Source organism: Methanobacterium sp. (genome assembly GCF_038562635.1).
Lineage (GTDB): Archaea > Methanobacteriota > Methanobacteria > Methanobacteriales > Methanobacteriaceae > Methanobacterium_D.
Window position 1 is genome coordinate 986226 of the sequence record NZ_JBCFBO010000001.1, and the last position, 57671, is coordinate 1043896.

Below are 57671 nucleotides of genomic sequence, written 5' to 3' on the forward strand. Positions count from 1 at the left end.
GTTCATCATGATATCTGTAATGGATTTAAATTTTTTATATCCTTTCATATCTGATTTAACTTTAACCAGGTTACCAATGGGTTCCTTTACATTGCCTTTTACATAGATACTACCTTTAACCATGCTTATTCCCATTCGAGTATCAACATCACCATCTACTATTATGTCTCCGACATCGATTTCTTTACCGGTTCCTCCAAAGAATTTTAAATCTGTGCCCATACTGGAACCTAATCTATGACCTGCATTTCCATTTATTTTAATATCGCCGCCATTTTTAAGATGGCCAACCATATCTCCGAATGTAATGTCAGTATCTACAATTTTCCACTCCGGAGCCAGTTTTTCCCCTTTATGCTGCCAGTAAAAGTTGTATGTAAAATCACCAAGACAGTCCACTGGTTCTGAAATATCTATTTCCAGAATGTCCCTTTTTTTCTCCTTTTTCCTACCAAAAAGATTCATGATATTCCCCTGAATAATTTTCTTTTTGAGTATTTAAAAAATTTTTTGTTTTATGCCCAAATTTAAGTCCTGAAAAAAAATATAATTACAATATTTAATATAACTCAAAATTAATAATACCCTTTAAAAAGGAGAAAACAATGACAAGGGAACTGGTTAAATTCTTACAAAAAATCGGTGTTGATACCCGATTTGTCAGCATCATTGAAGATAAAGTATACATAAACAATTTAAAGTTTTCAAGATTTTCAAGGAAGAGAGAAGAACTGTTTAAAAAGAGTTTTCCTGAAGTGGATGTAATCAGGTCCAAAATATTTCAGAAGATCTGTATGAGGGCTTCTAGGAATCTTGCACATTGTATTCACCCTAAAGAGAAAATTTTTTTAATTAAAGATGATGATCCGCGTAACTTTGCCCTTTATGTAATTTTAGAGCCTTATCAAAGGAAATATGGTATTGAACTTATTTTTGGCAGAAGTATGGATGAAGCAGAAAATTTAGATATTGACTCCATAGCATTACCCATTACACTAGACGATGAAGCCCAGAATATCCTTCAGTTAATGCTAGATAGTGAAAAAATAGAATTATTAAGTTCAAATGAAAGTTATAATGATAAAAAGTTGATCTACCCTTTAATAAATGTTCCAAAGTCATGGATATATTCATGGACTCAAAATACAGCAAGTAGTGACTTAAATCAAAATTATGAATTTTCTGAAGAGTTATTGATATTTCTAGAAAGTTTAGTTCCCGATGTCAGGGAAAACATTTTAAAATCAGCGTTATTTACATCCAGTAAAAGCTGAATCATAGGTGTTACTGCCCTAAAACCGTTCCAATTTCACTTAACATTACTAAAAGTTTGTATCCTTTTTCAGTAAGCATATAATCTCCCCTCTCATGGCGTTGGAGGATCATATCATTATCAAGCAGTTTTTGAAGATGGAAAAGTAAATTGCCTCCCCGGAGTCCAGTAAGTTCGGAGAGTGATGAGAATGTTTTTGTTTCATTTGCCATTGATTTTAAAATTTGAAGCCTCTGCTTATTGGACAATGGTTCAAGAACATCTTTAACTATTGATTCTTCACAAATTGAGGATATGCACTGTTTTTTCTCATTATCGGAACTGTAAATCCGAAGTGAACGCATCAAATTTACCTGTTTTTCAAAAAGATCATCCACTTCTAAAAAACAGGTGTCACATTTTGCATAAGATGCACCCTCTCTTATTTTACTTAATTTAACCCTATTTTGATTTATAGAGTCCTCATGAACATCATCATCTGCCATAAGGCTTGTATTATCATACAGCAAATCGGTAAATATTTGTTTACATTTATCCCGCATGTCGCACTTATTTACCATGCCTTTTTCAAGACCTTTTTCAATATCATGGGTCACATATCCCATAATCGCGTTTAAAACGTCTTTTTTAGAATTTGCAAGGACTAAATCAAGATACTGCTGATTAGTGTTTTCCATGAGATTTTTAATATCTTTATGCATGGTTGCCAGCTTTGCCTTTATCTCGTTCATTTCCCTGTTATAAATTTCAGCCTCATTTAACATTGAAATAAATTATATGGCTCACCATAATAAAGGTTTCTATCAAGACTTCCAAAGTTAGTTTAATGCATCAAAATGTAGTTAGTACATTCCCCTGACGGTTAAGTATATACTGATAATACAGCAATATAAAAACTAATAAAGAAAAATAAAAGGTTGAAGGAAATGTTAGCAAAATCTAGATTTTGCTACAGCGAAAAACAAAGTTTTTCGCATGCTATCGAAATCTTAGATTTCGATGCTCTCAAACACTCCGTGTTTGGAGCCACGAAACTACGTTTCGTATGGCACCGAAAATCGTAGATTTTCGAGTGCTGTCAAAACTGTAAGTTTTGACGCGACAAACACATTGTATTTGTCAGCTATGCATTTCCTGAACACTTGAAATCTGTCAAAATTTTAATTTTGACGCATCGAAAATTCATAGAATTTTCGAATGCTCTGATTTCAGTGCCCCGAACACTCCGTGTTCGAGGGCCAAAAAAATTAAAACTTGCAAAACTTAAGTTAGAAAAACAAAGTTTTTCTACGTCAAAAATCTTTGATTTTTGAAGTTTTGCGTCCCAAAAAAATCAAAGATTTTTTTGAGGAATTTTTTGAAGGTGATTAAATGGTAATGACAGAAGAAATGATGGACGCTATTGAAAAAGACAATGTAGTTTTCTTTGCAACTTCAACTGCAGACGGAACCCCTAATGTTGTCCCAATTGGATTTGCAAGGCCAATCGACAATAAAACAATAATGATTGTTGATAACTACATGAATAAAACTCACAAAAACCTTGAAAATAACCCAAAAGCAAGTTTAGTACTAAGAGATGCTTCAGCATGCCCTTACCAGTTTAAGGGAACTGCCGAAATAATTGAAGAAGGTAAATACTTCGATGAAGCGGTTGACTGGGCAAAAAGTGTTATGAGCAAACTTGCACCAAAAGCAGCGATCCTGTTAAAGGTAGAAGAGATTTATTCCGTTCAACCAGGTCCAGAAGCTGGTAAAAAAGTAGATTAAGAACGTTTATGTTCTTAATTTTTATTTTACAGTCCATTAAATTAAACTACTTGAAACTGAACAATGAAACCTGTTTTTCTTTACTTCCACTGTTATTCTCTTCATTTTTAGGCTCTTCATCAGACTTTTTAGATCTTTTAGACGATTTTGTACCCTTTTTTGAAACACTGCTTGAACTGGCCTTTTTGACCTTTTTCTGTGTCTTTAAAGTTTCATTATCCATTTTAGTTTCTTCAGATTTAGCTTCTTTGGAAACACTTTTTGAAGTTTTGGTGCTCTTCTTTTTAGTTTTAGGTTTTTTAGGGACCTTTACCTTTCTTGACCTGAAAACTTTTACTTCATCGTCTTCAAGCCCAAAATATGTCATCATGTTGTAAGCTATATCATCATCCTGAAACATGATTTCAAAATAGGGGAACTGTGAAATTGCAACTTTTTTGGAGGTGTGAAGTTTTTCCCCAATTTTTTCGGCCACCCTATTTTGTAAATCCCTTTTACTCCTGTTTTTAGAAAGTATTGTATAAACAGATGAATTAGTATACCTTGCAAATTTTTTATAGGTCTCATCTTTAGAAAGTGCAACCCCTACACTCATTAACTCGTATGCATACTTCCAGTAGGTATAAACACGTGTTGAAAAAGCCCTTCCAAGATAAATATCCGCTTGAGAAATCATTTCATAAGCCTTTTCTATCTCATCTTTCTTTTCATACTCACGGGGAATATTTTCTGTGACCATTTCAAGTAAAAGTGAAGGATCTGCTTCAACCTGCCGCATGGCCCCTTTAATATTCGCTGGAGTTTTACTTTTTAAGATGGTCCTTACAGCATCAAAGACATTAGATCTTCCATCTTTTGGAGCTACAAGATCAAGGTCTTCGGATGTGATTTTTTCCTCGCCTTTTGCCATTATTTCAAGATCATTTATAGCAGACCTTAAATCACCATTAGATCTCTTTGCAAGGGTTCTTAGAACATGTTCTTCAAATTCTACCCCTTCTTTTACACATACCTTCTTTAAAAGTGAAACTATTGAATTTGTATGAACCTTCCTGAGGTTTATTACCTGACATTTATTTTTAAAGCTCTTAATTCTATTACTGTAAGGGTCATTAGCCATCATCACTATTGGCTGAATTGCATCCTTTAGTATTTTGTTAATTGCCCTTGATCCACCCCTATCATCATTACCATGAAGTCCATCAACTTCATCCAGAATTATCAGCTTCAATCGGTTGCCAAATAAAGTCATTGAAGAGGATGCTTCACCTACAACTCCCATAATGGCATCATATGACCTTTTATCACTGGCATTTAATTCAACTGAATCAGAAAATTCACCAGCAATTAGCCCTGCAAATGTGGTTTTACCAGTGCCCGGTGGGCCTATAAGAAAAAGGCATTTTTGAGAATTACCATTTTTCCATTCTGCTGTCCATTCAAGGATTTCTTTTTTTGCTTTTATATTCCCAAGAACATCATCAAAGTTCTTTGGCCTATATTTTTCTGTCCACAACATCTTCTGCATTTCCTCTAAATTACCGTTTTAATCGCTATCAGATAGCTTTATCTTTTAAATTCTCAAACTTAATCTAATTTCCTTTTAATAGAAACTTTGTAAGGAGTGCTTCAAGCTGAATCCTCGGATTAGATCCTTCCCTTATTCTGTAATCATATTCACCAATACTTTGAATCAAATCCATGTACACATCTTCTTCAATCATGTTTTCCATTGACATGCGTGAGATTTCCTGATAAATCTGAGTTACCATGTCTTCCCCACTTGTACCCTGAACAACCATTACCTCTCTTAAAAGGTCTCTTGCACTTATAAAGTCCCCATTTAAAGCTTTATTAACTATTTTCCTCACATCTTGAGGTTTTGCTTTAGAGACAATTTCATGGATACTGTCATCTGTAATTTCATCAGTTGTGGATGCCGATGCCTGAAGTATGTTTACTGCTTTCCTTAAATCTCCCTCTGCAAAATAAACGATGCTTTCAATCGCGCCCCTTGTAATATTGAGATTTTCAGCTTCAGCTATTTTTTCAAGTCTTCCAATGATTTGAGTTCCTTTTACAGGTGCAAATCTAAATATTGCACACCTCGACTGTATTGGATCTATTATCTTTGAGGAGTAGTTACATGAAAGTACGAATGATGCGGTCTTTGTGTACATCTCCATTTCACGCCTTAGAGCATGTTGAGCGTCTTTGGTCATGTTATCCACTTCATCAAGGAATACTATCCTGAATGGAGCGCCAACTGCTTTTAACCTGCAGAAATTCTTAATATTAGTTCTTACAGTATCTATTCCTCTTGCATCAGATGCATTGAGTTCCAGGAAATTCTGTCTCCAGTATTCTCCTAAAATAGATTTTGCAAGTGCAATGGCAGTTGTTGTTTTTCCAACCCCTGCAGGCCCTGTAAACATTAAATTAGGCATGCTGTGTTCATCAACATATCTTTTAAGTCTTTGAATTATATAATCTTGACCTACAACTTCATCTAGAGTACTTGGCCTGTATTTTTCAACCCATGGTCCGTTCATTTAATCACCGTTTGCTTTTGCGAGATTCATTCGCATTATTTTTCACTTATTAATTTATGTAAAAATGAATTCGAGATACTTTGTATTCATATAAAATAGAAACAATATCTATAGTTGACTTTGTAAAGAGTAGGTATAAAATTTACTGTTTATTAAAAATGAGAAAAAATTCATTAAATATGCATTTAATACAGTACTATCCATTTAATAACTTATTTTACACCTTTATTTAAGGATATTACTCACCATTTACAATATAATTTTTAACAAGAATTTTATATTACAATGAATATATCATAATTCATGACATATAAATATTACATCAAGATCGGGATTGCCGTAATTATATTGGGAGTAGTTATTACCTCAGGTTGTACGCAAAATCCTCAGCAAAATACAACAAGTACCAAAAATACTTCTTACAGCACAGTAACGATTCAAAACTACACGTATACCCCCAACACTCTTACTGTTAAAGCAGGAACAAATGTCATGTGGATAAATGAAGATTCTGCAGTTCATGACGTAACGAGCGATTCAGGAGCCTTTTCAAGTCCAGATTTAAATAAAAGCGATAAATATACCTACAATTTTACAAAAACTGGCGAATATGCCTATCATTGTGACGAACATCCATCAATGACTGGCAAAATAATTGTGCAATAAAGATTTAAAGCATTAGCCCCCAATAACGCATAAAGATTCATTTATTTTCCAAATAAAATCTTTTCATTTAAAAGAACTAAAATCCAAGAAGTATCTTTAGCCCTATTCCAATTAATATTAACCCGCCGAAAACCTCAATTTTATGTTCAAATAAGTGTCCAATACCTTTTCCAATATAAAAGCCAATAAAAGACAGGACAAACGTGACAGCCCCTATTATTACAATGGGTTCTACTATTGGAGTCTTAAGGAATGCAAATGTAACTCCAACTAAAAATGCATCGATACTTGTTGCAATTGCAAGGAAGAATATTTCTTTTAATGAAAAACTGTCATCTTTATCCTTCCCATCATCAAAAATACCCTCATAAATCATTTTAATTCCTATGATAGATAATAAAATGAATGCTATCCATGGAGCTGCTGCTGAAACAAAAACTTCAAGTTGCATGCCTGAAATCCATCCTGCAACAGGCATTAATGCCTGAAATACACCGAAAAATAGGGCGATGATCAAAGCATGTTTCATATTAGACTTCATTACGAGGCCCTTTGTTATAGAAACACTGAATGCGTCCATTGCAAGCCCTATAGCTATAAGAAAAATTGAAATAATATCCATAAATCTAAACTATCAATCCATATTTATATAGATATTTATGAAGGATCAAAAATTTTGTTACACTTTTAACAGACGTTAATTTTTTAGTTTTACATATTAACTAAATATCAACTGTAAAATTAAGACATACTAATTAAAATTAAGATTAATGAACTAATAAACATTTATACATTTAATTATCTAATTTGAATAATTTAAACTAAGTTGATCAATATGTTAAGCAGTATAGCATATTTCCCCGTTTTTGGAAAACCTTTAATTCTATATCTAGGAATTACTACCCTCTCATTATTCATTATCACCGCTTTATTAGGCTTGATGATTTTTAGAGGAGTAAAAATACCTTTTAAAATTCATCCAACCATAGCTGCCATTGCATTAGCCTTTGGGACAATTCACGGGACTCTAGCATTATCTATTTACTTAACATATTAAAATAGTAAAAATGAAGGCTATCCCTTTATACTACAAAAAACTGTTATCAAAAATAGGATGAATTGTGATACAAATTGTAATGTTAAGAGGAATTAATCCATTAAAATTAGTTTCTGTTAAAAGAAATAATATTTTTCTACATATTAATTTAATTATATTAATTAAATCCAGTTATTTAAATAAACTAATTAATTCAGGGTGTATTTTATCTTTAATTCCAAGATCGTTCATGGCTCTTCCATATGAATTATTAATTGTTTTAAATTCATTACGTACTATTCCTCTAAAAGCCCCATATCCCATTACTTTACCATATTTTTCAGTTATAATGCTGATTATCTTACTAAAATCAGTTATAAGCATGTTTGATCTTTCAGTTAAAGGAATATTTTCAACATTTTCCCTTATTTTATCAAAATCAACTACAGAATTACTTTTTACATCAACACCATCCAAAAGAGTTTTACATCCATCTAAAGGTAAAAACCTTTTTATAAGCCCTCTTGCAGGTGAAACACCCATAATTTTGCTTGCTCCGATTGACATTGCCAGAAATACGGCTTCATATATATCTAAAATCAGATCAGATTTTTCCTTATCTCCAGCAGGTATTTCAATGTTTTCAGGTAGTTTTGGGAATGAAATTGGCGGTTTTATAACCGGAATACTGCTTTTTGGTTCTTCAGTATCTTCTTGAGTTTCTTCCGGAACTTCTCCCAGGTCTTCTTCTGAAATTTTTATTTGAACTTCAGTTTCTTCGACTTCTGATTCAATTTCAGGGATATCTATTTCATTAGATATGGTTTCAGATTCTGTAGCTACAGGTGATACTTCTTCTGTTTCAACCTCCAACATTTCTGAAAGCTTTTCTTTTGCTTCTTTAATATCTAACTCCTTAAACTCTTCAGAATCCACTATTTCATTTAATTTTTCAGTTCCTATGACCTCAGCAAATACTTCTTTTAAGTCTTCAGTTTCAATGAGTTTATCCACTACTTCTCCATTTAGTTCTTCAGTTTTTAATCCTTCAGACGCTTCATTTTCAATTTTAACAGTTTCTGTTTCTGCATTATCAGGGACATCTAATACTTCTGAAGTAGAGGTAGCCTGAATTTCTTCTTGAGAGTCTATAAGTACTTCTTCTTCAACTGGAACTTCCCAAACTATACCCCTTGTAATTTTCATTATATCTCTTGCCGTTCTTTTAGCAGAAACCATTACCAGCCCTACATTTGCAGATATTTCCATAAGAACGATGAAATATGTATTTTCCAGGTGTAAAAAAAGAGTCTTTCCCCCATAAGATTCAACCAGTACCCTTTGGATTTCTCCACTGTCAGCTGAATTCAACAGCCTTTTCGATGAACTCATAATCACATGGGCCATTGGGCCAAAAAGAGAAGTATCCGTTCCCCCAGACATAGTGTGGCAGAGTACATTACCACTGTCATCAGCGATTAAACTGCCGTCTATGCCTTCAACTTTATCCAAATTGTTTAAAGTCCTTATTAATTGGTTTTCTATATCCGAATCCATATAACCACGTTGATTCATTTAAGATATCCCAGATATAATCATTAATAACTTATTTAAGACTGTTTGATTCTATTTGGCATTTTTAAATATTCAAATATATTTTAGTTTATGTTTATAGTTTTTAAGTTTTATCTTAAACACAGCTATGGTTTAATGAACAGATTTAAAAAAAAGAAAGTATTAAATTCCCAAATCATTTTATGATTGAGGGGTCAGACACTTCGCGTTTAGGTGAAATAAAAAAAAATAAATAATCATGTAACTATTCAGTTACAATAAATGCCTTTTCAAGAGAGCACCTTCACTGTCATGTATATCTACTAAAAGTGGTGAGTCTCCACCGATTGCATGGGTTGCACATGAAAGACATGGGTCATATGCCCTTATAATCATTTCAAGCTGGTTTTTAATGCCTTCTGAGACTTCTTCACCTTTAATTAGAGCTTTAGCTGTTTCTCTCACTCCAATATCCATAGAGAGGTTGTTTTGACCAGTTGCAACTACTAGGTTTGCACGTGTTATTATTCCGGCAGCATCTGTTTCGTAATCGTGAATAAGAGATCCCCTTGGGGCTTCTATTATTCCTACACCTCTTTTAGTTTCACTGGACTGTCTTGCTTCATCCCTTGTCATTAACGGTTCACTGAGGAACTGTCTTATCTCTGTACTTACTATATCATCATCCTCTAAAAGCTGCATGGATCTTTCTGCAGCGTACATTAACTCAATAAGACGAGCATAATGGTACAGAAGAGTGTTTTGAGCAATTCCAAACTTATCTTTGAACTCACCGTACAGTGCACCAGCTTTTTCTGTTGGAACATTGTCAGCTATATTTAACCTTGCAAGAGGCCCAACTCTGTAGTTACCATCAGGGAATCCTGTTTGTTTAAGGTATGGGAATTTAAGATAAGACCACGGCTGTACCTTCTCTTCTATGTAGTCCAGATAATCAGAAGACTGGAACTCATGAACAGAATTTCCTGCTTTATCAATTATTTTCATAGGACCATCATAAACTTCAAGATTTCCATTATTGGTTAAACCACCGAAATAAGTTTCAGCTGGACCTAATAATTCGATTGCCTCAGCATACTGTTCAAATAAAGGTTTTGCTACTCCAACACCTTTTTCTATAAGTTCAATAGCATTTTTTGTAGCTTCTAAAAGTTTAGCCCTTTCTTCAGCACTCATTGCCTTTGTCTGTCCACCTGCAACAGCAGTGACTGGGTGTATCGCTTTTCCTCCCACCACTTCTGTTATATCCTGACCGACCTTCCTGGTTTTTATTGCCATTTTTGCAAGTTCAGGGTCTTTTTTAATGATTCCAATTACATTTCGCTGCGTAGGATCAGAATCCGGCCCTAATACAAGGTCTGGTGCACCCAGGAAATAAAAATGTAATGCATGTGAGTGAATATATTGACCAAGAAGCATGAGCTCTCTCAGTTTTTTAGCGGCTTCTGGAGGTTGCAAACCAAAAACAGTATCAGTAGCTTTAGCAGCTGCTAAATGGTGGGCAGTTTGACATATTCCACATATACGTGGAGTTATCCTTGGAGCTTCCTCAACTGCTGCCCCTTCCAGGAATTTTTCAAATCCTCTTATCTCCATTACATGAAAGTGAGCATCTGAAACGTTTCCAGAATCATCCAACTGAACTGTGATTTTTGCATGTCCTTCAATTCTTGTTACTGGATTTATTTCTATCTGTTTCATATTATCACGCTTCTATTATTTCTTGACCAGCTGAGGGATCAATGAAACCTGTTTATCCTCCATAATTGTACTTCCAATTACGAATCCATATATTACGTGCCCAATATCTCTTATTTGTTTCTCAACATCCTTTTCTGGCATCTTAGAAAGGTGAGCTATCCTTTTTATTACACCATTGTATACATCATGGCTTGGTTCCCTTAAAACATCGAGAGAAGGACCGCCACAACCATGGCAAGGGATACCTGCTGCTGTACATAGTGCGCCACACCTTCCAAGTGTAACAGAACCTAAACAGACATAACCCTGGCTTAAGAAACATTTTTGAGGATCAGGATCTCCCTCAATTCTCCTGTTAAGTTTGTCAAATTCCACGTGATCCATCCATCTTGAACAGTCAGCACATACGCTCTTTTTAGGAACATCTGGAGCTTCTCCTTTAATTAAAGGCATTAATATATCCCAAACAAGAAGTTCTTTAGGAGGACATCCCGGTAAAAAGTAATCTACTTCTGTGAAATCACCTGCAGGGTGAACAATTGGTAAGAGTTCTGGAACTACTTCTGAAGGCACATCAGCTGCTTCAGTACTTGGATTGTCAGAATAAATCCTTGCTGTTACATCTTCCGGACGGTAAAGATCTGCCATTCCAGTTATACCTCCGTAACATGCACATGTTCCGTATGCTATTAATGTTTTAGACTTTCTACGTAATTCTTCAAGCCTTTCTTTGTTTTCTTTATTTCGTACGGAACCAGAAACTATTGCAATATCAATATCATCTGGTACTTCTTTTACATCCATTAAAACTGGTGCATAAACAATATCTGCTTCTTTGAGTAATTCCATTATTCCTTCGTGTAAATCAAGAATCGAAATTTCACATCCAGAACAGCCGGCAAGCCATTCAAGTGCAATTTTTACCATTATTTACCACCCCATCCTATAGTTAGGGTTTTAAGACAAGCATTTGGTCCTACATGGTCTATATCAAGTTTTCCCTTGATACTCATAACTTCTTCCACAGCTCCAACCATGTATCCATACAAAAGATAACATAATGGTCCTTTTTGAGGTAAACCTGTCCTTCTTAAAGTTTGTCTTACAACACAATCCATAAATAAAAGTTTTACAATTGTTTCGTGGCCCTTCTCAATAGTGTATCCTTCCTGATCTGATGGTTTCCACATTTCAAAATAAAATTCCATTCCAAGTATCTTACTCAATTCAGTCATGGCTTTTTCCAGATCATCTGTTTTCTCGGTCATTTTACCGGCTTCATGTCCCATTCGCTTCCCGGCCTGATAAACAATAGCATTTGCACCGCGCCCAGAAACCTGTTCTAATGCACTTGACATAGATCCTACAAATTTCATAAGAACGTGAAGGGCTTCTTCATAGTCATTGATGTCTCCACCAGTTTCTGGAGGAATTAGTTCAGGTTTAAAATCGCCTCTTATTTCTTTATGTTCGATTTCCATGTCCAAAACTCCTTATATTATTTTGCTTATAGTTGAATTTACCTTTCGGTCAATATAAAGTCTTTTAGCAACATGTATATCATCGTGTTCCAGTGCCTGGGAAGGACAAATCTCGTGACATGATAAACACGCCATACAATCCTTTTCATTCACTACAACAGTCTTACCATGCTCACTATCCAATTCATACACATCGCTGGGACAATCCTCAACGCAAGATCCACATCCCACACATGCATCCTCGTCTACTTTTATTTTTACCATAGCAATCCCCTCATTTTTCCTTTTAAAGCAATTTGGAAAGATGTTTAACCCAATTAAATCTTTCCTACACAATTTTTTTTGAATTAAAAAAAATTAATTCAATCTATAATATTACCTTGTAGGGATATTTTTCTATATAAAACGTCTTTACTATTAAGGATTTATATTACATGTTCGTAACACTCTGTAAATTATAATAACAAATTATTACCTAATAATAAAAAGGAGAGTCAAAATTATAAAAAAATAGTAAATTTAACTATTATATCAAATTATCATGGTTTTAAGACCCGTATCCAGCCTGTATGGTTTGTGTTTCGCTTTGATATCTATAAGTTTCCCCACCATGTCCACTACTTTTATTCAATAAATAGCTTAAAAACTTTTTTCAGGCAAAATAATTATTTTAGCCGTATTTTAAAAAAACGGCCGATAATAAGAGCCTTATTACCATTACATACTTATTTAGAATATATTTCTAGTGTACTTGTTTATGCGTTTATTCCACTAGATATTATTTTTAAGGCACTATAATATTTTATTTATAACCTGGTTTACTTTTCGGTCTATATAGAGCCTTTTAGCCACAGGTATGTCGTCGTGTTCCAGTGCCTGGGAAGGACAAATCTCGTGACATGATAAACACGCCATACAATCCTTTTCATTCACTACAACAGTCTTACCATGCTCACTATCCAATTCATACACATCGTTTGGGCAGTCTTCAACGCAAGATCCACATCCAACGCATGCGCCCTCGTCTACTTTTATTTTTACCATATTATCAGTCCAGTTTTTTCTTTAGAGTCTCTGGAAATTGATGTAATTTAATTTTCCATTATTTTATCCCGAATCCGAAAAAATAATTCCCTAGTTTTTAAACCTTCAGGAAAACTTAACATATGGAATTTCTTTACTATTAAATATTTCCATTAAGTGTTTGCAGTCACAATAACTTACAATAAGAAGTTATTACCAAATAACAACTCAAAATCCCAATTTTACTAGAAAAAGTCAATTAATTAGAGTATCAATATCAATATAAACTAATTCCATCTGTTGTGGCTCCTAAATAAAAAAAAATAAATTCTAAAACTAAGTTAAAGAGGTTGTAGAAACCAGTTTACAATGGACTATATAAGCTGCCAGCTTCCGTCCTGGAGGGTAACATGTTATAAGTAACAACCGGGGCTCTCCACTTTGAGCAAATGAAATTGGATTTTCTTTATAATCCCACCGGATGTCATCACCATTTGATGTGACTTTATAAATATATTTTTTAGATATAGTATAATCTTTTATTATAACCTGATCTCCAACCTTTAAACTACCAAGTTGACGGAATAATCCAGAATAATGTGTCCTATGACTTAATAAACCACATTCTCCATTTTGACCAGGTTCGACACTTTCAGGATAATGATAAACAGTATTATACCCATTTACAGTCTCAGAATTTATCTTGGCGTTAACTCCTATTCTTGGAATTACAAGCCGGTATACATCAGATGTGCTTCCAGATACAGAATTAGTAGTTGAAGGGCTTAATAGATCAACAGGAGCACTTCCATTTCCACGAAGGTATAAATTAGTTTGATATGCATTTAATTCCTTAGATTTCTCGTAACCAACGATTATTACAGCTGAAGACACAATTACGCACACTAAAACAATTACAACAGCTAAAATTTTATATTTAGACATTGTTAAATCCATCTGATCATCTTCCGTATAATATACCGCTAGTTAAAAAATTTAATTAGATGTATTGTTAATTCATCTATTTAAACGTGTTAAATATCATTTAAATAAGAACATATCCCAAAATATTTAAATGGGACTGTGTGTTTTAGAAAGTGTATATTATTTAATAATTGCATCCAGCAGTTATCCATTTTTTGTGTTTTCATCCCTTAAAAGCTTCTTAGCTGCTTTTCCAAGAGCAGAACGATGTTCTGTAACTCTCCATGGATCATTTACCCACACACATAGTGTTAATCTGACCCCCACATCTATAAGTTCTCTAACTATAACTTTTGGTTTAGGTTTTTTCAGGACCCAATCACATCCAGCAGCCATATCCTCAAGAGATTTTGAAGTTTCTTCAAGATTCATAGTATAAGGTATAACTATATCCAGATCTACCCTTCTTGTATCTGATGCTGTATGGTTTATGAATGGATTGGTTGAAAACAATGCATTTGGAATCGTGATAATCTTTTTATCATATGTAATTATAGTAGTGAGCCTAAAACCCATTTTAACTACTTTTCCTTTCTGATTAGATACTTCAACAATATCTCCTACTCTAAAACTTTTATCTAAAAATATGAACATTCCTGCAATAAAATTAGAAAGCGTGTCACGTGCTGCAAAACCAACGACAATGCTCACTACCCCTAAACTTACAGCAATGGCAGTTAAATTGATTCCAAATAATCCGAGGATTACAGCTGCAGCAATTAGATAAATTGTGTACTTAATAATTTCATTTAAAACTTGAACCATAGTTACGTCAAGATCCCATTTAACTTGAGTATTTTTAAGAAAACGGGACGTCAGTCTTACTATTAAAAATGCTACAATTAAAGTAACACCCATAGCAATAATATCATCAAAATGTATATTCGCAAACATTGTAGCAATGGCCATTTTATTCCACGTTCCTAAAGATTTCTAGTTTTATTAATCAAGGGATAACTAAATTGTTAATGAGTTATATTTAAGTTATTCGAAAATCAGGCTATTAAATTAGCGCTCCACTTCTATCTGCATAAAATCTTCTGCAACTGTTGAATTTTCAAATATTTCCCTTGCTTCAGTTTCAAGGATATCTGATTTTTTATATCTTGTACTTACATGAGTTAATATCAATCTTTTAACATTTGCTTTTTTTGCAATTTCTGCAGCTTGAACCGAAGTAGAATGGCCCATTTCACCAGCTTCATCTCCATACTTGCCTTCAAAAGTAGATTCATGTACCAAAAGGTCTGCATCCTTTGCAAATTCCTGCATTTGATCTGAAGGGGTTGTATCCCCCGAATAAACAATTTTACGCCCTTTTCTCTCTTCTCCAAGTACCTGTTCCGGATTTATTATATTATCTCCTACTTTTACTGCAATACCCCTCTGAAGTTTCCCAAAATCAGGGCCTGGATTAATTCCAAGGGCTATCGCTTTTTCCTTTATAAACTTAGGTCTTCTTTTCTCATATATACTATATGCAAAGTTTAAAACCGTGTGGTTCATCTTAGAACAGCTTACTCTATAATTTTCTGCCTCAAGTATAATTCCATCTTCAATTTCATGCATATAAATTTCGAAGGTGAGTGAAAAATATCCAAAATTTCTTATAATATTTACCATCTCAACAAGGCCCTTAGGACCAAATATATGCAGCGGATTTTTTCTTCCCCTAAAAGCCATTGATTGAATTATTCCTGGAAGTCCAAGAATGTGATCTCCATGAAAATGAGTTATAAATATATTGTTTATTTTCATAGGACTTATTTTAGCCTTTGACATTTGAAGCTGTGTGCCTTCACCGCAATCAAATAAAAAAATCTCTCCAAATGCCTTTAATGCTATTGAAGAGTGATTCCTGTGACTGGTAGGGATTGCAGATGATGTTCCTAAAAATACAAGCTCCATAATATTTCACCTTAGATATAACTTATAAAATTAACTATAATCGATTATTTCTGAGTTATTTATTTATATCTTTTACTTTATATAGCTAAACAGGGATTTAATATGAGAGATATTCTAAAGCAAATGGTTTATGAGGATATAGGTTTTGAGGATATTACCTCCAATGCTTTGATTCCTAAAGACCTAAAAACAAAGGGAATAATAATAGCTAAAGAAGATGGAATTATTTCCGGAATTGATGCTGTATCTGATTTATTTAATGAATTTAAAATTAGATCATCCGTTAAAAAACATGACGGGAATAGTGTAAAAGTAAACGATATTATTATGGAAATTAAAGGAAATGCACGTACAGTTTTAAGTTTAGAACGTACTGCATTGAATTTCCTCATGAGAATGAGCGGTATTGCAACCTTAACGTTTAATACCCTCCAAAAAATAAGGGAAGTAAATGAAAATATTATACTGGCAGGTACACGTAAAACAACACCCGGACTGCAAATTTTTGAAAAAAATGCAGTTAAAGTAGGTGGTGGAGATACTCACAGGTTCAGATTAGATGATTCTGTCCTCATTAAGGATAATCATATTGCCATTGTTGGTAGTATTGAAGATGCTGTAATTATGGCCAAAAAGAATGTGAGTTTCACCAAAAAAATTGAAATAGAAGTGGAAGACGAAAAAGGTGCCATAGAAGCTGCAGAAGCAGGGGCAGATATTATAATGCTGGATAATATGAACCCTCAAGAGATTGATAAAATCATTTCAACACTCAAATCAATGAATTTAAGAAATAACATTTTAATTGAAGTTTCAGGTGGAATAAAGCCTGAAAATATTGTTGAATATGCAAAAACAAATGCAGATATCATTTCGACAGGATATATAACTCATTCTTCAAAGTCTCTGGATTTGAGTTTAGAGATACTTTAGGCATGTAATACATTGACCAAGCATTCATATACGTTGTTTCATAATATTCAAATCATAAGTATAATCGATATTTTCAGTTATCATAATTTGAACTAATGGTGCTTTAATTTTATGTAGAAATTTTACAAGTTAATATATAATTGCGACTGAAAATAATTTACATCATGTGCAAAATAATTAAAGAAGTGGTCCTTATTTATGCATAAATTTATATGCGTTGATGCTTAAAATGAAACTAGATACAAAATAGTTATAGATGTAAAATTTATTTTTACACAATTTTTTTAAATTTACAAGGAGGAATTCAATGTCAGATGAAGAAATTCAAAAAACTGAAGGAAACATAGAAGAAGTGCAAGAAGAAGTGCAAGAAGAAGTGCAAGAAGAAGAAGAAGAAGAAGCTGAAGATTTACCATTTGCAAAAGCAGAAGTTGTAAGATTAATGAAACAGCATTTAGACAGCGACAAAATGATAAGAGAACGTGTCAAAGTTGAAATGAACAAGTTTTTAGGAGATGTCCTTGAAAAAGTCTGCAAACAGCTCAATGAATATCCTTACACAACAATAGAATACGAAATGCTGAAAGAATCAATATATCCTTACAAAAATGTAGAAAGAATTAATGAAGAAAAAGAAAGGATATTAAAACATTTAGATGCTATTAAAGCAGACTGTGACGCTTTAAGCTTAGATGTCAGAAGGACATTAAAATTAAAAGACGTGGAAGACACAGTATATTAATCTCTCATAAAATCCGTAGGATTTTTGGAGCATCAAAAAACGTAGTTTTTTGCAAGCTCTCAAAATTCATAGAATTTTGGAGCGACAAACACAAGGTGTTTGTCAGCTCTCGAAAATCTATGATTTTCGATGATTTTGTAAACGTCAAAATTTATTTGAGAGCCAAAAAGAAGATGCTCATATCGAGTAAACTTCTAAAACACTTCTTTTTTCATTTAAAATATCAAATCACTTGCAAAATTAAAAGTTTCTCAAAGATATTTAAAAATTTATATTCATTTAGGGCATAACTCTTTTCTTAATTCGGTTATATCGCGAACTGTTTCAATGGAACCAACAAGATTTCCATCACAATCATAGAGTGGAGACGCTTTTACAGATATATAAGCCCCTTTTCCACCAAAGAGATTACTTACAAACACTTCAGCAAATAAAGTTTTTCCTTCTCTTTTCACATAAGCATATTTATCTTCCATCTCTTTTTCACTTAAAAAAATCAGATCAATTAGAATAGGCCTTTTTTCGCCATAAAATGGTATAGAATAAGCATATTCACCCTTACCTAAAATGTCTTCTTTGAGAGTACCGGTCATCTCTTCAATAGCTTTATTCCATGCAATTACCCTTTTATTTTCATCTATTACAAATGTAGCATCCGGCAGGAATTCAATTATATCCATAAGTTTCTGGCGTTCAATTTGCATTTCTTCCTCTGCCTTTCTCTGCTTTGTTATATCAATTGTTAAAGTTATATATACCTCTTCTTTTGGTGAAAATGCTGAAATAGAGAAATATTTATCCAATGGCATGAAATGAACATCATATTTCACGCCTCTTCCTGTAGATACTGCTTCATTAGCCTTTTGAAGATCTATAGCTACTGCTTCATAGCCATAAAGATCTTTAATGCTTTTTCCAATTAAACCCTTCTTTAAGGATTTTTTCTGCCGGTAAGCAGCGATATTAGCGTAAGTTATAACTAAATCCACTACTTTTCCAGATTCATCACGTAATACTGAGTATACAGTCACTCCTTCCTGCATATACTCAAAAAACTGATAATCTAGACCGGGCAGCGGGCCATATTCTTCAGATTCAATTTTACCTTCCTCATTATTATTTAAGTTAGGTTTCCGTTCCATTTAGAATATACTCCCCTTATGTTCCGTTTAAGATAATTCTAACTTTTTTTAAACTTGATAAACATTAAATACATATATTTCTTATGTGATTCCCTGCATATAATACATACCATCTAATTAGACATACTGCAGATTCCAAATTACAACAATTTTTTAAATTATTTAATTAATCTCAGAAAGCTATTTAAACAACATCAGCATTACTCATTTTCAAATACTGTGAAACCCGTTTTCAGGTTCTTTATTTCTTCCAGACTCAATTTTCTTTTGAGTGCATCTTCATGAATTATGATACTGTGGCCAAAAGGATCTTCAATTATTACTGTGACAGTATCTTCTCCATTTTTAACTCTTTCAAGCTCTTTTAAGATATTAGACGCATTTTTTTTAGACTGTTCATCTTCAACAAGATTCATAGCAGTTATAACAGCGTCATGAAATCGCGTCAGCACGCCCTCAACATTTGAGACATAACCCTGTGATCTTGGACCTGGTTCTACTTTCAAGCCCAGTTCAGGTATGCTGATTGTAGCTGATTGAGATCTGATAACCCTAGCATTTAAATTAGATTTATCTACTTTTAACTCATACCTTACTGGTTCTTTTTGTTCAAGGCACATTATATCGGAGTGTTTATATCCACAATCATGACATTTAGCCGTAGATTCCATTATTTCCCCAAAATATGGAATATTTTCTGTTTTTGTTATAACTATCATTGAATTTTTACATTCACAGACTGGACAATCAATTTTCATTTCATTCAAAATTATTTCTCTCCTTATCACTTAATTAATAAAAAATAGTTAAAAATATCAAAAATAGTATTAAACAATATTTAATTAAATAATTTATTGTTCTTTAATTAAATATCCTTTTTCATCCAATTCTTTTATCATTTTATTTAGACTCTCCTCGTCCGGAGCGCATAGTCTATGGCTATGAACGTTGCCCGAGAGTTCATAAATATTTTCTAAATCTTCTTTCCGCTTTTTACTTCTTTCTAATGATGCAAAAAAACGTTCTGCTTCTTTAGGGTCATAAACATTGATTTTTCTCCGCAGAGGCTCTGTAAAACCATGTATAAAATAGGATATATCTTCCATCCTACCCCCATATTTCAGCACAGTATTGGTTTCATCCTTTATGCTATCCACGCCGTGCCTTAATTTCAGAGTTTTACAGATCTGTCTTATGTGGGTGAGCATTACTTTAACCGTAGTCTCGATTTTATCGTTATAAATAACTGGAACTCCATGTTCATTGGCTTGTTCAGCCAGATAATCATTAATAATCCTGTTTTCTTTGAAATATTCCAGATGTTTGCCGCCACGTTTTATTTTCATGGCTCGCTTAACGAATCGTTCCTTATGAATCTCTTCATCAGCATTAAGTACAAAAAAATGAATATCTGCATCGTCCTGGAATTGGTCGATGTTAACAAAACCAGGTACAAGGTGCACACCTTCAATTACAACATCATCAAAATCATCTACAGCCCTTTTTATAACTTTTTCAATAGCAGGGATAACAAATGAAGCATGTTCTTGAAACCCGGCATTTATTAAAGCAGCGTTAGTTTTATACCTTTCCTTGTCTCGTATTGTTACATATGCATCGAAAGATGATTTGTGAAGCGCTGGGGCAAATTCAGGCCCAATTACTCCTCTAACTATTTCCCTTATAAAATCAGACTCGATTAAGTGCTTTATTCCCAATATCTTAGCTAACTCTGATGCTATAGTCGATTTTCCAATTCCAGAAGCACTTCCTATCAAAATAACATAGGGTTTTCTCAACCGATCATCTCCAAATCAATATAAAAAACACAAAGAGTTTAGGATAAATATGTTAATATTATTATATTAAATATTATTATCCAATGTTGTTAAATACTTTAACGGCGCACCAAATATCAGCATTTAAGTAAGAAGATCTATTACACGTTCTGCACTTCTTCTCATTTCAATCCTGATTAGACCCAGATTTATGTCGATATCTGTAATAACAACCAGAATTCCTTCACCAGCATCTATCATCAAAGTTTTACCTAACTGTCCCTCAATCATAACCTGTTGTAAAGGTTCATGTTTCATCTCTTCAGCAGATCTTTCGGCTGTACCAAAAACTGCTGATGACATAGCTGCCACGAGTTCTGAATCTATATCTCCAGGAACCTCGCTTTCAATAATTAGTCCGTCTTTTCCTACTACTAAAGATCCATTTACCCCATTGATCCTGCCTAAGTCCTTAAGTACTCTTCCTATCATACTATGCCTCCAATTATTTCCATAATTGGGGTTCAGAAAACCTTAGGTTTTCTTCAACCTCCAAAATTGAAAATTTTGGGGTTCCAAAATCATTAGGATTTTGAGAACCTCCAAAAAATCCTTTGCATTTTTTGTGGTTCAGAAAAATGCACGGCATGCAAACACGGCGTGTTTGCTGTGTCAAATCTCCGATTTGACAACATTTTTCCTCAACCTCCAAAAAATCCTTCGCATTTTTTGTGGTTCAGAAAAATGCACGGCATTTTTCTTCAACCTCCACAATAGATTGAATATAGATACATAAATTATATATCTTAAAGTATATAACTTGGTTTAATATTTATTAAATAAATAGATAATGTAAACTCACACTTATTCCAACTAAATGATAATGGAGTGATTATTTGTATGACATAACTTCTGTAGAAGAATTTAAAAAGCTTAACCCTTTTATAATAGTCGGATGCGGCGGTGGTGGTGAAAAATTCGCCAATTTCGAAGGAGTAGAATCTGTTGGCTTTGTTGATGATAGTATTAAAAAACAGGGAATGGAATTTTGCGGTAATGTAATATCTTCAAGTTTAACTGAACTCATTGAAAAAACAGATGCCAAAAGCATTGCAATTATGCTTCCAATCGGCGCTGAAGGAGCTGCGCTTAAATACGCTGTTCAAGCTATAGATAACGGGCTAAATGTTATAACTTCATTCAGGTCATTATCACTTTCAGAGAATGCATCTCTTTTAAAATTTGCCAAATCAAAAGGCGTGGTCATAAAAGAAATTAGTTCCCGCTTAGATGTTATTAATAAAATATTTGGAACTGCACCTTCCCAATGTACTGAAGTACTTCCAAAAATTACGTATAAACCTAAAGCACCAGTTGTTTTTGTAGGTGGTACTTCCCAAGAGTGCGGTAAAAGAACAACTACAAGAATTCTTGGAAAAACAGCACAGGAAAAAGGTTTAAATGCAGCTGTAATTTCAACTGATGAAATGGGACTTGAAAGCCCAGCAGATCTTAATTTTAGAGCAGGAAGTCTTTCAGTTATGGACGTTGCTGCAGCAGTAATGGGGACTATGAAATATATCGAAGAAAAAAAGAACCCAGATATTATCTTTGTGGAAGGACAATCCAGTTTAACTGAAGATGGGAACCCACATCCAAGAGGCCTTTCAGCTGCAATACTCATAGGCTCAAGGTCTGATGCTGTTGTAGTCTGTCATAGACCTAATCATCCTTTTAGAGAACCAAGAGGAATAGACTACGAAATAAAAGCAATAGAAGCTGTAGAACCTACTAAAGTTGTTGGCATTTCTCTAAATATGAGGAACGTTAGCGACAAAAAGGATATATTAAAGTATGAGGAAAGATACAAATTGCCAGCAGTAGATATTAAAAATGGTGGGGCATCAAGATTACTGGATGTAATTATTGATTATGTAGAACTAAACTAATCACCAACCTGTAAAACCCACCTGATAAAATCAGTATAGGGGAAATAAAATGAAAGATGTCATGGATTATATAAAGAAAAATCTAGGATTAGAAGAAGAAAGCGAAGATGAAGAAGAAAAAGAGACCATAATCGTTCCCGAACATTCTTTTTATGAAATAATCCTAATGAAAGCCCAGGGCATTCCAGATATAGAAGATGCTCTAAAACAGATTACTGAAGAAAAAAATCCAATTATATTGGATATGGGTTTTATAGAAAATAATCCAGATGAATCTAAGCAGGTTGGAGAAAAATTAAAAGAATTCCGAGATAATGTAGGTGGAGAAGCTATATTACTTTGTAAACAAGGCAACGTGGTAATTATAACCCCTCCTGAAATTAAACTTTTAAAAAAATAACCAGCTGAAAAATCTATGGTGATAATTCATCAAATCATACATATTCATAACTGTAAAAAGGATATACATAAATTCAATTGAATTTAATATATCTAAAGTTATAATTGTAGGGGAATAAAAATGGAGTTACCAATTACCAGACCGTCTATGATCTCTTATGCAGACCAGCTAAATTTTAATGAACTTTTAGGCGAACTAAAATCAAAAGAATACAACGGATTTATAAGAGTAACTGCCGGTTCTGAGGAAGGACACATTCTTTTTAAAGAGGGCATACAAATTGCAGCGTCATATGATAACGATTCAAAGATAGATGCAATTAAAAAAATTAAATCCGCCACAGACAATAGCAGCACTTTAATTGAAGTTTTTGATCTTAGAGATTCTCAGGTTAATTACCTCATGGATATAAATAAAAAATATCTACTCAATTCTGGTTCTGAAGTTAATGATGTACTTGATGAACTTAAAAAAACAGGGCATGAAGATAAAGAAAAAATTGAAACTATTATACCTGAAAAACCTGAGGTTATTGAAACTCCCATACTTGAAGAAAAACCTGAGGTTATTGAGGCTCCTTTAACTGAAGAAAAGCCAGAAGTAACCGAAGCTACTTTAACTGAAGAAAAACCTGAAATTAGTGAATCTCCTTTACTAGAACAAAATGAATCATTTTTACCTAAAAAACCTGAAATTAATGAGGATATCCAAGTTGAGCCTGAAATTCAAGACAGTAATGAAGAAGTGAAAAATAAGCTCAAATCAATATCAGAAATGAAATCAAACCATGTTGAAGATGTTCGACGAAAAACTCAAATTAAATCAGGAAAAGCCGATATTTCACCTGCTAGTGCATATATTGGCGGTGAAAAAGCTGATAAAAGTGAAAATGAGGAGATGAAAGCTGCCGAAGTTGTAAATGAATCTATTGATCGAGCAGAACTCATGAAAAAGTATGGTTTAAAAGATGTAGGTGAAGAAGAAGTCGAAAACATTTTAGAATCCTATAAAGGAGGATCTCTAAGCGATGATGATGTTGAAAAAATAGAATTAACGCTTATGAATAAAATTAAAAAATCAATTCTTAGTATTCCAAAAATTAAAGGGACAGAAGTCATGGTATTTTTAGACAATACCAGTGAACTGGCTGGAACCATAAATATAATCACAGAATACGAAAGTAAAGGATTTTTATCAAGGTTCATGGGTGAATCCAAAGACCTGGATAATTTAAAAAAACAAATAATTAATATAACTCAAATAGAGATAAAGAAAAGTTTTAGAGGATATCCAGAAATTGTAGACAATTTTAAAATAAACGTGGAAGTTAGCTAGGAGGTATCGAATGACAAGAGTTATAACCGTCGCCTCAGGTAAAGGCGGAGTGGGAAAAACAACAATAACTGCAAATTTAGGAGTAGCTTTATCTACTTATGGAGAAGAAACTATAGTACTGGACGCAGATGTAGCTATGGCAAATTTAGAGCTTATCCTTGGAATGGAAGGAAAATCAATTACATTACATGATGTCCTATCCGGAGAAGCCTCTATTGAAGATGCCATATATGAAGGACCAGGCGGTGTCAAAGTCATTCCTGCAGGGATTTCACTGGAAGGACTTCGAAAAATCAGACTAGATAGACTTGAAGAAGCTCTATCTGTACTGGTTGAAAATGCAGATATACTTTTAATAGATGCTCCCGCAGGGCTTGAAAAAGATGCACTGGCAGCAATAGCATCCGCACAGGAATTAATTCTTGTTACAACTCCAGAGGTTCCTTCCATAAGTGACGCATTAAAAACAAAAATCGTTGCCAATAAACTGGGTGTAGAAATAACAGGTGTTGTTATAAACAGAGAACAACATGACAAGACATTTTTAACAGTTAACGAAATCGAAACTATCCTAGAGGTACCTGTTATTGCAGTAGTTCCTGATGATCCAGAGGTAAGCAGGGCTGCAGCATTTGGAGAACCACTTGTAGTTAAAAATCCAAAATCTCCTACAAGCAACGCAATTATGCAGTTAGGTGCAGATCTAATTGGTGAAGAGTACCATCCTATTGAACCTGATAAAAAAGGAGTTATTTCCAAACTGGTTGAAGGATTACTTGGAAGAAGAGGATAAATTTTTAATAAAAATAAGTAACTGGTAAAAATGTCAAAATTTATAGCAATTGCTTCGGGTAAAGGTGGAGTTGGAAGAACTACCTTAACGTACAATTTAGGAGTAGGAATGTCCTTATTCGGCAGAAATGTTATAATGCTAGATTTAGATTTAGTAATGGCAAACTTAGATGTCATAACAGGACTTTTAAATCCAGATGTTACGTTACATGATGTTCTAGCTAAAAACAGATCAATAGATGAATGTGTTTATGAAATAGAGCAGGGTATACGTGTTATTCCAACAGGAATACATTTTGAGACACTCAGACATATCAATCCAAAATATATATCATGGAATAAAATACTGGAAGAAATTGCAGATTATGGTGACATTTTCCTTATGGATATGCCTGCAGGTATTAATTCAAACATTTTTGAAGGGCTTCCAGAAAATGTAGAGATGATCATCGTTACAAACTCTACCATGACTTCTGTAGCTGATGCTCTTAAAATCAGAATACTCTCAAATGAACTGAATATCCAGATCATTGGATTTGTACTGAATATGTGGTATGATGATGGTTTTTTACTCTCCGTTAATGAGATAGAATCTATACTTGAAGTTCCAATGATTGGAATCATTCCATATGACCGTGAAGTGGAGAGATCAATGGCCCTTGGAAAATCTGTAGCCGAAATCAATCCATCATCACCTACAAGCAATGCACTCATGCAGCTTACTGCTCATTTACTTGGAGAAGAATACAAGCCAATTGAACCTGATAAAGAGGGTATTCTAAGCAGACTGAAAAAGTTCATAGGCATGTTACCAGACTGATATCTTATTTTTTTAATTTTACCCTCAAATTTTCATTTCTATTATCTAAATTAAATCAAACCTTTCACTCAAAAATCTGTCGAAATTTTTAATTTCGACGTTTGCGAAACTTGTTTCGCAACTGTAAAAATCACTGATTTTTACACGCCACAAAAACCGTAGGTTTTTGCCGGCTTTGATTTTTGGTGTTTGAAAATCTATCGAAATTTATAATTTCGATGCAGCAAAAAATCTATGATTTTTTGCATGTTTCAATTTTCAACAGTAAAAATTCATCGAATTTTTACATGCCGGAGGAAATTACATTTCCTCGGCCCCGAATACTTCGTATTCGAGGGCCCCAAACGTTGCTCAAAATCTATGATTTTGGCACAAGCAAAAACGGAATTTTTGCATGCCGTCGAAAAATCTGTCAAAATTTTCAATTTTGACGCGACAAAAACGTAGTTTTTGTCAGCTACGATTTTTCGGGTAGCAAAATTCTATGAATTTTGCATGCTACGCGTTTGAGGCCGGAGAATTTTTTAAATTCACGGCCGCAGAAATTCTATGAATTTCTGCAGGGTTTAATTGAACAATTTCAATAAAATCAAATATAAAGAAACTCAAAATATAAAATGAGGACGATATTTTGCCAGTTGACGTGGTTGGACTTGGAACATGTAATATAGACTTCATTAACAAAGTTCCCAGACTTGTAGGAATCGATGATGAGGTTAATGTTGAAAAACTCGTTTTATCTGTGGGAGGTTCAGCATCCAATTTTACGGTGGGGCTTTCCAGGTTAAATATAAGCACAGGAATTATAGCTAGAATTGGAAATGATTATTTCGGGCAATTATGCGCTAAAAAGTTATGTGATGAAGGAGTTAATACTCAAAGGCTTCTAAATATTGATGCAACTACAGGCATGGTATTTATAGCTGTTGACCCTCCTGGAGAAAGGTCAATGTATTCATTTATGGGTGCAAATGCAGAATTTAAACTATTACAAGAGGATATTGATTATATAAAGAGTTCAAAAGTACTGCACATAACTGGGATGTATAAAGAAGTGTTTGAAGAAGCTTCAAGATATGCAAACTTTTTATCGTTGAATCCAGGAACATTACTCTCAGAATATGGAATAGATGAATTATATAAACCTATTAAACGATCTAACGTGATATTTTTAAATAAAAAAGAAGTTAAAATCTTAACTGGAGAAAGCTTAAAGAATGGAACACAAGCGCTTTTAGATACCGGCGCTAAAATGGTTGTTGTAACCTGCGGAAAAGAGGGTGCAAATCTCTATACTAAAGATGAAGTAATCCATTCCCCTGTAAAAGAAACTACTGCCCTTGATACAACTGGAGCCGGAGATTCATTTGCAGCAGGTTTTATAGCTGCTTATATCAAAGATAAAAAATTGAAAGAATGCCTTAATTTTGCAAATACAGTGGCATCTTCATGTGTTGGGAAAATAGGAGCTATGAATGTGTCAAGAGCATGCGATCTGGATATTTAAATAACTGTTTTAATAAAATATTAGAGGTAAGAAATGGTAAATTTCTTACAACTCAAAAAATTTAGATGCATTATCATTTGAAACTTTTCTAGTATCTTTTTCATTAAAACCTGCTAACTTAATTCTATGAACTGTTTTAGGAACAGATAAAGGATCAGAAGGTGAAGAACTCATATCACTGTCTAAATAAAACTTATCAAATCCATATTCATCCAGTATTGAAACCGCTTCATCAGGAGTCATTTTTTTAGGTTGAACTGTAAGCCCCAGCATTGCACCCATCTCAATAACATCGTTAACTATTGTACGGTCTACATGATCTATTACAACCATTTCAGGATCTATGTTTTCCTCAATAATGGATGTTGTAATCCCCGTTATCTCTTTTTTATTGCTTCGAGGTGTATGTACAATTGCTTTCATTTTAAGAGTTTCTGCAAGCTGCAGCTGTTTTTTGAATATATTTTTTTCAGATTCAGATGCAGTTTCAAGTCCAATTTCTCCAATTGCAACTACAGAGTCATTTTCTAAAAAGGAAGGTAGCTTCTCAAGTGCCCTTTCAAAATCTTCTGAAATGCTCCTTGGATGAATTCCAAGAGCGGCATATAGTTTTAATCCGTTTTCTGCTGCCCTTTTAATATCATTATTTAAAATACGGTTCCAGTGGTCAAAAACTACGTCCGACACGCTCATCCTTAAAGGATCGTGTGCGCACGTTACTGCCGTCTCTATACCTGCCACTGCCATTTTTTCAAAGTCTTCATAGGGCCGTGTATCTGCATGTACATGTGCATCTATCATAAAATCACCTGTAAAATCATTCTTAATTATAAAATTATTCAGATAATATTAATATAATTAATGTATTATCATTAAATTTTATTTACACAACATTTAATTACATTTTGAGCCAATATAGAGTAAAATAGATCGTTATAATTTATAATAATGGATATCATTTAAATGAATATTTACAATATTCAGGCACAAGGGAGATCAATATGGACATAATTGGCACTTTGAATCGTTATGAAGACATAAAAGGAGACATAAAATTTGTTACGACTTCAAGTGTCAGGACAAAGATCATTTTAAGCTTAAATAAAGGGAATAAGGATCTAAATACACTTAAAAATGAACTGGGTTTAGAATCATCTGCTGCATTGCACTCCCTTAAAAAACTTGAAAGCCAGAATATCATTATCAAAAAGGAAAATGGATACTCTTTATCAACAATTGGTAAATTATATGCCATTAAATCAGAAAATTTATTCAAATCATTTTATACAATTAAAAAATATGAGAAAATATGGTTAAATCACTGGATAGATGGAATACCAAAAAATTTACTTAAAGAAATTAAATGCCTAAACAATTCATTTTTAGTGGAATCCACACCAGTAGATATCATAAAACCCCACAGCCATTACACCAAACTGGTAAACAAAGCCAATGAAATTAAATCCATATCCCCTATTTTCTATTATCCATATATAGACCTTTATAAAAATGCATTAAAAAGGGATGCGGACGTAAAACTCATTTTATCCCCATTAATACTGGCTAAAATGACCGAAACTGCAGGTGTAGAAATTTTAAACCAAATTTTATCTTCAAAGAATTTTAAACTGTATAAAATAGAAAAAGATGTAAAAGTGGTCTTTACAGTCACCGAGAATTTCCTATCACTGGGTTTATTTTCAACTGAAGGGTTGTATGATGCCACCATCAATTTAGTAAGTTATGATGTAGATGCAATCGAGTGGGGTAATAAATTATTCAGTTATTACTTGGATAAAGCTCAAAAATTCGATTTAGACAATTTAAGCAAATAACAGTACTATCATAATCATTTAAAGTCTTATTTTCATTTTAAAATGAATTATCTTTATATATTGTAGCAAACAAAAATATAGAACACGGAGATGATTTGCAGGTGCATTTATGAATATAAATGATATTTTAAATTATTATGAAGATGTTAAAGAAGATTTAAAATTCCAAGGTATATCAAGTGTTCGAATAAAGATCATGATAAGCTTGTATGAAGGACCCAAGAAAACTAAAGATCTAAGAGAATTAACTGGAATACCCGCATCCACATTATTACATGGAATCAATGAACTTGAAAAACAAAAATTAATTTCAAGAAAAGGAGACGACTTCTTTTTATCAGAAATAGGGCTTATATCAACACTTAAATTAGTAGATACGATTAAAACACGTAGATTATTTAAAAATACTAAGAAATTATGGCTTAATCATGATATAGAATCTATTCCCCAAGATTTACTGATGAAAATCGGAGACTTAAGCAGCTCTAATCTTATTGAAGATGAACCTGATGATATGTCCCATTCACATAGAACATACATTCAGATAGTGTCAAATTCTAAAGAAATAAAAGGTATTTCACCTATATTTTACCCAGACTACACAGAAACTTTTGCAAGACTAATCAAAGAGAATGTTGACGTTGAATTAATATTAACAAAAGAGATACTTACAAAAACAATTAATTCACTCATTTCAGAAGACCTCAATGAATTTAAAAGATTACTCTCCAAAAATAAGCTTAAAATATGGGAAATAAAAGAGGATATTAAAATTGTATTTACAGTTACAGATAATTCCATGATATTAGGGTTGTTCTCAGCAGATGGAATATATGACCCCAATTTGATTTTAGTAAGTGATCATAACGATGCAATTACATGGGGAAATAAACTGTTTAATTACCATAAGAAAAAATCTCAAAAAATTAGCAGGGAATATTTTGAACAATTTTCATGAATTTTTTACTATTTTGACATGACCTAAAATGTATTACCCCTATCTCCAATATTATCATCTTTTAACAGATAATACCTATTTTTATATGAGAAATATTAAAATAGTAATATTCTATTGATAATCCAGGTGTACACATGCATATAACAGATATTTTAAATTTCTATGAAGAAGTGAAAGACGATATAAAATCTCAAAGTACCTCCAGTGTCAGAACAAAGATCATGATAAGTCTAAGTGAAGGACCCAAGAAAACTAAAGATCTAAGAGAATTAACTGGAATACCCGCATCCACTATATTACATGGAATCAATGAACTTGAAAAACAAGAATTAGTTATAAAAGAAGGAGATAACTTTTTTCTATCAGAAATAGGAAAAATAATGGCTTTAAAATTAATAGATACCATTAGAGCATCTGTTTCACTTAAAAAACTCCAGAGATTATTATTCAATCATGAAATAAGAGATATTCCTCACGATTTACTCATGGATATAGGTCATCTAAGCAACTCCCAGCTTATTGAAGCCGATAATATAGATATTTTCAAGGTACATGGAACACATCTAGAAATTGTATTAGACTCTAAAAAGATAAGGGGCATTTCTCCAATATTTTATCCAAATTATCCGGAAACTTTTAAGAAGATTATAAAAAATGACATTAATGTTGAACTCATATTAACAAGCGATGTACTGAAAAAAACCATGCAATCAATAGATAATGGAGAAAAAGACCTAAAAACATTAATTGAAAGTGGAAATTTAACGCTATGGACACTTGATAAAGATATTAAGGTTGCATTTACAGTTACAGATAAATTTATGACAATGGGCTTTTTTTCAGTAAATGGAATGTACGACCCTACTCGAAACCTGGTAAGTAATGACAGCGATGCACTTTCCTGGGGTAACAGATTATTTGAATACTACTGCAGGCAGGCGGATAAAGTAAATTTTGAAAAATAAAGCACACCACCCATTTATAAAAGATTAAATGTTGTCATATTGTTTTAAATAAACTTTTAATAAATTAATACTACTTTTTTTACTATTTAAATTTCTAATAAAACAGCAATTATGAAATTAGCCGTTATAATATTTTACTAGTTCTGCAACCTTAAAAATAAAGCTATTTCTAGTTATAACTTTGTTTGATGCATATAGAAACTTTTAATAATATAATAATTTAAATAATTACCAGACAGCCCATATTAAATATTAAACTATTAAAATAAATGCTTAAACTGATTATTATATCCATCATAGTGTTTTAAATGAATTAATTTTTAAAATAAGATTAAATACAGGCAATATATAGAAATAAACGGAATATTCGATTTGCATTCAAGATTATAGACAAATTAATGATCATTAGAGTAAATTCGTTCATGAATTTACAATTCAATGATATTAAAAGGAAGCGATCTTAATGCAACAAGTCGACAAAATAAAATACTGGAATGATGTACTAAATAGTTTTGTAAATACGAGCTATAAAAAAATAGAAAACTTAGTATCTTTTCTACTGAAAAGTACGTTATCTACAGCAATATTTGGCTCTTTAAGGGCATATTACCCCTTTTTGTTATTTGGGGCAGTTGTAAGCTGGAATCTACTTCTAGCCACATTTCTTGTAATTTTTGCAGTATACTGCATGAATAATTTAACAGATAAAGAAGAAGACGAAGTCAATTCACCAGAAAAGGCCAGCTTCGTTAACAGTAATGAAAAAACACTCACCTTTGCCGTGGGTTCTTCCTATATTATAGCAATAATATTAGGATTTTTAGATAGTTTTTATACTGTTCTTATTTTATTAGTTCCACTTTTTGCTGGAGTTATATACAGTATTAAAATTTCTTCTAAATTACCGCGTCTAAAAGACATATTTGCAGTTAAAAATATAATCATTGCTCTAAGCTGGGCAGTGGCAACTACGTTTATTCCTGCAATCCACACACCTAACGTTTCATGGGCATTTATAATTCCCATATTTTACTTTTTCTTTGTAAAAAGTTTCGTAAATTCAGTTGTATGCGACATACGAGATATAGAAGGAGATACAGCAAACGGTATAAGAACTATCCCAGTTGGAATTGGAAAAGAAAAAACAAAAAAGATACTTTCAGCACTTACATTTTCTATTATGCCTGTAATTTCAATATTATTGTTTTACGGGCTGTCTCTTGGCTACTTTATAACGATGGCCTTTTCCATGGTTAACAGCTACTGGCATATAAATTATATCAGCAATACAGAAGAAATCAGCAAATATATGTCCCTTCTGGTACACGGAGAATGGATTTTCGTGCTAGCACTATGCTGCATTATCACACTGGTATAAATCCATTTTTTTTCTTTTTTTTATTTAATTAAAGGTAGTTTAAGTAAAGAACTTAAAAAAGAAAAGTATTTAAAAATTGCTAAAAAAACTCCAAAAATAAATTATTTCTCAAAGATAACTTTGAGAATAAGATTAAACAGCTTAAAGATCTTCAAATTCAATACTGTAATCCATTAAACCCGCTAAAACTTCACTGATATCTGAAATTGGAATCCTTTTTTGTTTGGTATTATCCCTGTTTCTTATGGTGACCATATCATCTTCTAAAGATTCATGATCAACAGTTAGTGCAAAAGGCACTCCTATTTCATCTGAACGGGCATATCTTCGTCCGATAGTTCCTGATGAATCGAACTCTGCTATAAATCCTTCTAATCTCAGGTCATCCTCTATTTGAAGCGCCACTTTTACAAGTTCTTCTTTATTTAAAAGTGGGAAAACACTTACTTCAACTGGAGCTATGTCCCTCGGTAATTTGAAATATTCCCTGTCATTTTCTTTATCTTCTGTAAATGTATGTGAAAGTACAGAGAAAATTATACGGTCAATACCATAGGAAGGTTCTATAACATGAGGGAATATTTTTTCTCCCCTTACTGTTTCACTCACTTCCTCAAAATTAACATGTTCAGGCAATAATTGGTAGGAGTCACCACCTATCTCAAGTTTAAATGATCCTTCATTTTCAACTGCTTGCTTAATGCTTTCAGCTTCAATATCTTCAAGCGCTTTAAGTATCTTTGGTGCATCACCTTTAAAGGAAGGTCCAAATTTACCCATGTTTGGTTTTACAGCTAATTTTTTAATATGTTTAGGTTCATCGTACTCTAAAAAGACCCTTAGATCTTCTTTACTGTGCTCTGTATGAGATTTAAGGTCATAATCAGTCCTGTCTGCAATTCCAATAATCTCTACCCAGCCGTACCTTTCAGTTTTTACTTCAACATCCCAGCAGTCAATTGCATAATGCGCCATCTCAGTTGGCAAATGCTGCCTGAACCTTATAACATCTTCAGGAATTCCAATTTCTCCCAAAAACTTACTTGCAAGATATAACTGGTAAACAAGCATTTGACTTGATACTATCTTCTTTGAAAGCGCTTCTCCTGCAGACAATTCGATTGGTTCTCCTTCATTCATTTGGATTTCTGCAGAATAGAGTTCAAGTGTCTCATCTTTAATGGCATCAAATTTTTTGTGGGTCTTATCCCTAGGATCCACAAAAATCTCAGCTTCTGCCTGGGTGAATTCACGGAGCCTTATTACACCTTGTCTTGGAGATATTTCATTTCGGTATGCCTTTCCTATTTGAACCACACCAAAGGGTAATTTACCTCTAAAGAACCTTAAAAGCCTTTTAAATGGTATAAAAATACCCTGAGCAGTTTCAGGACGCATGTATCCTGTTTTTTTACCTTTGGCACCGATCAGTGTTTGAAACATCAGGTTGTAATTCCACACACGAGATAACTGACTGCCGCATTTAGGGCAACCTATTTCTTCATCCGCAATCATTGCAGTGAGTTCTTCGTTAGTTAAACCTTCCACTTCTTTATCCATAACCTCTTCAATTATGTGATCTGCCCTGTAAACTTCTAAACATTCTTTACATTCAGTCATTGGATCAGTGAAATTGTCAACATGTCCTGAAGCTTTAAGAGCTTCCTCTGGCATTACAGTAGGAGATTCTATTTCATAAAAACCTTCCCTTACGATGTAATATTCTCTCCACTTGTTGATAATCGAATTTTTTAGTATAGCACCAAGAGGACCATAATCATAAAATCCCGCAACACCTGCATATATTTCAAATGAAGACCACAGGAAACCTCTCTTCTTTGCAATGTTCATTACTTTATCATGTTTCATAGTATCATCTCGTCTAGCTTTAAAAATTATAAGCAGCATAAATCATCCAAAAACATCTGTTTGAAACCAAAATTCGATTCTGAACGATTAGAAATATTGAAAAAAAATTTAATAAGAATCCAAATATTAAATTAAATTATAATCTCCATTACTCTTTTTTAAGAGCTATTTTTTTAATTAAATCTTTATCATATTTAATTCTACTTGATTCTGGGCGTTTTTGGCCCATATATTTACTATCTCTTTCTGGATGTCCATACGGCTTTTCTGATGGAGATGTCATAGTCTCAAAAACTATTTGACAAACTCTCTGCCCAGTATATAGTGCTACGGGCATTTTACCAATATTTGAAATTTCTAGTGTGATCCTTCCATGAAATCCAGGGTCTATATAACCTGCTGTGACGTGCATGGTTACACCAAGTCTTCCCATGGAAGATCTGCCTTCAACCCTTGCAACGATATCGCCAGGTAACTTTATGGTTTCATAAGTTGTAGCAAGGGCAAATTCACCAGGATGAATTATAAAAGGTTCTCCCTCATCTATATAAAACGATTCCATATATGAATCAATGTCTGATTCATCCATTGGATCTATACATGGTTTTCTAATTATTTTGAAACCTTTAAACTCATTTCCTATCCTCAAATCTACTGATGACGGTTGTATTTGTATATCCGGACTATCAAGTGGATCTATACCAATTTTTCCTGCATCAAGGTATTCTTTAATATGTTTATCGCTTAAAATAGCCATGTTTACCCTCTTAAATATTAATTTATTATTTTTAACAGTTGATAATTGCAACCTGCATATAAAATTTATCAAAGGAGATTAAACAACTTAATATTTAAATATATGTGTTTATCTCCCAGGCCATTTAATTTATTATCGTTAATTAATGGTAATAGTTGTATTTGTATACCTAGATTATAAAGAGATCTACAACTATACAAAATATAATTATCTCCTTAAATAACCGCGCTTGTCTTCTTGCTCATTTATTTTGTCTTGCTTAACTTCTATTTCTGATATATCATTCAGTATATTTTTAATCCCGCAGCTGTTTCCAACCCCAACCACAAGGATATTTGCCTCGTCAGGAGAATTATAAATTAATTCCTGCACCAGTTCAAATGCCTCAAGTGAAGCATCTGCAATCTTCTGGTTCATGTTGCTTATAGCCTCTTCAGGACTCATTTTCACAATAACAGCATCAAGTTCAATGTTTCTTTTAACAATTTCTTCTTCAATAGCCCATTTATCTACTCCAGGACCGCCAATTACAACTCCAATACCTCTTGCCACTTTCCCTGTCTCTTCGCCCTCAAGTTTGACTGCTGCATCTACTGTTATTACTTTATCTATATTTTCTTTCGCAAGTATAGACCTGACAACTTTTCCAACCCTTCCAACTCTTGCTCCAGGACCTTTTGCACGAGCTATAATCAGATCACGTTCTTCCATCTTCTTTTTAGCAACAAACATGTCTTCGATCTCAGTTATGTACTCATTTTTATAGTCTTTCATAAGCAGACCTGCAACTATAGGACCTGCACCATCTCCAATGGGTTTTCCTTCAGAAAATGTTTTTGCACCTTCAAATTGGGCTTTTACAACCCTCATAATTAGAGGAATACTCATTTGAAGCATCAGCAATATCTGTAAGTTTCCTTTTCTTCCAAGCTCTAGATTGTGTCTTACCTGTTTTGCAACATCATTAATAGCAAGTGTGGCCTTTAAAGTCATCACAATGTTTGCTTTGGTTTCCGCGTCGGCTAAAGGGGCCACTTCATTTACCATCTGTTTAAATCTGTCTTCACTTAGATCCAGGATTTTCTCAAACTTTCTTACGAGTCCGTTAGGGTCAAGATCTACCGGAGGAACTACAAAGAATTCCATAAAACCTTCAATTTTAGCTGAAGGGTCAAGAATAGGCTTTCCTTTTTCTTTAGATATTTCAATAAGAAAATCCTCCAATTCCCGAACCATGTTCTCTAATTCAAGTGCAGCCTTGTTAACACTAGATAATGCCCTTACCCTTACAATCCATGGAATTAGAAAAATGAGTAAAACTATTACCAGTATCCCAATAATATCAAATGGACTCAATCCAAATAATGCCATTTCTTTCCCCCACATTATTCTTTTAATTTCAGCCCTATTCTCCTTAAAGTTCCTATTAAGGTGTGTGCTTCCCTTCCAGAGATGAATGCTCTCCCTATAATATTTTTAAAAACTGTAGATGCCGTTTTCATTTTATGTTCAGGGTAACCGGTGTATTTAATTAATTCATCCATTTCCTCAATTAAAAGTTCTTTTTCAGATTTTAAAGCTACTTCCAGTTCTTCTCGAGGATAATTCTTTTCTCTTTTAAATAATTCATACAGTACAATTGCTGCAGCATGGGAAATATTCAATACAGGATATTCATCGTTTGTAGGAATGGTTACAACCACATCACAGAGGGCTATCTCTTCATTATAGAGACCGTTACCTTCTCTCCCAAATACTATGGCAATATTTCCAGTTATATTTAATGATTCTGCAAACTGCTCAGGTGTGACCGCAATTCTAGAAACATTGTAACTCCCGCCAGCCATACGTGTCGTGCCGACTGTAAAATCTATTTTTTCAGCTTCGATGAATTCTTCAAGGGAACCGTACTCTTTATGGTTCCATATAATTTCTTTTGCATGCATTGCCTGGTAATAAGCTTCATTTTTTAATTCGCATGGATTAATAAGCACTAAATCGTTGAACGCAAAATTTTTCATTGTCCTTGCAAGGAAACCTATATTTCCTGGAGATTCTGGTTCAACAAAAACTACATAAATCATATTTTTATACTCTCTAAAATTAATAGAAAGGCTTATTTTTCATAAGCCATTTCAAGAAGTTTTAAAATGTTTAATACAGGGATATTAATGCCTTCTTTTTTGAGTTCAGTTTCTATATTGATCTGGCAGAATGGGCAGATGGTAACAACGGCGTCCACGCCGAGTTTTTTAATCATTTCTGCCTTTTCCTTACCTAACTCTGATGCAATTTCAGGTTTTCCGGCACGTACTCCACCACCAGCACCGCAGCACTGGTTTGGTTTTTCCATTTCAACTAACTCAAGCCCCTTAATTTTCTTTAAAATTTCACGGGGTTCTTTATTGATTCCCTGAACTCTATTGAGGTGGCATGGGTCATGGTAAGTTACCTTCATATTTAAAGGCTTCATATCTTCAGTATTTAAGTTATCAATCAGGAATTCGCTGATATCAACCACGTTGAAGTTAACACCCAATTTAGGGTAATCTTTCTTTAAAGTTGCCCCGCACCCTGCACATACAGTTATTATTGTGTCGTAGTCTTTGAAAACTTCTTTATTTTTTTGAGCCAGCTCTTTTACGATGTCAGTCTGCCCCGTTCTAATCATTGGAGAACCGCAGCACACCTGGTCTTCAGGCACTACAATGTCAATATTATGGTTCTCTAAAACTTTAAGCAGAGCAAAACCTACTTCCTGCTGCCTGTAATCTACAAGACAGCCTGTAAAGAATGCTATATTCGATTTTTCTTTATTTTTACCAGAAACTGCTTTAATAAATCCTTCATCTAAAAGTTCTACAGACCTTCCAGTACGTGCAATTAATTCTTTCACTTCTTTATGCGCTGGAAGCGGGCCGACACCTTCACGGCACGCGATTTCCCTTAATTTCTCAATTGCCCCGCCTACTGTGCTTATTTCCTTCGGACATACCTCTGCACATTTTCCACAGGTGGTACAGCAGTAAAGGCCTTCATCAAGCCCGAGTTTAGCACGTTCTTCCTTATTACGAGGGTCAAGGGCAAATTTTGAAATGTCACGCATGAAATAAGGACCTGCATATTCAGCAGATGTTTTGTTTACAACAGGACATGCAGATAGACATGAGAAACATTCTATACATCCCCTTAATTTCTTTGAGTCTTCATATTGTTCTGGTTTTAAGATTTCAAGACACATTTCGCTGTCTTGATGTACTTCATCTCCCCTTAAAGAGAGTTTCATCTTTTTGATCTTGTTTTCAATTTCGCTTCGATCTACAACCAGGTCCTTTAAAACGTCGAAATCAAGGGGCTCAATAACTGCGTTATCCTCTATTTCAGCTTTACATGCCAGTTTAACTTCGCTGTTTACCTTTAAAGCGCATGATCCACACTGTCCAGCCCTGCATGAACACCTGTAAGCTATACCTGCACCATATTTCTGGTTGATATAGTTTAAAGCATCGAGGACTTTCATTTTTTCCGTTTCCTCAACTTCATAGGTTTCATAGTAAGGCTTTTCGTCTTTAGCTGGATCATATCTTAAAACTTTAATTGCTATCATTTCTATCTCCGGATTTTTTTGAAAGTGGTTTAAAAAAATTTTTAAGTTAAATTAAGTAAGTTAATTAAATATTTAAAAATATAGTTTAATTTATGATATTCATATTCCAATTTATACGATCTTATATTTAATCTTTATAATTAAGTCTATATCTAAAGATAAATTAGGAGATTATAATCTTTTTTTTCCAAAATAACAGTATTTTACTCCATTTTATGAACATGTAGAACATATATAATTTTATTTTTAAAATTTAATTTAAATATAAAGTTTCTTTTCAAATATTTTAGCTCAAGAAGTTTAAAATATATTCTAATGATTTAAACACATTTTTTTAAGTAGCAAAGATAAGCGCAATTTTATAGAATCCCCAGCTAGATCCGGAACATATCCCTAGAATAGCTCTAACAGGAGATTAAACCTTTAGAAAAATAGAAGGGGACTAGTTCCTTGGGAGAGTTTTGCAGTATTTCAACCGGGATAAAAGGACAGTAGTTCTATTGAAGGTGCCACAGAATCCAATAAAATGCACCAATCAAATAAATTCTATTATAAGAGACCTCCAAGTGAATTCTATTGATGGCTTCTTTTTTACGAAATTACGAGAGATGATGGTGAACTATTGGAGAAATAAATTTGGATAATCCTGAATACTTACATTTGTTTTAAAGATAAGCCCATTTCTATGAAATTACTTTTTATAATAGCCACAGCCATAAAGCAGGCTATACCTGTTACTATAACAAGCACAATGGGGGGGGGGGGAGTAGAACTTTCACCGATCATTATCAAAAATCTGCCAATTATAATTATAGCTAGTATAGTAATAGCATAACAGGCCCACCCTTACCAACATATAGGTTTAGGGAATTGTAAAAACGCTTCAAATTTAAACCAATGTTTTTTAGGATATGTTTCCATAATAATCACATTCTCATAACCTTATTTATAATTAATAAATTCTATTGTTGGATTCTTCTTATGAAATCAATCAAATGAGGTTCTTTAACGATTCCACTAATGGGGCGAGAGAATCAGTTGGATAACATATTCACCATATTCTTTAAATTCATTATATATTACGTGCATTCGCTTCACGAACATAAAGCCGCTAAAGTGGCTTGAAATTATTTAATTTTAGACATTTTTTAGTAGTAATGCTTATGGAAATGAACAACATAAAGTAATGATAGCCCTCATTTTAGTATTTAATTTATATTAATAACTGATTGTACTTGGATTAAAAAAAGATAATACGGAGTAAAAAAATGGTTTCTGAAATTTTTTATCAAAAATTAATTGATATATCCAGAGTAATGGAAGAGAAAGGCAATGGAATTAGCTATATTCATAATGAAGATGACTGTTATACAATTGGAACAAGGAAATACAGTGAAGAAATAGATGAATACCTGAATAAAACAGTTGAACTATGGGAAGGTAGTGTACCAAACTTTAAAAAATCGAAAAAAGGCAAATCAAATGGAAAAAAGCCGAGTAGAGTTGTGTATATCTGGAAAATTTTCCTAAAAGAAGCTAAATGACCAATACGTAAAAAAAAAAAAATTTTAAACTAATATTTTGTAAATAGTTTATACCATTTTCGGATAATGTATAATAATTGAATTCTATTTGTTTCAAAAGTAACGAATGTACAGGTTATTTCAGTTTAGTAAAATTGAATTGATTGTATTCAAACATGAATTATAGCCCATTACATAATTTTTAGAATTAATTTACAGATACTGAAATGAAATCAAGTAAACTATTTTGAAACTGGACAGCAGGTGCAGAACATATAAAAATTTTTTGACAATCCAAAAACAAGTAACAGATAAACTAACTAAACCAAAAAAATCCCGAAATACCCCTCATTTTCCAAAATACACTAAAATAACACCAGAACCATCACAATATTTACATTTTCAACAAATTTCATATAACATCCTCACCAATATATAACTGTGAGCACATGCCAAAATTTGAATTTTCAAATAAATTAAGGGATTATTTAGAGAAAATAGAAACCGAAACTGGAAAAGAAGTTAAAATACTTGAAAGCCCATATCTTGGAATAAAAGGTATGTGGGCAGGGTTCAGGTACCATCCAGATTACATTATCGTTATCATCCGTTCAGATATCCAAAAAACAAACGAAACACTGGAACGCTCCATTGCCCACGAGGCAACACACGGCTACATCCTGTTTAAAGAAAGGTACTGCAGGGGTGAATTTCCAGAATCAACTGAAGACAGCGACAAAAGGGATATCCAACTCATATTCACCATGGTTGACGACATCGTGGTCAATAAAATAATCTTTGAAAACGGCTTTACCCCCTTCGGCGTGGAATATCTGGGCGTGGTCCAAAAGGAAATCGATTCCATGATTGCAGGTGTAGATTTTTACAGGCAGTTTTCTGACGACCTTCTTTTTGATGACCTGCTGATGATAACACGTTACATCATAGCATGGGGATTTTTAGAATATTATGATTTAAAACTTATAGAACATGATATACTTAAAAAATTTTTAGATGTCTTTAAAGAGACCTATCCTTTACAATACGAAGTTACAAATCAGATAAAAAAAATTATTAAAGAAAATGACATATTTACAAGTTCAGGGCATTGTAAGGCCATGGGGCTTATTTTAAAAGAGTTAAAATTTGATAGTTTGGTAAAAATAACAAATATGCCCTGATAAAAAAAAAGGGATAGTTAAGGGTTAAAATTAACATCCATCAAAATAGCAACCAATCATTAAATATTATAATCAGTAAAACCCTTAATTAAATTCAGGCATTTTTCCATTCTTCTCTCTATATTCTTTAAGCAGAATGTTCTTTCTCTGTTTTGAACTTTTTTTACTGTCGTTTTCACGGTATCTAAAGTAAACAATGCTTTCTGCTGTGTCTTCGTCTGAAAAATGCATAGAAATATTATGTTTCAGTTTTCCCTCGCCGATATAAACAATTTCCTTTTTATCATTGGCAAACTGGAATACTCCATAGGAATTTGGTAACTGTTTTACATTTTCTTCATTGAAATCCATCCATCGTTTTGCTGCTGGCATTTTTGACCTCCTTTTATGCTCTAGTATTCACATTTATTTTATTAATATATATTTTATTGATATATAAGCAATTAGGTTTTTGATTCACTAAATTGTGCCTCAATTATAGTATCTTTAATTGCAAACCAGTAGATTGAGAGTTCTTTTTCTATCTCTTTATAATTATTAAATTTTTCCATTATTATATCCCAGAACCGTTTGCTGTGATTTAACTCAACAAGATGGGCAACTTCATGAAAAACAACATATTCAATTAAAGATTCAGGTAAATATTTTAAGTATCTGTTGATATTGATATTATTTCTGGAACTGCAGCTTCCCCATCTTGATTTCATCTTCCGGAAATAGATTTTATTTACAGTTACACCCAGTTCAAGCGAGAACTTTTCAACAAGGCTGCGGACCAGTGCCCTGAATTCTTCCTCACCAAGCCCATAATTAAGTTCTCTCTGCTTTGCTTCATGTTTTGATGCATTAATAGCTTTAAATTTCTTATAAATCCATTTTTTGTGTTTTTCTATGATCTTTTCATAATTATCATGCCCATTAGGGGCTATAATCACTAATTTTTCATTTTTTAGCTCCAAACGCCAGTACTTCACATTGCGGTGAATTATATCATATTCCACATTTAGATCATAGATTTTTACAGTCTGCATGATTTTCCTCAGGATACATTCAGCTTTTAGATAGATACGTTCTATCAATCTAATCTAATAAATAGTAACATAAATCACAAATTCACTTTTATTTTACTAATTTATAGGATATAATCTTTCATATCAAAAAGGATCAGAGGATATCAATTATTGGGATTGAATTCAGCAAATACTTTAAAAAGATCAAAAATTTCAGTAATTTTATTTTATTAACTTTAAATGTAAAAGCAGCATACCTATAAAAAAGCTTAATTTAGATAATGTCCTAAATTAGATTTAACTAATTTCTAATTATACTATTAAACGCTCATGTCTAAGGTTGTGCGAATAATGTAATTATATCTTTCAAAAACGACAGGTTTTGAATGTTTACGAAACTTTCAGTTTCGTAACCGGAAAAATTGGAAATTTTTCCATGCGCAAAAATATAATTTTTGCAAGCTCTCAAAATTCTATGAATTTTGGAGCGACAAACACAATGTGTTTGTCAGCCGATAAAAAATCGGAGATTTTTCGGGCATACAAAAACCGAAGGTTTTTGTGGTTGTGAAACTCTGTTTCACAAACATTCGAAAATCTATGATTTTCGATGCACCAAACATAAAATGTTTGAGTGCTGCAAAACATAGTTTTGCAAGTTTCATGTGAATATTCGGAAGTACATGTTTTTAAGATAATTCATATATATTAATCAAAATGGAAAAATTGAAAATTTTTCCGGTTACAATTTAACATAAAATATAATTTATGCACATGATCATAGACATGTAAAAATCTGTGATTTTTACGGTCACAAAATCTTTGATTTTGTGAACATGAGCATAAGTAAACACAAGAATCAATTAAAGCATATTTAATCATTATAAGGCGATATCATGAATATAACGAAGGTTTTAACTGGTAAAGAAGGTGAAAAACTATTTTTGTTAGGTAATGAAGCTGCAGTTCGAGGAACAGTCGAAGCTGGAGTATCAGTTGCCTCAACATACCCAGGTACACCATCTTCAGAAATTGGAGATGTTTTATCCAAGCTTGCAAAGGATGCAGGGATGTACTTCGAATTTTCCACCAATGAAAAAGTAGCACTTGAGGTTTCAGCTGCTGCTGCAGCATCAGGTTTACGTTCATTTACTTTTATGAAACATGTAGGCTTAAACGTGGCTGCAGATTCATTTATGAGCGTAGTTTATGAGGGAGTAAATGGCGGGATGATCATCCTGTCAGCAGATGATCCTTCCATATTCTCATCTCAAAATGAACAGGACAACAGACATTACGCACGGATTGCAGGCATTCCTACAGTTGAACCTTCCAATCCCCAGGAAATAAAGGATATGATGAAGTACGGGTACGAACTTTCAGAAGAGTTCCAAATACCTGTTTTAATGCGTACAACCACAAGGGTTTCCCATATGAGAGGAGTGGTAGAACTGGAAAAGCCTATCACCGATAAAAAAACAGGATACTTTAAAAAAGACCCTAAACGTTTTGTACCTGTACCTGCAAACGCCAGGGAAATGCACAGAATACTGGTTGAAAAAATGGAAAAAATAGAAGATGTGGCCAGTAATTCTCCATTTAACAGGATATTCAATAAAGGAAGCAAAATTGGCGTAATTACAAGCGGCAGTGCATTTAACTATGCCATAGATGTTATAGAAAAAAATGATCTGGCTGTAAACATCCTAAAAATTGGTTTTTCATATCCTTTCCCTGAAAAACTGGTATATGACTTTATAAAGGATTTAGACCACGTAGTAGTTATTGAAGAAGTAGATCCAATAATGGAAAAAGATGTACTTGCAGTAATCGGAAAATATGGATTAAAAACAAAAGTACACGGCAAACTCGATGAAACACTGCCCATGATCTTTGAGTACACGCCAGATATAGTTCTAGAAGGCATGAGAAAAGTTATTGACATTAATTTAAAAGAAAACCAATCATATGAACCGGACATTCCCCTTCCAGTACGTGCACCGACTTTATGTTCGGGATGTCCTCACAGGGCTGCTTATTATACTGTTAAAAAAGCAGTTGAAGAGCTAGGTCTTGATGCAGTGTATCCAAACGATATCGGTTGTTACACACTTGGAATTGAATCCCCATATGAAATGGCAGATTACCTGCTCGCTATGGGTTCAAGTGTAGGTACAAGCTGCGGATTCTCAAAATCAACTGATCAAAGTATTGTAAGCTTTATAGGAGACTCTACATTTTTCCATGCGGGTATCCCACCTCTCATAAATGCAGTGCATAATAAAGACAAGTTTGTGCTCGTTATTTTAGATAACAGGACAACTGCCATGACCGGCGGCCAGCCTCATCCAGGGCTTCCAATAGATGGGATGGGTGAAATGGCCCCTGAAATAAGTATAGAAAAAATCGTTAAAGCAGTTGGGGTAGAGTTTTTAGAAGTTATAAACCCAGTTAGCGTTGACATATCAAAGGAAATATTCAAAAAAGCGCTGCAGTTTGACGGTGTAGCAGTTGTTATTTCAAAATATCCATGCATGCTCACTAAAAAAGGAGTAACCAATCAGTTGCTTATGAATATTGACCCTGAAAAATGTGATAAATGCATGAACTGTCTGAAAGAACTTACCTGCCCTGCAATTTATGTTGCAGAGGACGGTTCTGTAAACATTGATTCAATGTTTTGTAGGGGATGCAGTGTCTGCATGCAAATTTGTCCAAAAAAGGCTATTGGAGCTAAAAGAATAAGTTAACCTATTATAAATCATGGAGATTAAAAAAATGGAACCATATAACATTTATATCTGCGGTGTCGGAGGACAGGGAATCATCAAAACCAGTATTGTAATTGGCGAAGCTGCAATGAAAAGCGATATGGGAGTTGTAATGAGCGAAGTACATGGAATGGCCCAGCGTGGAGGGGTTGTCTCAACAGAACTTAAAATAGGGAATTCAAAAAGCCCAATAATTGAAAAAGGCAGTACTAACCTCCTAATTGCATTTGAACCCATGGAAGCACTTAGGGCAATTCAGAAGGCAAGTAAAGACACCTATGTCATTGTAAATACTTCCCCAATAATGCCTTTTAACATAATTGGAAGTGAAGTGCCTTATCCAGAAATTCCAGATATTTTAGATGAACTTAAATCAAAAGTAAAAGATGTATTCGCTCTTGATGCTGAAAAAGCAGCTAAAGATGCAGGACATATCCTTTCACTTAACATGGTTATGCTCGGAGGGGCTACTGCAGTTTCAGGCTTCCCAATAGATAAAGAAGCTGTTTTGAGATCTATGAAAGCAAACTTACCTCAAAAGAGCATTCATATTAACATGAAAGCATATGAAAAAGGGTTTGAATTTGTTTCATCAAATTGATTCTTCCTATTTTTATTATTTAACAATTAATTTTAGGTTTTGTAGAAATCATCATATATCCATGAAATTATTTTTAAATTTCATGTAGTTACATTTAAACATCATACCTAAATTATACAATATTATCTAATTTTTTTCAATGTGTTTTCAAAAATCAAAGCCTAATTTTAAATATTAGACTGCAACATACTAATTACTTCCAAAATTAATTATTTACGGAGTTAATACGTGAAATAAATAGATTACAGCTAAATAGTAAATGGGATGAAAAAACATGCCAAAAAAGATATTATATTATCTTAAACTCTTAAATTTAAAGAATTTAGCATCACACTTTTCCGGCAAGATACCTAAGTGGGCCATTATAACAATAATTGCAGCGATAATATTGTTGCGTATTTTAGCAGGTTTATCCAGGGTGTATTTCCATTAAAAATTATTATGTGCATTCAAAAAATGCCATAATTTTCCAATATCTCATTATTGAATATTTTACGGCTTAATTCCAAGCTATTCCTTTTTAAAGGTTTTAATTTTACTTAATCGTGATATTATTACTTAGGCAAAGCAGTAATTCCATTTTAGATAATTTTAAATATGAGAATGAATTAATATTTTACTTCATTATATCAGGCTGTGGATTCATCTAAAAATACATTTTGAAGGTGCCCATTACAGTCATTACTTTACAAATATCAATTAAAGGACGTGAAAAAACGGATATTAATAGTAGAAGCGGTTTAATTGTAATTCTTATAGTGGTAGTTATTGGAGCGGCGTATATTACACTGGCAAGTCAGGTTAATCACAATCAAACAAGCTCAAATACATCAAATATTACCCCTGCACATGATAATGCCAATGGCTCAGGAAATACCAATACATCTATTAACAATGGAACCAGTTCCCAAAATGATATTCATACAAATAGTACGACCAGTACAAAAACAAACAATCAGACTCAAAATACCACTGTTAACTCTACCAAAAAAGTAAGCGCTCAGGCATTTACAACGAGTAACACATCATAAACGGAATATAAATCGCCAGACTTATGATTACTGCCGCTATAAATAGAAAAAACGTAGTTTCAAAATAGATATTCTGGCATGATATCAAATAAAATAAATAAAAAAAAATCTTTTTTTCTTTTTATTCAATTAAATAAAAATAAAAATAAATAATAGATTAAACCTATTTTTAGCTAATTATAACCCATAAATATCTTTAGCAGGTATAACCTCTGCACCGCCATCTTGAAGTGCTTTAATTCCACCATCGATATTTTCTGGATGTAATAAAACGATAGCTCCATTTTCTTTTTCTTCTACGAATGCATAAAGATATTCAAGGTTAATATCATTATCATCGAGAATTCCCAGGATTTTACCCAATCCTCCAGGCTGATCCTGCATTCTAACGGCAATTACTTCCCCAATTTTTACAATGAAGTTGTTGTCTTCAAGCAATTTTTTAGTTTTATCAGGTTCTGGAACTATTAACCTTAAAATTCCAAAATCAGAAGTGTCTGCAATTGAAAGAGCCCTTATATTGACCCCACCTTCCTCAAGCACATCTAGAGCTTTCCTCATCCTTCCTTTCCTATTTTCCAAAAATATGGACAACTGTTTTACTTTCATAATGCCACCTAATGTATTTATCAATGCTTTTTTTATAATTCCCTTTTGTCTATAACCCTTACTGCTTTTCCTTCACTTCTTGGCAGTGTTTTTGGCTCAACAAGTGTTACTTTAACCCTTAGACCAATTTCACTGTGGATATAATCTTCAATTTTCTCCCTTATACCCACAAGTTCCTTAATTTCATCTGAAAAAAGACTTTCTGAAGCTTCAACCTGTACCTCAACTTCATCCATCAAATGAGGCCGTGTGACAATAATCTGGTAGTGAGGCTCCACTTCATCTATTCTAAGAAGTGCTTTTTCAATCTGCGATGGGAATACTGAAACTCCCCTGATTTTCATCATATCATCGGTACGTCCAGTAACTCTATCCATCTTAACAAGAGTTCTTCCACATCCACATTTACCCCTTGTAAGTTTAGTTACATCTTTTGTCCTAAAACGGATTAATGGAGTACCTTCACGTGTTAATGTCGTTAAAACAAGTTCTCCCTTTTCACCATCTGGCAATACATTATGAGTATCAGAATCTATGATCTCCGGATAAAAATGATCTTCAGAAATATGAAGTCCGTCCCTTTCGCTGCATTCAAGACCTACTCCTGGCCCAATTACCTCAGTAAGTCCATATATATTATATGCAGGTGCGTTAAACCTTTTCTGGATCTCCTGACGCATTTCTTCTGTCCACATTTCCGCACCAAAACCTATAGCCTTAAGGCCAATAGTTTTCGTATCAATTCCTTCTTCTTCAATCTCTTCAGCAAGATATAATCCATATGAAGGTGTGAAAATCATGACACTTGTTCCAAAGTCCTGCATGATTTCAATCTGGCGTTTTGTCTGCCCTGTTGAAATTGGTATAACAGTTGCACCCATTTTTTGGGCACCGTAATGCACCCCAAATCCTCCAGTAAATAAACCATAACCGTGAGTATTTTGAATTATATCATCGTCAGTTACTCCAAACATACATAGACCACGTGCCATAACTTCGCCCCAAATTTCAAGGTCTCCTCGAGTGTACCCGGACACGGTTGGTTTTCCTGTTGTCCCTGAAGAAGTATGCACTTCCACAATCTCCTTTCTAGGTACTGCAAACATTCCAAATGGATAAGCATCCCTTAAATCGTCCTTTGTAGTAAATGGGAGCTTTTCAATGTCTTTAAGAGTTTTAATATCCTCAGGTTTAACACCCAGTTCATCAAAACGCTTTTTATAATATGGAACGCTTTCATATGCTCTTTTCACTGCCATTTGTAGTCTTTCAAGTTGTAATGCTTCTTTATCGTTTTCTGACATGCACTCTGCTTTTTCATTCCAAATCATCTTATCCCCTGAGTTAATTGATTAGTAGCCAGTAGATTAAAAATGAATTTTCCTTACTTTAGGAAAAATATCTAATTTAATGTAATTAGAAGAAAGTTATAAAACTTGTTATAAATTTTAAATGTAAACTATCTTACTTACTAAATTTAATTTCAAATAAAAAAATGGTACTCCAATTTTTCCGATACCCCACTGAAATAGAAATATTATTCAGATTAGGGAGAAAATTAATATTTTTCTAAATTTTCAACCACATTATTTTATTCAACGCTAATGCCCAGAAGGTTGTGCAAATAATATTGTTTCATTTTCATGTGACTGCTGATTAATTAAATTGCATTTTTTAAGATGAATCCCATGTAATCAATTAAAATTACAATTTAACATAAGTATAACTCATACACAGGATCATGGACATGTAAAAATCTCTCAAAAAACCGACGGTTTTTTGGAGCGCAAAACCTTTGGGTTTTGCAAGCCGCCGAAAATTCGAAGAATTTTCTGGGTATCGAAAATTCAAGGAATTTTTGAACACCGCCGGAAAATCTACGATTTCCGGGCAGCAAAATTCTATGAATTTTGCAAGCTGTCAAAATCTTTGATTTTGACGCGACAAATACGAAGTATTTGTAAGCTGCGATTTTTACGGTCACAAAATCAAAGATTTTGTGAACATGAGCGTTTTCAAATGCTTTTACACCAGTCATAATTATGTTTTATATAACAAAAAATAGGGACTACTCAATTGATTTAGTACTCCATGCCTGGTTTTATGGTCAATAAAAGGCCATATTACATGGCAGTAAAATAGTATGAAGTTATACGCAAAAATGCACTTAAACAAAAGTGTTACGGCTTTATATATAAAGTAAACTTAATAGCAATTATTAAAAGGAAAAATATTCATGTTTTTCATGCTTATTTTTAATATTTTCATAATTTTAATAAATTATGATTGATTACTGGTTGAAATAGGCTAAAATTTGGATAATTTTAATTAATGGAGGTTATTAAGTGGATTTATTTGCATTAATTGTTGTAGCACTGGTTTATCTCCTCATAATAGGATATGTAGGTTACATAGCCTGGAAGCGAACCAAAAGTGCCGATGATTATATGGTTGCAGGAAGAGAAACTCACCCATACATCATGGCCCTCAGTTATGGTGCAACGTTTATCAGTACTGCAGCAATTGTAGGATTTGGTGGTGTAGCCGCCAATTATGGTATGGGAATTTTATGGCTTGTATTTTTAAACATCATTATAGGAATTTTTATAGCGTTTGTATTCTTTGGAAAACGTACCCGAAAAATGGGACATAACTTAAATGCCCTCACATTTCCAGAATTCCTTTCGCGCCGTTTCGATAGTAAATTTATTCAGTACTTCTCAGGAGCTGTAATATTTGTAGGAATGCCATTATACGCATCAGCAGTTTTAATTGGTATGGCAAGATTTGTTCAAACGACTCTCCAAATTGATTATAACATAGCTTTAGTTGTAATGGCCCTTATTGTGGCAGTATATGTTATATTTGGAGGTATAAGGGGAGTAATGTATACTGATGCCCTTCAAGGAACAATCATGTTCTTTGGAATGCTTATTCTACTAATTACTATTTACTGGCTTACAGGAGGCGTTACCGCAGGTAACCAGGCCCTCACAAATCTAGTCAATGTGGTACCAGCCAGCGCCACGGCAAATGCTACAGCCACTGGATTTACAGGATGGACTTCCATGCCTGCATTAGGCAGTCCATTCTGGTGGACTCTGATTTCAAGCCTTATTTTAGGTGTTGGTATAGGTGTTTTATCACAACCACAACTTGCAGTAAGGTTCATGACAGTTAAATCCAACAAAGAACTGAACAGAGCGGTAGCGATAGGTGGTCTCTTCATATTCATGACCACATTTGCAGCTTACATCGTAGGGTCTCTCTCCAATGTTTATTTCTTCCAGCATACAGGAATGACCGCAGTTCAAGCTGCAGGGGGCAACCTTGATTCAGTCATACCTACATTCATCAGCGCTGCCATGCCTTTATGGTTTGCATATGTTTTTATGATTGTTCTGCTTTCAGCAGCCATGTCTACACTTTCTGCCCAATTCCACGTGCAGGGTACTGCTCTTGGAAGGGATATATATGAAACTATATCCAATAAGAAAAAAGGATCTTCAGTAAATGTAGCACGTATAGGTATCCTAATAGCAGTTATAATAGCAGTAATTCTTGGATTTATCCTTCCTGGAAGCATAGTTGCTGTAGGAACATCAATATGGTTTGGTATAACCGCTGCAGCATTCCTTTCAATATACACGGCTGCTATATACTGGAAGAAAGCTACAAAAGCAGGAGTTATTGCAGGACTTGTATTTGGAACTTTTGCCAGTTTCTTCTGGCTAGTATTCCAGTACAAAAAATCAGCAGAGGCACTTGGTATTTGCAAGGTACTTACAGGTAATACAGTTCTTATAACTGCAAGTCCATGGCCTACTATAGACCCTATTGTCATAGGTCTTCCAGTAGCAGCAATTGTAACTATCATAGTGTGTTTAATTACCAAACCTCCAAGTAAAGAACACGTAGACAAGTGCTTTAACGGAATAAAATAAATTTATTTTAGGGGATTATCCCCACCTATCTTTTTTATTTTTCAATTCAAAATTTTAATAAATATTACACTTCATATCAAAATCAACTAAAATCATTAATTCTGGTTTTTATTATGGATAGAAAAACATTTGATGTCAAAAAACATGATTTTAAAGAATGGGACTCCCTATTTAATAATCCTCAGCCCATAACAATTAAAAGTTTCATTACAGGATATGTAATATTAAATAAACGAGGCGCACTGAACCCAGACCATCCAAAAGCAGGAGTTATTGAAAATGAACTTTTAGAGGTTCCAGTACTAGCCCACTGGATCCACCATGAGAAACTGGGCGATTATTTAATAGATACAGGTTTAGATAGCTCATATCATGATGATCCACATGGAAATATGAAAGGATTGTTTGCAAAACTATTTATAAAGACCAATTTATTTGTAGATGAATACAAACAGGCTGAAAATCAAAATATCGGTTACCATATTGAAAAAAATAGAATTAAATTAAAAGGAGTCTTTTTTACCCACATCCACTCTGATCACGTTGCCGGAACACGTGAATTGCCTAAAAATATCACATATATTGTCAGTAAAGAAGAAAAATACCATGACTATAAACCGTTCTTCTATGGAGATTACCTGAAAGGTGTAAAAACACTTTATGAAATTGATTTTAAAGATGCTGCAGATATGCCCATTCTAGGCAAGTGCATTGATATTTTTGGCGATGGATCTCTGTGGGCAATATCAACACCAGGACATACTAAAGGCCATACCTCTTTTTTAATTAACGCTTTAAATGGCCCTGTCTTATTAGCTGGAGATGTTTGCTATATTAAATTAAGTTTAAAAAACGGAATAGCGCCCAGCAGCTATACTGAAGATGTTGAAGTTAATCAAAGATCTTTTGACAAAATAATTGAGTTTAAAAGGGCTTATCCCCAAATTAAAATCATTTGTGGGCATGAAATATCCTAATAGATTTTTAAATAATAATTAAGTTAATATTAGTATTAATAAACTCCATTCTATTTAAAAAATTTTTCATAACTAAATAACAAAACATAATAATGAGAACAATACAAAATAGTAACTATATCATTATTTAATTTTTTCATCATAAGAAGGTATTACTTAAATAATGAATAGGATGAATAAAATGGAATTAAAAAGCCTGTTTTCGCTAAATGAAACGGACTACTTAACCATATTCGAAAATACACAAGAGGAAATACATATCCATGAATTAGTACATGATAGGCACAATAAAGTTATAGACTTTGCTTTTAAATATATAAATCCGGCTTCCGCGCTTAACTCGACTGCATCAAAGGAAAAAATAATTGGCAAACGTGCCAGCGAGATATATAAATCTCCAAGAGCCATAGCAGATTATGTAAAAGCCGCTAATGAAATTATCAGAACTCAGAAAAGTAAAAAATTCGAAACATACTTCGAATCATTAAACAAACACTTCGCAGTATCTGCATTTTTTTTAAATGGATTATTTGTAACAGTTGGCCGTGATATTAGCGAACAAAAAGAAGCTGAAAATCAGATTATGATCCAGGCAGAAATATTATCCGAAGTAAGAGATGCTGTAATTGCAGTTGACGATGCAAACCATATAACCTACTGGAATAAAGGAGCCGAAGATCTATACGGCTTTAAATCAGAAGAAGTACTGAGTAAAATATTTACCGATGTTGTTAACTACCGCTGGTTAAATGTAGAAGACAGAAAAAATGCTCATCAAAGACTTAAAACTATAGGAAAATGGCACGGGGAAAATTTAAGTACCAAAAAGAATGGAGAGGAAATTTATGTTGAATCCTCAATTCACGCATTTAAAGACAATAAAGGTAATTATATTGGTACAATTTCTGTAATACATGATCTTACCGAGCCTGTACATATAAAACAAGCACTGGAAAAGAACTATAACCGACTTCAAGAAGCCCAGAGAATAGGCCATATTGGTAACTGGGAATGGGATATCCCAAGTAACGTAATAACCCTCTCTGAAGGCATGTACCAAATTTATGGGATTAATTCATCTAATTTAGTAAAATATGACACTATTTTGAATATGATCCTTCCAGAAGATCAGGATATTGTTAATTATAACCTTGAAAAAGCCCTTAGAGAACGTAAACCATTTAAATATGAAATTAGAATACGCCGTCAGGATGAGAATATCAGAATAATCTCATGCCGTGGAGAAGTAGTTACTGACTTTGCAGGACATCCTCTAAACATTATCTGTGTCGAACAGGATATTACAGAACGTAAAGAAATTGAATATGCTCTTGGCGAAGCAAAAAATGAATTAGAATCAAAAGTAAAAAGACGGACGCGGGAATTAAAAGAAACTAACGAACGCCTTCAAAGAGAACTTGAAGAACGAAAAATTACAGAAAATAAACTTAAGAAAAGTCAAAAAAATCTTAAATCACTTATAGAAGAGTTAAAACGTTCTAATGAGGAACTGCAGCAGTTTGCTTATGTATCATCACATGATCTTCAAGAACCTCTCAGGACTATTACCAGTTTTACCCAGCTAATTGAACGTCGTTATAAGGATAAGTTAGATTCAGATGCTGATGAGTTTATTGAATATATTGTAGATGCCGCAAAAAGGATGCAAACATTAATTAACGACCTCCTAAACTATTCACGCGTAGCAACAAGAGGAAAAGAGTTTGAACTAACCAATACCGAAGAAATCCTGGAAAACACAAAATTCAATCTTTATGCGTCTATAAAAGAAAATAGTGCCCAAATTACCCATGAAAACCTTCCCAAAATGATGGCAGATAAAAGACAGATGATTCAACTGTTCCAGAATCTAATTGGAAATGCCATTAAATTTAAAAAGCCAGATGAACCTCCTAAAATTCACATCAAAGCTCGTAAAGATAAAAATAGAAATGAAAATGTTTTCAGCGTCCATGACAATGGAATTGGAATGGATCCACAGTATGCAGAGCGTATTTTTATAATATTTCAGAGGTTACATACTCAAGATGAATACGAGGGTACAGGAATCGGACTTGCAGTCTCTAAGAGAATTGTTGAACGTCATGGTGGGCATATCTGGGTTGAGTCTGAACCGGGTGCAGGTTCAACATTTTACTTCACAATTCCTGAAAGAAGCCTTCAAAAAAGCCAGAATACTAAAAATTAATTACATTACTTTTAATAATTCTTTAATATCCAATTTATCCAGATCTTTAGGTTCTTTTATGCCATATTTTTCGTATAAATCCCTTAAATCATATCCCGCAATGATTTCATAAAATATTTTGTCTTCTAATTTTTTATTCTGCTTCATCTCTTCAAGCTCAACAATACATTTTCTAAGTATTTCATCTGCATTTTCAAGTTTATCAAGTTCATTAATTAGATTACTGTCACTTTTAGGCATTTCAACATCCATATCCTGATAATAAAACGATTTAAAAGTGTTATTTTGATCTATAACTTTATAAATAATTATAATTTGCTCTTGAAGTTCTTCTACTTCTTTTTCGGTTAGATCCATGATATCACCTGAATGTAAATTGAGTCTTTAATAAGTTTATAAATTTAAAGAGTAAATAAATTTCGAGTACAATAGTTACTTCTCATTTTCTTCAATAACTTTCTGTACCAAAGCAGAATCAACATAGACACGAACTTCAATTATAATTTCATTTTCAAATTTGACTATCCAACAATAAGTGTTATTGAACAGCATTCCATTTATGGAAGTAGAGTAAGATTCTAATTCCACAGCAGCTGTATCATTGAACTATAATGCCATTAACCTTTAAAATTACGCCTTCCTTCAATATTTTATTTAATCGTGCAAAAGTATGTGTGAGAAATGCCTGTTTGCTGTGATACGTTCCAGCCAAAGGATGCGTCCCCATTACCTTCCACAAAACATCATCTGCCACATGTTCAAAAAAACTTTTCATTCTCGCCATTGTCACTATGATTAAATATATTCTGGACCCGTTTAACTGCAATATGCATTATTGAACCTCCAATACCTTAAAAATACACCCATATAAACAAATCTAAAACTAAAATTTATTCTGATTCTTCTTTTATTGGTATCGCAAAATAGAATGTTGAACCAACACCCTGTTCAGACTCTACCCATATCCTTCCACCGTGGCGTTCTACTATTTTTTTTGCAACTGCCAGCCCAATTCCAGTTCCTTTATATTCATCTCTTGTATGCAATCTCTGGAATAACTCAAAAATCCGTCCTGCATACTGCTGATCCATCCCAATACCATTATCAGAAACTCCTAAAATATATTCATTACTTTCTTCATCTTTTCTAGATAAAATATGGATTTTAGGAGGTTCATCTGGCTTTTTAAATTTAATGGCATTTCCAATTAAATTTTGGAAAAGCTGTATAAGCTGTTTCTCATCTGCAGTTACAATAGGAAGTTTATCATGAGTAATTTCTGCATTATTTTCATCAATAGTCACCTTAAGGTTAAATAATGCTTTATCAAGAGCATTTTGCACATCTGTTGGTTTAAATTCTTCACCCCTTGTCTGAACTCTTGAATACTTCAGTAAATCCTTTATCATTGCCTGCATTCTATTTGTTCCATCCACTATAAAATCTATGAATTCATCAGCATCTTTATCAATCTGGCCCTTATATCGTCGTGCCAAAAGTTGTGTAAAGCTTGAAATCGTCCTTAACGGCTCCTGAAGGTCATGTGATGCAATATAAGCAAACTGCTGTAACTCTTGATTAGAACGTTCTAATTCCCCAATAAGAGTTTCACGTTCTTTTTCTGCATTCTTACGTTCAGTAATGTCTTTAGTTATAGCTACAAATCCAACTGGATTACCTTCAGCGTCACGGATACTATTTCCCGAAATTTCTACAGGAAAAACTTTCTTACCATCTAAAGTAATAGAATTAAGTTCTAAAGTTACACTTCTTTGCTCAGATAAAGCTATTTTTGTAGCTTCTATTAATGTTGGTCTGTCTTTTGGATATATCAACTCCAATGCATTTAGCCCTATTAATTTTTCGCTTGATGATGCAGCGTACATATCCACACTTGCCTGGTTACATGAAATTATATTTAAATTTAAATCAGCAGATATAATAGAATCCGGAGATGATTTAATAGTGGCATTTAACTTTTCCTCACTTTCTAATAATGCTTTTTCAGCTTTTTTACGCTCAGTTATATCTCTTACAATTGCAGAAATTCCTGTAATCTCTCCATCAACATTTTTAATAGGTGATAATGTCACCAGAATATCTATCTTAATCCCATTCTTTTTCATCCTTTGAGCTTCATAATGAGCTACTTTTCTGCCGCTTTTAACTTTTTCTAGAAGTTTAGATGTTCTTTCACGTTCAGAATTAGGAGCTAAATTTAATATGGACTTTCCTACCATTTCCTTGGCAGAATAACCATATATTTTTTCAGCCCCCTTATTCCAGCTTAATATTATCCCGTTTAAATCTTCGCCGATAATAGCATCATCCGATGAATCAACTATGTCTGCTAATCTCTTAATTTGCTCTTCAGCATGTTTACGTTCTGTTATATCCTCTGTTACACCGTACATCTTGTCAGGCTTTCCTTCATCATCTAATAAAACACTACTTCGAGTATGTATATACCTTATTTCACCATCAGGCCGGTTTATGCGGTGTTCTAAATCATATGGCTTAAAAGTTTTTAATGATTCATTCAATGCTCTTCGAACCATCATGACATCAGCAGGATAAACTACTTTTATAATCTCTTCAAAAGGTAATTTACTCTCTTTAACTCCATAAATTCGCTGTCCTTCCCCAGACAATATAAATTCATCTTTTTTTATATTCCATTCATAAGCACCTATTTTAGAAATATGTGAAGCCTCTTCTAAAATAGTTTCACTCCTTCTAAGTTCTTCTTCAGCTTTTTTACGCTCAGTAATATCACGAGAAATAGAAAGAACGACATTTTTTCCTTCTAAGTTAAAAAGATGAGTATTAAGTTCAACAGGTATCTTCCTTCCATCTTTAGCTATCTGAACATTTTCAATTATTGAATATCCTTTTTTAAACATTTCCAATGTCATTTTTAATATAGCAGAAGTGTCTGAATATATATCTAAAGCATCCATATTTAATAATTCATTTTTACTATATCCTAATCGTTTAGATGCAGTTTCATTTACTTCAATAAATCCATTTATAGTGCCGTCATCATTTACCTCAGATAAAGTAATCATATCCGTTGCTT

At 33.3% G+C, this 57671-nt stretch carries 58 protein-coding genes (2 of these 58 cut by a window edge); 25 read left to right on the top strand and 33 right to left on the bottom strand.

What is annotated here, in order from left to right:
- Positions 1–465, bottom strand: the 5' portion of a protein-coding gene (locus tag AAGU07_RS04880) for a hypothetical protein (RefSeq protein ID WP_342458036.1). Its footprint begins 459 nt before the window's first position; 465 of the gene's 924 nt are visible here — the first part of the coding sequence; its start codon is at positions 463–465; its stop codon lies off the left edge, out of view.
- 140 nt (positions 466–605) lie between these two features.
- Between AAGU07_RS04880 and AAGU07_RS04885 the strand changes: the two genes are divergently transcribed.
- Positions 606–1274: an ATPase gene (locus AAGU07_RS04885; RefSeq protein ID WP_342458037.1), complete on the top strand. Its 669-nt coding sequence runs from the start codon at positions 606–608 to the stop codon at positions 1272–1274.
- A 10-nt stretch (positions 1275–1284) separates the two neighbouring features.
- Here the strand turns inward: AAGU07_RS04885 and AAGU07_RS04890 are convergent, their stop codons facing one another.
- The gene (locus AAGU07_RS04890; RefSeq protein ID WP_342458038.1) at positions 1285–2004 is read right to left on the bottom strand and encodes a winged helix-turn-helix domain-containing protein; all 720 of its coding nucleotides are present in this window, start codon (positions 2002–2004) and stop codon (positions 1285–1287) included.
- A gap of 640 nt (positions 2005–2644) precedes the next feature.
- On the opposite strand from AAGU07_RS04890, the gene AAGU07_RS04895 reads away from it, so the two are divergent.
- On the top strand, positions 2645–3043 hold the full coding sequence (locus AAGU07_RS04895) for a pyridoxamine 5'-phosphate oxidase family protein (protein ID WP_342458039.1): 399 nt from the start codon (positions 2645–2647) through the stop codon (positions 3041–3043).
- Between the two features lie 46 nt (positions 3044–3089).
- On the opposite strand, the gene AAGU07_RS04900 is transcribed toward AAGU07_RS04895, so the two are convergent.
- Positions 3090–4571: a replication factor C large subunit gene (locus AAGU07_RS04900; protein ID WP_342458040.1), complete on the bottom strand. Its 1482-nt coding sequence runs from the start codon at positions 4569–4571 to the stop codon at positions 3090–3092.
- 64 nt (positions 4572–4635) lie between these two features.
- Complete coding sequence (locus AAGU07_RS04905) at positions 4636–5595, bottom strand: replication factor C small subunit (protein WP_342458041.1); 960 nt, start codon at positions 5593–5595, stop codon at positions 4636–4638.
- 303 nt (positions 5596–5898) lie between these two features.
- Here AAGU07_RS04905 and AAGU07_RS04910 point away from each other — a divergent pair, with 303 nt between their 5' ends.
- Positions 5899–6261: a cupredoxin domain-containing protein gene (locus AAGU07_RS04910; protein ID WP_342458042.1), complete on the top strand. Its 363-nt coding sequence runs from the start codon at positions 5899–5901 to the stop codon at positions 6259–6261.
- Between the two features lie 76 nt (positions 6262–6337).
- Here the strand turns inward: AAGU07_RS04910 and AAGU07_RS04915 are convergent, their stop codons facing one another.
- The gene (locus AAGU07_RS04915) at positions 6338–6883 is read right to left on the bottom strand and encodes a manganese efflux pump MntP family protein (RefSeq protein ID WP_342458043.1); all 546 of its coding nucleotides are present in this window, start codon (positions 6881–6883) and stop codon (positions 6338–6340) included.
- A 213-nt stretch (positions 6884–7096) separates the two neighbouring features.
- On the opposite strand from AAGU07_RS04915, the gene AAGU07_RS04920 reads away from it, so the two are divergent.
- Complete coding sequence (locus tag AAGU07_RS04920) at positions 7097–7318, top strand: hypothetical protein (RefSeq protein ID WP_342458044.1); 222 nt, start codon at positions 7097–7099, stop codon at positions 7316–7318.
- Positions 7319–7489: 171 nt separating this feature from the next.
- On the opposite strand, the gene AAGU07_RS04925 is transcribed toward AAGU07_RS04920, so the two are convergent.
- The 9 genes from AAGU07_RS04925 to rnz all read right to left on the bottom strand — a co-directional run bounded on the left by AAGU07_RS04925 (position 7490) and on the right by rnz (position 15969).
- Positions 7490–8854, bottom strand: coding sequence for a roadblock/LC7 domain-containing protein (locus tag AAGU07_RS04925; protein WP_342458045.1), 1365 nt, complete (start codon positions 8852–8854; stop codon positions 7490–7492).
- A gap of 270 nt (positions 8855–9124) precedes the next feature.
- Positions 9125–10573: a Ni/Fe hydrogenase subunit alpha gene (locus tag AAGU07_RS04930; protein WP_342458046.1), complete on the bottom strand. Its 1449-nt coding sequence runs from the start codon at positions 10571–10573 to the stop codon at positions 9125–9127.
- Between the two features lie 15 nt (positions 10574–10588).
- The gene (locus tag AAGU07_RS04935) at positions 10589–11500 is read right to left on the bottom strand and encodes a F420-nonreducing hydrogenase (RefSeq protein WP_342458047.1); all 912 of its coding nucleotides are present in this window, start codon (positions 11498–11500) and stop codon (positions 10589–10591) included.
- A complete protein-coding gene (locus AAGU07_RS04940) occupies positions 11500–12054 on the bottom strand; it encodes a hydrocarbon binding protein (contains V4R domain) (RefSeq protein ID WP_069582979.1) in 555 nt (184 codons plus the stop codon). Before AAGU07_RS04940 ends, AAGU07_RS04935 begins: the two co-directional genes overlap by 1 nt.
- Positions 12055–12066: 12 nt before the next feature.
- A complete protein-coding gene (locus tag AAGU07_RS04945) occupies positions 12067–12318 on the bottom strand; it encodes a 4Fe-4S binding protein (protein ID WP_069582980.1) in 252 nt (83 codons plus the stop codon).
- 528 nt (positions 12319–12846) lie between these two features.
- Positions 12847–13098: a 4Fe-4S binding protein gene (locus AAGU07_RS04950; RefSeq protein WP_342458048.1), complete on the bottom strand. Its 252-nt coding sequence runs from the start codon at positions 13096–13098 to the stop codon at positions 12847–12849.
- Between the two features lie 315 nt (positions 13099–13413).
- On the bottom strand, positions 13414–14022 hold the full coding sequence (locus AAGU07_RS04955) for a sortase (protein ID WP_342458049.1): 609 nt from the start codon (positions 14020–14022) through the stop codon (positions 13414–13416).
- A gap of 183 nt (positions 14023–14205) precedes the next feature.
- On the bottom strand, positions 14206–14970 hold the full coding sequence (locus tag AAGU07_RS04960) for a mechanosensitive ion channel family protein (protein ID WP_342458050.1): 765 nt from the start codon (positions 14968–14970) through the stop codon (positions 14206–14208).
- 99 nt (positions 14971–15069) lie between these two features.
- A complete protein-coding gene (gene rnz / locus AAGU07_RS04965; RefSeq protein ID WP_342458051.1) occupies positions 15070–15969 on the bottom strand; it encodes a ribonuclease Z in 900 nt (299 codons plus the stop codon).
- A 102-nt stretch (positions 15970–16071) separates the two neighbouring features.
- Here rnz and nadC point away from each other — a divergent pair, with 102 nt between their 5' ends.
- Both nadC and AAGU07_RS04975 read left to right on the top strand, forming a co-directional pair.
- Positions 16072–16902 carry a carboxylating nicotinate-nucleotide diphosphorylase gene (nadC, locus tag AAGU07_RS04970; RefSeq protein WP_342458052.1) on the top strand — a complete coding sequence of 277 codons (831 nt, stop codon included), beginning with the start codon at positions 16072–16074 and terminating at the stop codon, positions 16900–16902.
- Between the two features lie 307 nt (positions 16903–17209).
- Complete coding sequence (locus AAGU07_RS04975) at positions 17210–17644, top strand: hypothetical protein (RefSeq protein ID WP_342458053.1); 435 nt, start codon at positions 17210–17212, stop codon at positions 17642–17644.
- Positions 17645–17919: 275 nt separating this feature from the next.
- On the opposite strand, the gene AAGU07_RS04980 is transcribed toward AAGU07_RS04975, so the two are convergent.
- The 5 genes from AAGU07_RS04980 to AAGU07_RS05000 form a co-directional block, all read right to left on the bottom strand.
- Positions 17920–18786, bottom strand: a complete 867-nt coding sequence (locus AAGU07_RS04980; RefSeq protein ID WP_342458054.1) for a PAS domain-containing protein — start codon at positions 18784–18786, stop codon at positions 17920–17922.
- Between the two features lie 200 nt (positions 18787–18986).
- Positions 18987–19544 (bottom strand): ZPR1 zinc finger domain-containing protein, encoded by a 558-nt coding sequence (locus tag AAGU07_RS04985; protein ID WP_342459342.1) that lies wholly within the window; start codon positions 19542–19544, stop codon positions 18987–18989.
- A gap of 93 nt (positions 19545–19637) precedes the next feature.
- On the bottom strand, positions 19638–20585 hold the full coding sequence (locus AAGU07_RS04990) for a 3H domain-containing protein (protein WP_342458055.1): 948 nt from the start codon (positions 20583–20585) through the stop codon (positions 19638–19640).
- A gap of 123 nt (positions 20586–20708) precedes the next feature.
- Positions 20709–21056: a roadblock/LC7 domain-containing protein gene (locus AAGU07_RS04995; RefSeq protein ID WP_048080111.1), complete on the bottom strand. Its 348-nt coding sequence runs from the start codon at positions 21054–21056 to the stop codon at positions 20709–20711.
- Between the two features lie 13 nt (positions 21057–21069).
- Positions 21070–21276, bottom strand: a complete 207-nt coding sequence (locus tag AAGU07_RS05000; protein ID WP_342458056.1) for a hypothetical protein — start codon at positions 21274–21276, stop codon at positions 21070–21072.
- Positions 21277–21460: 184 nt separating this feature from the next.
- Here AAGU07_RS05000 and AAGU07_RS05005 point away from each other — a divergent pair, with 184 nt between their 5' ends.
- The 6 genes from AAGU07_RS05005 to AAGU07_RS05030 all read left to right on the top strand — a co-directional run bounded on the left by AAGU07_RS05005 (position 21461) and on the right by AAGU07_RS05030 (position 27367).
- The gene (locus AAGU07_RS05005; RefSeq protein ID WP_342458057.1) at positions 21461–22513 is read left to right on the top strand and encodes a DUF1611 domain-containing protein; all 1053 of its coding nucleotides are present in this window, start codon (positions 21461–21463) and stop codon (positions 22511–22513) included.
- 49 nt (positions 22514–22562) lie between these two features.
- Positions 22563–22913 (top strand): cell division protein SepF, encoded by a 351-nt coding sequence (sepF, locus tag AAGU07_RS05010; protein ID WP_342458058.1) that lies wholly within the window; start codon positions 22563–22565, stop codon positions 22911–22913.
- Positions 22914–23033: 120 nt separating this feature from the next.
- Positions 23034–24248 (top strand): DUF2226 domain-containing protein, encoded by a 1215-nt coding sequence (locus AAGU07_RS05015; RefSeq protein ID WP_342458059.1) that lies wholly within the window; start codon positions 23034–23036, stop codon positions 24246–24248.
- A gap of 10 nt (positions 24249–24258) precedes the next feature.
- Positions 24259–25041 carry a septum site-determining protein MinD gene (locus tag AAGU07_RS05020; RefSeq protein WP_069582992.1) on the top strand — a complete coding sequence of 261 codons (783 nt, stop codon included), beginning with the start codon at positions 24259–24261 and terminating at the stop codon, positions 25039–25041.
- A 30-nt stretch (positions 25042–25071) separates the two neighbouring features.
- A complete protein-coding gene (gene minD / locus AAGU07_RS05025) occupies positions 25072–25860 on the top strand; it encodes a cell division ATPase MinD (protein WP_342458060.1) in 789 nt (262 codons plus the stop codon).
- A gap of 631 nt (positions 25861–26491) precedes the next feature.
- Positions 26492–27367, top strand: coding sequence for a carbohydrate kinase family protein (locus AAGU07_RS05030; RefSeq protein WP_342458061.1), 876 nt, complete (start codon positions 26492–26494; stop codon positions 27365–27367).
- A 45-nt stretch (positions 27368–27412) separates the two neighbouring features.
- Here AAGU07_RS05030 and AAGU07_RS05035 read toward each other — a convergent pair whose 3' ends face one another.
- Entirely contained in the window at positions 27413–28168 is a 756-nt protein-coding gene (locus tag AAGU07_RS05035; protein WP_342458062.1) for a TatD family hydrolase, read from the bottom strand.
- A 200-nt stretch (positions 28169–28368) separates the two neighbouring features.
- On the opposite strand from AAGU07_RS05035, the gene AAGU07_RS05040 reads away from it, so the two are divergent.
- The 4 genes from AAGU07_RS05040 (at position 28369) to AAGU07_RS05055 (ending at position 32503) form a co-directional block, all read left to right on the top strand.
- Complete coding sequence (locus AAGU07_RS05040) at positions 28369–29202, top strand: transcriptional regulator FilR1 domain-containing protein (protein WP_342458063.1); 834 nt, start codon at positions 28369–28371, stop codon at positions 29200–29202.
- Positions 29203–29311: 109 nt separating this feature from the next.
- The gene (locus AAGU07_RS05045) at positions 29312–30160 is read left to right on the top strand and encodes a transcriptional regulator FilR1 domain-containing protein (protein ID WP_342458064.1); all 849 of its coding nucleotides are present in this window, start codon (positions 29312–29314) and stop codon (positions 30158–30160) included.
- 134 nt (positions 30161–30294) lie between these two features.
- Positions 30295–31125 (top strand): transcriptional regulator FilR1 domain-containing protein, encoded by an 831-nt coding sequence (locus tag AAGU07_RS05050; RefSeq protein ID WP_342458065.1) that lies wholly within the window; start codon positions 30295–30297, stop codon positions 31123–31125.
- A gap of 463 nt (positions 31126–31588) precedes the next feature.
- The gene (locus AAGU07_RS05055) at positions 31589–32503 is read left to right on the top strand and encodes a UbiA family prenyltransferase (RefSeq protein WP_342458066.1); all 915 of its coding nucleotides are present in this window, start codon (positions 31589–31591) and stop codon (positions 32501–32503) included.
- Positions 32504–32644: 141 nt separating this feature from the next.
- Here AAGU07_RS05055 and glyS read toward each other — a convergent pair whose 3' ends face one another.
- The 5 genes from glyS to tfrB all read right to left on the bottom strand — a co-directional run bounded on the left by glyS (position 32645) and on the right by tfrB (position 38736).
- On the bottom strand, positions 32645–34372 hold the full coding sequence (gene glyS, locus AAGU07_RS05060) for a glycine--tRNA ligase (protein WP_342459343.1): 1728 nt from the start codon (positions 34370–34372) through the stop codon (positions 32645–32647).
- Between the two features lie 148 nt (positions 34373–34520).
- Entirely contained in the window at positions 34521–35129 is a 609-nt protein-coding gene (dcd, locus tag AAGU07_RS05065) for a dCTP deaminase (RefSeq protein ID WP_342458067.1), read from the bottom strand.
- A 207-nt stretch (positions 35130–35336) separates the two neighbouring features.
- Positions 35337–36500, bottom strand: coding sequence for a DUF1512 family protein (locus tag AAGU07_RS05070; protein ID WP_342458068.1), 1164 nt, complete (start codon positions 36498–36500; stop codon positions 35337–35339).
- Positions 36501–36514: 14 nt separating this feature from the next.
- The gene (locus AAGU07_RS05075; RefSeq protein WP_342458069.1) at positions 36515–37213 is read right to left on the bottom strand and encodes an RNA methyltransferase; all 699 of its coding nucleotides are present in this window, start codon (positions 37211–37213) and stop codon (positions 36515–36517) included.
- Between the two features lie 32 nt (positions 37214–37245).
- Entirely contained in the window at positions 37246–38736 is a 1491-nt protein-coding gene (tfrB, locus tag AAGU07_RS05080) for a fumarate reductase (CoM/CoB) subunit TfrB (protein WP_342458070.1), read from the bottom strand.
- 685 nt (positions 38737–39421) lie between these two features.
- On the opposite strand from tfrB, the gene AAGU07_RS05085 reads away from it, so the two are divergent.
- The 3 genes from AAGU07_RS05085 (at position 39422) to AAGU07_RS05095 (ending at position 41440) form a co-directional block, all read left to right on the top strand.
- A complete protein-coding gene (locus AAGU07_RS05085) occupies positions 39422–39571 on the top strand; it encodes a hypothetical protein (RefSeq protein ID WP_342458071.1) in 150 nt (49 codons plus the stop codon).
- Between the two features lie 433 nt (positions 39572–40004).
- Positions 40005–40280 (top strand): hypothetical protein, encoded by a 276-nt coding sequence (locus AAGU07_RS05090; protein WP_342458072.1) that lies wholly within the window; start codon positions 40005–40007, stop codon positions 40278–40280.
- A gap of 428 nt (positions 40281–40708) precedes the next feature.
- Positions 40709–41440, top strand: coding sequence for a hypothetical protein (locus AAGU07_RS05095; RefSeq protein ID WP_342458073.1), 732 nt, complete (start codon positions 40709–40711; stop codon positions 41438–41440).
- A gap of 84 nt (positions 41441–41524) precedes the next feature.
- Here the strand turns inward: AAGU07_RS05095 and AAGU07_RS05100 are convergent, their stop codons facing one another.
- A complete protein-coding gene (locus tag AAGU07_RS05100) occupies positions 41525–41812 on the bottom strand; it encodes a hypothetical protein (RefSeq protein ID WP_342458074.1) in 288 nt (95 codons plus the stop codon).
- A gap of 71 nt (positions 41813–41883) precedes the next feature.
- Complete coding sequence (locus AAGU07_RS05105) at positions 41884–42471, bottom strand: M48 family metallopeptidase (RefSeq protein ID WP_342458075.1); 588 nt, start codon at positions 42469–42471, stop codon at positions 41884–41886.
- Positions 42472–43346: 875 nt separating this feature from the next.
- On the opposite strand from AAGU07_RS05105, the gene iorA reads away from it, so the two are divergent.
- The 3 genes from iorA (at position 43347) to AAGU07_RS05120 (ending at position 46853) form a co-directional block, all read left to right on the top strand.
- Positions 43347–45200 carry an indolepyruvate ferredoxin oxidoreductase subunit alpha gene (gene iorA / locus AAGU07_RS05110; protein ID WP_342458076.1) on the top strand — a complete coding sequence of 618 codons (1854 nt, stop codon included), beginning with the start codon at positions 43347–43349 and terminating at the stop codon, positions 45198–45200.
- 28 nt (positions 45201–45228) lie between these two features.
- Positions 45229–45822 carry an indolepyruvate oxidoreductase subunit beta gene (locus AAGU07_RS05115; RefSeq protein WP_342458077.1) on the top strand — a complete coding sequence of 198 codons (594 nt, stop codon included), beginning with the start codon at positions 45229–45231 and terminating at the stop codon, positions 45820–45822.
- A gap of 665 nt (positions 45823–46487) precedes the next feature.
- On the top strand, positions 46488–46853 hold the full coding sequence (locus tag AAGU07_RS05120; protein WP_342458078.1) for a hypothetical protein: 366 nt from the start codon (positions 46488–46490) through the stop codon (positions 46851–46853).
- A 177-nt stretch (positions 46854–47030) separates the two neighbouring features.
- Here AAGU07_RS05120 and AAGU07_RS05125 read toward each other — a convergent pair whose 3' ends face one another.
- Entirely contained in the window at positions 47031–47462 is a 432-nt protein-coding gene (locus AAGU07_RS05125; protein ID WP_069585239.1) for an ACT domain-containing protein, read from the bottom strand.
- A gap of 32 nt (positions 47463–47494) precedes the next feature.
- Complete coding sequence (locus AAGU07_RS05130) at positions 47495–48793, bottom strand: phenylacetate--CoA ligase (protein ID WP_342458079.1); 1299 nt, start codon at positions 48791–48793, stop codon at positions 47495–47497.
- Positions 48794–49807: 1014 nt separating this feature from the next.
- Here AAGU07_RS05130 and AAGU07_RS05135 point away from each other — a divergent pair.
- From AAGU07_RS05135 to AAGU07_RS05145, 3 genes are all read left to right on the top strand, one after another.
- Entirely contained in the window at positions 49808–51406 is a 1599-nt protein-coding gene (locus tag AAGU07_RS05135) for a sodium:solute symporter family protein (RefSeq protein ID WP_342458080.1), read from the top strand.
- 113 nt (positions 51407–51519) lie between these two features.
- Positions 51520–52383 (top strand): MBL fold metallo-hydrolase, encoded by an 864-nt coding sequence (locus AAGU07_RS05140; RefSeq protein ID WP_342458081.1) that lies wholly within the window; start codon positions 51520–51522, stop codon positions 52381–52383.
- A gap of 181 nt (positions 52384–52564) precedes the next feature.
- Entirely contained in the window at positions 52565–54592 is a 2028-nt protein-coding gene (locus AAGU07_RS05145; RefSeq protein ID WP_342458082.1) for an ATP-binding protein, read from the top strand.
- On the opposite strand, the gene AAGU07_RS05150 is transcribed toward AAGU07_RS05145, so the two are convergent.
- The 4 genes from AAGU07_RS05150 to AAGU07_RS05165 all read right to left on the bottom strand — a co-directional run.
- Positions 54593–54949 carry a hypothetical protein gene (locus AAGU07_RS05150; protein WP_342458083.1) on the bottom strand — a complete coding sequence of 119 codons (357 nt, stop codon included), beginning with the start codon at positions 54947–54949 and terminating at the stop codon, positions 54593–54595.
- A 75-nt stretch (positions 54950–55024) separates the two neighbouring features.
- Entirely contained in the window at positions 55025–55180 is a 156-nt protein-coding gene (locus AAGU07_RS05155) for a hypothetical protein (protein ID WP_342458084.1), read from the bottom strand.
- Positions 55181–55190: 10 nt separating this feature from the next.
- Positions 55191–55367: a hypothetical protein gene (locus AAGU07_RS05160; protein WP_342458085.1), complete on the bottom strand. Its 177-nt coding sequence runs from the start codon at positions 55365–55367 to the stop codon at positions 55191–55193.
- A gap of 115 nt (positions 55368–55482) precedes the next feature.
- Positions 55483–57671, bottom strand: the 3' portion of a protein-coding gene (locus tag AAGU07_RS05165; RefSeq protein WP_342458086.1) for a PAS domain S-box protein. The gene runs 2116 nt beyond the window's last position; 2189 of the gene's 4305 nt are visible here — the last part of the coding sequence; the start codon falls outside the window, past its right edge — the gene reads right to left on this strand; its stop codon occupies positions 55483–55485.

Excerpts from the sequence above, each read along its gene's own strand:
- AAGU07_RS04955 (WP_342458049.1), bottom strand. The coding sequence starts at position 14,022 with ATGTCTAAATATAAAATTTTAGCTGTTGTAATTGTTTTAGTGTGCGTA.
- AAGU07_RS05020 (WP_069582992.1), top strand. The coding sequence starts at position 24,259 with ATGACAAGAGTTATAACCGTCGCCTCAGGTAAAGGCGGAGTGGGAAAA.
- AAGU07_RS04945 (WP_069582980.1), bottom strand. The coding sequence starts at position 12,318 with ATGGTAAAAATAAAAGTAGACGAGGATGCATGTGTGGGATGTGGATCT.
- AAGU07_RS05145 (WP_342458082.1), top strand. The coding sequence starts at position 52,565 with ATGGAATTAAAAAGCCTGTTTTCGCTAAATGAAACGGACTACTTAACC.
- AAGU07_RS04960 (WP_342458050.1), bottom strand. The coding sequence starts at position 14,970 with ATGGCCATTGCTACAATGTTTGCGAATATACATTTTGATGATATTATT.
- AAGU07_RS04980 (WP_342458054.1), bottom strand. The coding sequence starts at position 18,786 with ATGGAACGGAAACCTAACTTAAATAATAATGAGGAAGGTAAAATTGAA.
- AAGU07_RS04935 (WP_342458047.1), bottom strand. The coding sequence starts at position 11,500 with ATGGTAAAAATTGCACTTGAATGGCTTGCCGGCTGTTCTGGATGTGAA.
- sepF (WP_342458058.1), top strand. The coding sequence starts at position 22,563 with ATGAAAGATGTCATGGATTATATAAAGAAAAATCTAGGATTAGAAGAA.
- AAGU07_RS05095 (WP_342458073.1), top strand. The coding sequence starts at position 40,709 with ATGCCAAAATTTGAATTTTCAAATAAATTAAGGGATTATTTAGAGAAA.
- AAGU07_RS05050 (WP_342458065.1), top strand. The coding sequence starts at position 30,295 with ATGCATATAACAGATATTTTAAATTTCTATGAAGAAGTGAAAGACGAT.
- AAGU07_RS04940 (WP_069582979.1), bottom strand. The coding sequence starts at position 12,054 with ATGGAAATCGAACATAAAGAAATAAGAGGCGATTTTAAACCTGAACTA.
- AAGU07_RS05150 (WP_342458083.1), bottom strand. The coding sequence starts at position 54,949 with ATGGATCTAACCGAAAAAGAAGTAGAAGAACTTCAAGAGCAAATTATA.
- AAGU07_RS05085 (WP_342458071.1), top strand. The coding sequence starts at position 39,422 with ATGAAATTACTTTTTATAATAGCCACAGCCATAAAGCAGGCTATACCT.
- AAGU07_RS04925 (WP_342458045.1), bottom strand. The coding sequence starts at position 8,854 with ATGGATTCGGATATAGAAAACCAATTAATAAGGACTTTAAACAATTTG.
- AAGU07_RS04995 (WP_048080111.1), bottom strand. The coding sequence starts at position 21,056 with ATGATAGGAAGAGTACTTAAGGACTTAGGCAGGATCAATGGGGTAAAT.
- AAGU07_RS05125 (WP_069585239.1), bottom strand. The coding sequence starts at position 47,462 with ATGAAAGTAAAACAGTTGTCCATATTTTTGGAAAATAGGAAAGGAAGG.
- rnz (WP_342458051.1), bottom strand. The coding sequence starts at position 15,969 with ATGGAGCTTGTATTTTTAGGAACATCATCTGCAATCCCTACCAGTCAC.
- AAGU07_RS05045 (WP_342458064.1), top strand. The coding sequence starts at position 29,312 with ATGAATATAAATGATATTTTAAATTATTATGAAGATGTTAAAGAAGAT.
- AAGU07_RS04950 (WP_342458048.1), bottom strand. The coding sequence starts at position 13,098 with ATGGTAAAAATAAAAGTAGACGAGGGCGCATGCGTTGGATGTGGATCT.
- AAGU07_RS05035 (WP_342458062.1), bottom strand. The coding sequence starts at position 28,168 with ATGATAGATGCACATGTACATGCAGATACACGGCCCTATGAAGACTTT.
- AAGU07_RS05090 (WP_342458072.1), top strand. The coding sequence starts at position 40,005 with ATGGTTTCTGAAATTTTTTATCAAAAATTAATTGATATATCCAGAGTA.
- glyS (WP_342459343.1), bottom strand. The coding sequence starts at position 34,372 with ATGAAACATGATAAAGTAATGAACATTGCAAAGAAGAGAGGTTTCCTG.
- AAGU07_RS04890 (WP_342458038.1), bottom strand. The coding sequence starts at position 2,004 with ATGAACGAGATAAAGGCAAAGCTGGCAACCATGCATAAAGATATTAAA.
- AAGU07_RS04920 (WP_342458044.1), top strand. The coding sequence starts at position 7,097 with ATGTTAAGCAGTATAGCATATTTCCCCGTTTTTGGAAAACCTTTAATT.
- AAGU07_RS05100 (WP_342458074.1), bottom strand. The coding sequence starts at position 41,812 with ATGCCAGCAGCAAAACGATGGATGGATTTCAATGAAGAAAATGTAAAA.
- iorA (WP_342458076.1), top strand. The coding sequence starts at position 43,347 with ATGAATATAACGAAGGTTTTAACTGGTAAAGAAGGTGAAAAACTATTT.
- AAGU07_RS05130 (WP_342458079.1), bottom strand. The coding sequence starts at position 48,793 with ATGATTTGGAATGAAAAAGCAGAGTGCATGTCAGAAAACGATAAAGAA.
- AAGU07_RS05070 (WP_342458068.1), bottom strand. The coding sequence starts at position 36,500 with ATGGCATTATTTGGATTGAGTCCATTTGATATTATTGGGATACTGGTA.
- AAGU07_RS04975 (WP_342458053.1), top strand. The coding sequence starts at position 17,210 with ATGTCAGATGAAGAAATTCAAAAAACTGAAGGAAACATAGAAGAAGTG.
- AAGU07_RS05140 (WP_342458081.1), top strand. The coding sequence starts at position 51,520 with ATGGATAGAAAAACATTTGATGTCAAAAAACATGATTTTAAAGAATGG.
- AAGU07_RS05115 (WP_342458077.1), top strand. The coding sequence starts at position 45,229 with ATGGAACCATATAACATTTATATCTGCGGTGTCGGAGGACAGGGAATC.
- AAGU07_RS04915 (WP_342458043.1), bottom strand. The coding sequence starts at position 6,883 with ATGGATATTATTTCAATTTTTCTTATAGCTATAGGGCTTGCAATGGAC.
- AAGU07_RS05075 (WP_342458069.1), bottom strand. The coding sequence starts at position 37,213 with ATGATTTATGTAGTTTTTGTTGAACCAGAATCTCCAGGAAATATAGGT.
- AAGU07_RS05160 (WP_342458085.1), bottom strand. The coding sequence starts at position 55,367 with ATGAAAAGTTTTTTTGAACATGTGGCAGATGATGTTTTGTGGAAGGTA.
- AAGU07_RS04930 (WP_342458046.1), bottom strand. The coding sequence starts at position 10,573 with ATGAAACAGATAGAAATAAATCCAGTAACAAGAATTGAAGGACATGCA.
- AAGU07_RS04885 (WP_342458037.1), top strand. The coding sequence starts at position 606 with ATGACAAGGGAACTGGTTAAATTCTTACAAAAAATCGGTGTTGATACC.
- AAGU07_RS04910 (WP_342458042.1), top strand. The coding sequence starts at position 5,899 with ATGACATATAAATATTACATCAAGATCGGGATTGCCGTAATTATATTG.
- AAGU07_RS05015 (WP_342458059.1), top strand. The coding sequence starts at position 23,034 with ATGGAGTTACCAATTACCAGACCGTCTATGATCTCTTATGCAGACCAG.
- AAGU07_RS05040 (WP_342458063.1), top strand. The coding sequence starts at position 28,369 with ATGGACATAATTGGCACTTTGAATCGTTATGAAGACATAAAAGGAGAC.
- minD (WP_342458060.1), top strand. The coding sequence starts at position 25,072 with ATGTCAAAATTTATAGCAATTGCTTCGGGTAAAGGTGGAGTTGGAAGA.
- AAGU07_RS04985 (WP_342459342.1), bottom strand. The coding sequence starts at position 19,544 with ATGAAAATTGATTGTCCAGTCTGTGAATGTAAAAATTCAATGATAGTT.
- AAGU07_RS05105 (WP_342458075.1), bottom strand. The coding sequence starts at position 42,471 with ATGCAGACTGTAAAAATCTATGATCTAAATGTGGAATATGATATAATT.
- AAGU07_RS04895 (WP_342458039.1), top strand. The coding sequence starts at position 2,645 with ATGGTAATGACAGAAGAAATGATGGACGCTATTGAAAAAGACAATGTA.
- AAGU07_RS05055 (WP_342458066.1), top strand. The coding sequence starts at position 31,589 with ATGCAACAAGTCGACAAAATAAAATACTGGAATGATGTACTAAATAGT.
- AAGU07_RS04900 (WP_342458040.1), bottom strand. The coding sequence starts at position 4,571 with ATGCAGAAGATGTTGTGGACAGAAAAATATAGGCCAAAGAACTTTGAT.
- AAGU07_RS04905 (WP_342458041.1), bottom strand. The coding sequence starts at position 5,595 with ATGAACGGACCATGGGTTGAAAAATACAGGCCAAGTACTCTAGATGAA.
- tfrB (WP_342458070.1), bottom strand. The coding sequence starts at position 38,736 with ATGATAGCAATTAAAGTTTTAAGATATGATCCAGCTAAAGACGAAAAG.
- dcd (WP_342458067.1), bottom strand. The coding sequence starts at position 35,129 with ATGGCTATTTTAAGCGATAAACATATTAAAGAATACCTTGATGCAGGA.
- nadC (WP_342458052.1), top strand. The coding sequence starts at position 16,072 with ATGAGAGATATTCTAAAGCAAATGGTTTATGAGGATATAGGTTTTGAG.